General features: G+C 69.7%; 51 protein-coding genes. 26 read left to right on the top strand and 25 right to left on the bottom strand.

Going from position 1 to position 57,671, the window contains the following annotated elements; all coding sequences use genetic code 11:
* Positions 1–337 precede the first annotated feature (337 nt).
* Both IPZ69_RS00255 and IPZ69_RS00250 read left to right on the top strand, forming a co-directional pair.
* Positions 338–1,360, top strand: coding sequence for a glycoside hydrolase family 3 N-terminal domain-containing protein (locus IPZ69_RS00255; RefSeq protein WP_235451539.1), 1,023 nt, complete (start codon positions 338–340; stop codon positions 1,358–1,360).
* 257 nt (positions 1,361–1,617) lie between these two features.
* Positions 1,618–2,598 (top strand): alpha/beta fold hydrolase, encoded by a 981-nt coding sequence (locus IPZ69_RS00250; protein ID WP_235451538.1) that lies wholly within the window; start codon positions 1,618–1,620, stop codon positions 2,596–2,598.
* A 102-nt stretch (positions 2,599–2,700) separates the two neighbouring features.
* Here the strand turns inward: IPZ69_RS00250 and IPZ69_RS00245 are convergent, their stop codons facing one another.
* Both IPZ69_RS00245 and IPZ69_RS00240 read right to left on the bottom strand, forming a co-directional pair.
* On the bottom strand, positions 2,701–2,925 hold the full coding sequence (locus IPZ69_RS00245) for a hypothetical protein (protein WP_235451537.1): 225 nt from the start codon (positions 2,923–2,925) through the stop codon (positions 2,701–2,703).
* A 112-nt stretch (positions 2,926–3,037) separates the two neighbouring features.
* Complete coding sequence (locus IPZ69_RS00240) at positions 3,038–3,841, bottom strand: SDR family NAD(P)-dependent oxidoreductase (protein WP_235451536.1); 804 nt, start codon at positions 3,839–3,841, stop codon at positions 3,038–3,040.
* A 141-nt stretch (positions 3,842–3,982) separates the two neighbouring features.
* Between IPZ69_RS00240 and IPZ69_RS00235 the strand changes: the two genes are divergently transcribed.
* The gene (locus tag IPZ69_RS00235) at positions 3,983–4,321 is read left to right on the top strand and encodes an iron chaperone (protein ID WP_235451535.1); all 339 of its coding nucleotides are present in this window, start codon (positions 3,983–3,985) and stop codon (positions 4,319–4,321) included.
* 148 nt (positions 4,322–4,469) lie between these two features.
* Positions 4,470–5,123, top strand: a complete 654-nt coding sequence (locus tag IPZ69_RS00230) for a DNA alkylation repair protein (RefSeq protein WP_235451685.1) — start codon at positions 4,470–4,472, stop codon at positions 5,121–5,123.
* A 73-nt stretch (positions 5,124–5,196) separates the two neighbouring features.
* Here the strand turns inward: IPZ69_RS00230 and IPZ69_RS00225 are convergent, their stop codons facing one another.
* Both IPZ69_RS00225 and IPZ69_RS00220 read right to left on the bottom strand, forming a co-directional pair.
* Entirely contained in the window at positions 5,197–5,637 is a 441-nt protein-coding gene (locus tag IPZ69_RS00225) for a DUF6086 family protein (RefSeq protein ID WP_235451534.1), read from the bottom strand.
* 76 nt (positions 5,638–5,713) lie between these two features.
* Positions 5,714–6,259 carry a DM13 domain-containing protein gene (locus IPZ69_RS00220; RefSeq protein ID WP_235451533.1) on the bottom strand — a complete coding sequence of 182 codons (546 nt, stop codon included), beginning with the start codon at positions 6,257–6,259 and terminating at the stop codon, positions 5,714–5,716.
* 270 nt (positions 6,260–6,529) lie between these two features.
* Here IPZ69_RS00220 and IPZ69_RS00215 point away from each other — a divergent pair, with 270 nt between their 5' ends.
* The 7 genes from IPZ69_RS00215 to IPZ69_RS00185 all read left to right on the top strand — a co-directional run bounded on the left by IPZ69_RS00215 (position 6,530) and on the right by IPZ69_RS00185 (position 17,433).
* The gene (locus IPZ69_RS00215) at positions 6,530–6,685 is read left to right on the top strand and encodes a hypothetical protein (protein ID WP_235451532.1); all 156 of its coding nucleotides are present in this window, start codon (positions 6,530–6,532) and stop codon (positions 6,683–6,685) included.
* A 61-nt stretch (positions 6,686–6,746) separates the two neighbouring features.
* Positions 6,747–7,466, top strand: a complete 720-nt coding sequence (locus IPZ69_RS00210) for a hypothetical protein (protein ID WP_235451531.1) — start codon at positions 6,747–6,749, stop codon at positions 7,464–7,466.
* A 415-nt stretch (positions 7,467–7,881) separates the two neighbouring features.
* Positions 7,882–10,014, top strand: a complete 2,133-nt coding sequence (locus IPZ69_RS00205; protein ID WP_235451530.1) for a protein kinase domain-containing protein — start codon at positions 7,882–7,884, stop codon at positions 10,012–10,014.
* Positions 10,015–10,266: 252 nt separating this feature from the next.
* Positions 10,267–11,607, top strand: coding sequence for an L-lysine 6-transaminase (lat, locus tag IPZ69_RS00200; protein ID WP_235451529.1), 1,341 nt, complete (start codon positions 10,267–10,269; stop codon positions 11,605–11,607).
* Positions 11,608–11,636: 29 nt separating this feature from the next.
* Positions 11,637–13,190, top strand: a complete 1,554-nt coding sequence (locus tag IPZ69_RS00195) for an aldehyde dehydrogenase family protein (protein ID WP_235451528.1) — start codon at positions 11,637–11,639, stop codon at positions 13,188–13,190.
* Positions 13,187–15,367: a thiamine pyrophosphate-dependent enzyme gene (locus IPZ69_RS00190; protein ID WP_235451527.1), complete on the top strand. Its 2,181-nt coding sequence runs from the start codon at positions 13,187–13,189 to the stop codon at positions 15,365–15,367. The genes IPZ69_RS00195 and IPZ69_RS00190 overlap by 4 nt, the downstream gene beginning before the upstream one ends.
* Before the next feature lie 239 nt (positions 15,368–15,606).
* Entirely contained in the window at positions 15,607–17,433 is a 1,827-nt protein-coding gene (locus tag IPZ69_RS00185) for a hypothetical protein (protein ID WP_235451526.1), read from the top strand.
* Between the two features lie 106 nt (positions 17,434–17,539).
* Here IPZ69_RS00185 and IPZ69_RS00180 read toward each other — a convergent pair whose 3' ends face one another.
* The 3 genes from IPZ69_RS00180 to IPZ69_RS00170 form a co-directional block, all read right to left on the bottom strand.
* Positions 17,540–17,929, bottom strand: a complete 390-nt coding sequence (locus IPZ69_RS00180) for a hypothetical protein (RefSeq protein ID WP_235451525.1) — start codon at positions 17,927–17,929, stop codon at positions 17,540–17,542.
* A 94-nt stretch (positions 17,930–18,023) separates the two neighbouring features.
* A complete protein-coding gene (locus IPZ69_RS00175) occupies positions 18,024–19,025 on the bottom strand; it encodes a peptidoglycan-binding protein (RefSeq protein ID WP_235451524.1) in 1,002 nt (333 codons plus the stop codon).
* A gap of 7 nt (positions 19,026–19,032) precedes the next feature.
* Positions 19,033–19,179, bottom strand: coding sequence for a hypothetical protein (locus IPZ69_RS00170; protein WP_235451523.1), 147 nt, complete (start codon positions 19,177–19,179; stop codon positions 19,033–19,035).
* A gap of 232 nt (positions 19,180–19,411) precedes the next feature.
* On the opposite strand from IPZ69_RS00170, the gene IPZ69_RS00165 reads away from it, so the two are divergent.
* The gene (locus IPZ69_RS00165; protein ID WP_235451522.1) at positions 19,412–19,897 is read left to right on the top strand and encodes a hypothetical protein; all 486 of its coding nucleotides are present in this window, start codon (positions 19,412–19,414) and stop codon (positions 19,895–19,897) included.
* A gap of 110 nt (positions 19,898–20,007) precedes the next feature.
* Here IPZ69_RS00165 and IPZ69_RS00160 read toward each other — a convergent pair whose 3' ends face one another.
* The 6 genes from IPZ69_RS00160 to IPZ69_RS00135 all read right to left on the bottom strand — a co-directional run bounded on the left by IPZ69_RS00160 (position 20,008) and on the right by IPZ69_RS00135 (position 26,968).
* The gene (locus tag IPZ69_RS00160; protein ID WP_235451521.1) at positions 20,008–21,675 is read right to left on the bottom strand and encodes a methyltransferase; all 1,668 of its coding nucleotides are present in this window, start codon (positions 21,673–21,675) and stop codon (positions 20,008–20,010) included.
* Positions 21,676–21,728: 53 nt separating this feature from the next.
* Entirely contained in the window at positions 21,729–22,895 is a 1,167-nt protein-coding gene (locus IPZ69_RS00155; protein ID WP_374292522.1) for a 4-hydroxybenzoate 3-monooxygenase, read from the bottom strand.
* 269 nt (positions 22,896–23,164) lie between these two features.
* Complete coding sequence (locus tag IPZ69_RS00150) at positions 23,165–24,757, bottom strand: GMC family oxidoreductase N-terminal domain-containing protein (protein ID WP_235451519.1); 1,593 nt, start codon at positions 24,755–24,757, stop codon at positions 23,165–23,167.
* Positions 24,754–25,416 carry a DUF5987 family protein gene (locus tag IPZ69_RS00145; RefSeq protein ID WP_235451518.1) on the bottom strand — a complete coding sequence of 221 codons (663 nt, stop codon included), beginning with the start codon at positions 25,414–25,416 and terminating at the stop codon, positions 24,754–24,756. Before IPZ69_RS00145 ends, IPZ69_RS00150 begins: the two co-directional genes overlap by 4 nt.
* Before the next feature lie 5 nt (positions 25,417–25,421).
* Entirely contained in the window at positions 25,422–26,027 is a 606-nt protein-coding gene (locus IPZ69_RS00140) for a hypothetical protein (RefSeq protein ID WP_235451517.1), read from the bottom strand.
* Positions 26,028–26,161: 134 nt separating this feature from the next.
* Positions 26,162–26,968, bottom strand: coding sequence for an AraC family transcriptional regulator (locus IPZ69_RS00135; protein ID WP_235451516.1), 807 nt, complete (start codon positions 26,966–26,968; stop codon positions 26,162–26,164).
* 102 nt (positions 26,969–27,070) lie between these two features.
* On the opposite strand from IPZ69_RS00135, the gene IPZ69_RS00130 reads away from it, so the two are divergent.
* From IPZ69_RS00130 to IPZ69_RS00120, 3 genes are all read left to right on the top strand, one after another.
* Positions 27,071–27,886 carry a sulfite exporter TauE/SafE family protein gene (locus IPZ69_RS00130; protein ID WP_235451515.1) on the top strand — a complete coding sequence of 272 codons (816 nt, stop codon included), beginning with the start codon at positions 27,071–27,073 and terminating at the stop codon, positions 27,884–27,886.
* 505 nt (positions 27,887–28,391) lie between these two features.
* Positions 28,392–28,913, top strand: coding sequence for a transglycosylase SLT domain-containing protein (locus IPZ69_RS00125; RefSeq protein WP_235451514.1), 522 nt, complete (start codon positions 28,392–28,394; stop codon positions 28,911–28,913).
* 81 nt (positions 28,914–28,994) lie between these two features.
* Positions 28,995–29,513: a hypothetical protein gene (locus IPZ69_RS00120; RefSeq protein ID WP_235451513.1), complete on the top strand. Its 519-nt coding sequence runs from the start codon at positions 28,995–28,997 to the stop codon at positions 29,511–29,513.
* Here IPZ69_RS00120 and IPZ69_RS00115 read toward each other — a convergent pair.
* Positions 29,501–31,315: a sensor histidine kinase gene (locus tag IPZ69_RS00115; protein WP_235451512.1), complete on the bottom strand. Its 1,815-nt coding sequence runs from the start codon at positions 31,313–31,315 to the stop codon at positions 29,501–29,503. The two genes, IPZ69_RS00120 and IPZ69_RS00115, sit on opposite strands and share 13 nt — an antisense overlap.
* A 1-nt stretch (position 31,316) precedes the next feature.
* The gene (locus tag IPZ69_RS00110; RefSeq protein ID WP_235451511.1) at positions 31,317–32,024 is read right to left on the bottom strand and encodes a response regulator transcription factor; all 708 of its coding nucleotides are present in this window, start codon (positions 32,022–32,024) and stop codon (positions 31,317–31,319) included.
* Positions 32,025–32,354: 330 nt separating this feature from the next.
* Here IPZ69_RS00110 and IPZ69_RS00105 point away from each other — a divergent pair, with 330 nt between their 5' ends.
* The 9 genes from IPZ69_RS00105 to IPZ69_RS00065 all read left to right on the top strand — a co-directional run bounded on the left by IPZ69_RS00105 (position 32,355) and on the right by IPZ69_RS00065 (position 44,880).
* Complete coding sequence (locus IPZ69_RS00105; protein ID WP_235451510.1) at positions 32,355–33,770, top strand: peptidoglycan-binding protein; 1,416 nt, start codon at positions 32,355–32,357, stop codon at positions 33,768–33,770.
* Positions 33,767–34,522, top strand: a complete 756-nt coding sequence (locus tag IPZ69_RS00100; protein WP_235451509.1) for an ABC transporter ATP-binding protein — start codon at positions 33,767–33,769, stop codon at positions 34,520–34,522. Before IPZ69_RS00105 ends, IPZ69_RS00100 begins: the two co-directional genes overlap by 4 nt.
* A 35-nt stretch (positions 34,523–34,557) precedes the next feature.
* A complete protein-coding gene (locus IPZ69_RS00095) occupies positions 34,558–35,796 on the top strand; it encodes an ABC transporter permease (RefSeq protein ID WP_235451508.1) in 1,239 nt (412 codons plus the stop codon).
* 100 nt (positions 35,797–35,896) lie between these two features.
* Entirely contained in the window at positions 35,897–36,481 is a 585-nt protein-coding gene (locus tag IPZ69_RS00090) for a hypothetical protein (protein WP_235451507.1), read from the top strand.
* Between the two features lie 114 nt (positions 36,482–36,595).
* Positions 36,596–37,861 carry a cytochrome P450, cyclodipeptide synthase-associated gene (locus tag IPZ69_RS00085; RefSeq protein WP_235451506.1) on the top strand — a complete coding sequence of 422 codons (1,266 nt, stop codon included), beginning with the start codon at positions 36,596–36,598 and terminating at the stop codon, positions 37,859–37,861.
* 161 nt (positions 37,862–38,022) lie between these two features.
* Positions 38,023–40,029, top strand: a complete 2,007-nt coding sequence (locus tag IPZ69_RS00080; protein ID WP_235451505.1) for an ATP-binding protein — start codon at positions 38,023–38,025, stop codon at positions 40,027–40,029.
* A 108-nt stretch (positions 40,030–40,137) separates the two neighbouring features.
* On the top strand, positions 40,138–41,631 hold the full coding sequence (locus IPZ69_RS00075; RefSeq protein WP_235451504.1) for an MFS transporter: 1,494 nt from the start codon (positions 40,138–40,140) through the stop codon (positions 41,629–41,631).
* Between the two features lie 215 nt (positions 41,632–41,846).
* Positions 41,847–43,211 (top strand): carotenoid oxygenase family protein, encoded by a 1,365-nt coding sequence (locus tag IPZ69_RS00070; RefSeq protein WP_235451503.1) that lies wholly within the window; start codon positions 41,847–41,849, stop codon positions 43,209–43,211.
* 178 nt (positions 43,212–43,389) lie between these two features.
* A complete protein-coding gene (locus tag IPZ69_RS00065) occupies positions 43,390–44,880 on the top strand; it encodes an alpha/beta fold hydrolase (protein WP_235451502.1) in 1,491 nt (496 codons plus the stop codon).
* Between the two features lie 114 nt (positions 44,881–44,994).
* On the opposite strand, the gene IPZ69_RS00060 is transcribed toward IPZ69_RS00065, so the two are convergent.
* The 4 genes from IPZ69_RS00060 to IPZ69_RS00045 all read right to left on the bottom strand — a co-directional run bounded on the left by IPZ69_RS00060 (position 44,995) and on the right by IPZ69_RS00045 (position 49,788).
* Positions 44,995–46,563, bottom strand: a complete 1,569-nt coding sequence (locus IPZ69_RS00060) for a long-chain-fatty-acid--CoA ligase (RefSeq protein WP_235451501.1) — start codon at positions 46,561–46,563, stop codon at positions 44,995–44,997.
* Positions 46,564–46,904: 341 nt separating this feature from the next.
* Positions 46,905–47,330, bottom strand: coding sequence for an OsmC family peroxiredoxin (locus IPZ69_RS00055; protein WP_235451500.1), 426 nt, complete (start codon positions 47,328–47,330; stop codon positions 46,905–46,907).
* 198 nt (positions 47,331–47,528) lie between these two features.
* Positions 47,529–48,356, bottom strand: coding sequence for a class I SAM-dependent methyltransferase (locus tag IPZ69_RS00050; RefSeq protein WP_235451499.1), 828 nt, complete (start codon positions 48,354–48,356; stop codon positions 47,529–47,531).
* Positions 48,357–48,687: 331 nt separating this feature from the next.
* Positions 48,688–49,788 carry an AraC family transcriptional regulator gene (locus IPZ69_RS00045; RefSeq protein ID WP_235451498.1) on the bottom strand — a complete coding sequence of 367 codons (1,101 nt, stop codon included), beginning with the start codon at positions 49,786–49,788 and terminating at the stop codon, positions 48,688–48,690.
* A gap of 199 nt (positions 49,789–49,987) precedes the next feature.
* Between IPZ69_RS00045 and IPZ69_RS00040 the strand changes: the two genes are divergently transcribed.
* Complete coding sequence (locus IPZ69_RS00040) at positions 49,988–51,454, top strand: aminotransferase class V-fold PLP-dependent enzyme (RefSeq protein WP_235451497.1); 1,467 nt, start codon at positions 49,988–49,990, stop codon at positions 51,452–51,454.
* Between the two features lie 38 nt (positions 51,455–51,492).
* On the opposite strand, the gene IPZ69_RS00035 is transcribed toward IPZ69_RS00040, so the two are convergent.
* Positions 51,493–53,115 (bottom strand): ATP-binding cassette domain-containing protein, encoded by a 1,623-nt coding sequence (locus tag IPZ69_RS00035; RefSeq protein WP_235451496.1) that lies wholly within the window; start codon positions 53,113–53,115, stop codon positions 51,493–51,495.
* A gap of 246 nt (positions 53,116–53,361) precedes the next feature.
* Here IPZ69_RS00035 and IPZ69_RS00030 point away from each other — a divergent pair, with 246 nt between their 5' ends.
* A complete protein-coding gene (locus tag IPZ69_RS00030) occupies positions 53,362–53,736 on the top strand; it encodes a hypothetical protein (RefSeq protein WP_235451495.1) in 375 nt (124 codons plus the stop codon).
* Here the strand turns inward: IPZ69_RS00030 and IPZ69_RS00025 are convergent.
* The 5 genes from IPZ69_RS00025 to IPZ69_RS00005 form a co-directional block, all read right to left on the bottom strand.
* Positions 53,723–54,454 (bottom strand): ferritin-like domain-containing protein, encoded by a 732-nt coding sequence (locus IPZ69_RS00025; protein ID WP_235451494.1) that lies wholly within the window; start codon positions 54,452–54,454, stop codon positions 53,723–53,725. The two genes, IPZ69_RS00030 and IPZ69_RS00025, sit on opposite strands and share 14 nt — an antisense overlap.
* A 124-nt stretch (positions 54,455–54,578) precedes the next feature.
* Positions 54,579–55,373 (bottom strand): oxidoreductase, encoded by a 795-nt coding sequence (locus tag IPZ69_RS00020; RefSeq protein WP_235451493.1) that lies wholly within the window; start codon positions 55,371–55,373, stop codon positions 54,579–54,581.
* Positions 55,374–55,403: 30 nt separating this feature from the next.
* On the bottom strand, positions 55,404–56,024 hold the full coding sequence (locus tag IPZ69_RS00015) for an FMN-dependent NADH-azoreductase (protein WP_235451492.1): 621 nt from the start codon (positions 56,022–56,024) through the stop codon (positions 55,404–55,406).
* A gap of 188 nt (positions 56,025–56,212) precedes the next feature.
* Entirely contained in the window at positions 56,213–56,788 is a 576-nt protein-coding gene (locus IPZ69_RS00010) for a TetR/AcrR family transcriptional regulator (RefSeq protein WP_235451491.1), read from the bottom strand.
* Between the two features lie 66 nt (positions 56,789–56,854).
* Positions 56,855–57,671, bottom strand: an 817-nt coding sequence (locus IPZ69_RS00005; RefSeq protein ID WP_308407403.1) for an alpha/beta fold hydrolase, incomplete at its 5' end; no start/stop codon positions are given.

Genomic DNA, 57,671 nt, shown 5'->3' with positions numbered 1-57,671 from the left:
CGCGCACCAGGTCCGCGACAGCAGAGGCACATGCCGTCGGATGGATGTACGTTTGGAGGTACTGGCTGCGTGACCGCTGTCGACGGCTGGGCAAGGGGCGCCCGGTCGGTGGTAAACGCAGCGGAAGGGGCTCCGCATGACATCGCGGCAGGCGCCATCCCATGGCCCGAGAGGGAAGCGGGCCGTCTGGCCCGTTCCGCTGCTCACGCTCTCGCTGGCGGCCGCAGGCCTGGGCGGTGCTTATACCTCGCACGCTGCGGCCGTATCGGAAGCACCCGCTTCGGCAACCGGGAGCACGACAGCGACCACGACCTGCGTGGACAAGGTCTTCGGTGCAATGACGGGGTCGCAGCGAGTCGGTCAGCTCTTCATGGGCGCCGTCGCCGCCTCGAATCCGGACCAGGCGCGGATCCAGGTTCTGCGCCAGTACCATGTCGGGTCGGTCTTCCTGGCCGGACGGAGCAAGTCCGGTACGAAGGCGACCAGGACCCTCGTCAACAGCCTTCAGGCGAAAGCCGACACCGTGTCGGGGCACCGGGTTGGCCTGCTGGTCTCCACCGACCAGGAGGGCGGCCAGGTGCAGGTGCTGTCCGGTCCCGGGTTCTCGACCATGCCGAGCGCGCTGGTGCAGGGAACCTGGTCGACCACGAAGCTCCGTACTCAGGCCGCCGCGTGGGCGAATCAACTCAAGTCTGCCGGTGTGAATTTGAACCTCGCTCCCGTCGCGGACGTCGTCCCGGCCAGCTTGGGCAGGAACAACGCTCCGATCGGCCGGTACGACCGCGAGTTCGGCCACACGGCCGCGACGGTGACGCCCCACAGCAACGCGTTCGCTGCCGGCTTCGCCCAGTCCAACGTACTGGCCACGCTCAAGCACTTTCCTGGACTCGGCTACGTCCGTGGCAACACCGACACCACGGCGAACGTGGTGGACTCGGTGACGACGAGCAGGAGTTCGAGCATCACCCCGTTCAGCTCCGGGATCAAGGCGGGCGCACCCTTCGTCATGATCTCGCTGGCCACGTACAGCAAGATCGACCCGAAGCATCGGGCCGTGTTCTCCTCCACGGTGATCCAGGGACTGCTCCGCAAGACACTCGGCTTCAAGGGCGTGGTGATCTCGGACGACCTCGGGAACGCGGTGGCGGTGAAGGCCGTGTCCCCGGCGAGCCGCGCCGTGAACTTCCTGTCCGCTGGCGGGGACTTGGTCCTGACCGTCGAGCCGAACCTGGTCCCGGCCATGGCCAAGGCAGTGCAGACCCGGATGGCGCAGAACGCGACCTTCCGCGCGCAGGTGAACCAGAGTGTGCACCGCGTCCTGACCGCCAAGCAGAAGGTGGGTCTGCTGTACTGCGGCTGACCTCGGCACCTGCGGAATGCTGCAACGGTCCGCAGGGCATGACGGGAACCCCACCTCGCCCTGGGGTCGGATTGGCCCCCAACAGCAGGCAGCGCCGCTCAGGGCTGAGCTTGCTGAATCGGCAAACGGCGTCGCCTCCTCGGCAGAGTCCTGCGCATGATCGGCGGTGAGCCGGCGGACCGGTGGAACCAGCCGTCCTGGCGCACGGCAGACCCACGGTCCTGCACGGCAGACCCGCGGTCCTGGAGGAGGGGCACATGTCACAGAGCGTCGCCGAGATCACCCACCGGTTGGTCTCCTCGCCGGGCGGCCGGATTCACCTCGCGGAGCAGGGAACCGGGCCGCTGGTGCTGCTCGTTCACGGCTTCCCGGAATCCTGGTACTCCTGGCGCCACCAGCTGCCCGTACTCGCCGCGGCGGGATACCGTGCGGTCGCCGTCGATGTCCGGGGGTACGGCCGCTCTTCCAAGCCGGTCGCGACAGACGCGTACCGGATGCTGAACTTGGTGGAGGACAACGTCTCGGTGGTGCACGGCCTGGGCGAAGAGTCGGCGGTGGTGATCGGCCACGACTGGGGCGCGCCCATCGCAGCGACCTCCGCTCTGCTCAGGCCGGATGTCTTCCGCGCGGTGGGGCTGTTGAGTGTTCCCTACACCCCGCGGGGCGGGCCCCGGCCCAGCGATGTCTTCGCTCAGATGGGTGGGGACGAGGAGTTCTACGTCTCGTACTTCCAGGAGACGGGCCGCGCCGAGGCCGAGATCGAACCCGATGTACGCGGCTGGCTCGCGGGCTTCTTCGCGGCCCTGTCCGCCGACACCATGCCCGCACCCGGCGCTCCCGCTCCGCAATTCGTCAGCAAGGAAGGGACGTTGCGTGACCGGTTCCCCGCCGGTCGGCTGCCCGCCTGGCTCAGCGAGCGGGATCTCGACGTCTACGCAGGGGAGTTCGAACGCACCGGCCTTACCGGAGCCCTCAACCGCTATCGGAACATGGACCGTGACTGGGAGGACCTGGCCGCCTTCGACGGCGCCCCCATCACCCAGCCGTCCCTGTTCATCGGCGGCAGCCTGGACGTCTCTACGACCTGGCTGGCCGACGCGATCAAGGCGTACCCGGTCACACTGCCGGGACTCGTCTCCTCCCACATCCTCGACGACTGCGGCCACTGGATCCAGCAGGAACGCCCCGCCGAGGTCAACCGAATCCTGACCGAGTGGCTCGCCGCCCTGCCCGTCTGACGCGTGCGTTTGCCCCGCCCAGAGCTGCCAGGCGGTGGTGCAGCCCTGGGTCCGTAACCCGCCTGCTCCGTCAGCAGATCGGATGGAGCCGGAAACGCGGCTTTACGCGGCCTGGTCGGTTCTTGGGCGGGATCTCCACTCACGGCGCAGGACGAAGGCCCGCAGCACCGCGATCGCGAGAAACACGAAACCGAAGGCGGCTCTTTGCCACTCTCCGGCAACGGCGAACCCGTAAAAGGCGAGGCCGGTGAAGACGAGGCAGACGGAGATGAGCAGAGGTTCGCGGATCCAGAACGGCAGGACACGAAGAATCAGGTTGATCAACATCGGGCAAGTCGATCAGGCGCGTGACCTTCGACGCAGTGGTGGAAGCCACAGTTCCGGAGGGGAAAGCGTCGGGCTGTGAGTTGGGGGTTTGCCTGGTGAGTTCCGCCCTTCGTCACGCCTGCTCGGCGGTGAGTCGGCCGACGGCTCGGATGACCTGCCGTCGGGTGGCCAGACGGCGGGCGAGGACGGCCATCACCCGGTTCATGCGTCCCGCGATGACGCTGGGTGGCGGGTTCCGGCGGTCGAGGGCGGTCAGGGCGGTGTGGACGACATCGACAGGGGAGGCGAGTTTGGTCCCGCCGGCGGCCCGGTCGGTGCCCACGACGTCGAAGAACTCGGTACGGGTGGCGCCGGGGGAGAGGGCCAGTACCCGCAGGCCGGTGCCGCGGGACTCCTCCCACAGCGCCTCGGTGAGGCTCAATACGAACGCCTTGGTCGCCCCGTAGAGCGCCATCCGGGGGTTGGGCTGGTAGGCGGCCATGCTCGCCACGTTGACCAGCACCCCGCGGCCGGCCGTCCGCAGCTGTTCGATGAAGGCGCGGCTGATGTCGGCCACGGCGGTCACGTCGACGGCGATCTCGCGGCGCAGCCGCTCCGGATCCGCTTGGTGGAAGGCACCGAAGGAGGCGAACCCGGCGTTGTTGATCACGCTGGTGACGTGCAGGCCGAGTGGTTCCAGCCGCTCGATCAGCGCCTGCCCGGGGTTTCCGGTGGCCAGATCGAGGGCCAGCACGTGCACCTCGATCCCGTGGTGCCTGCGCAGCTCGGCGGCCAGCTTCTCCAAGCGGTCCTTGCGGCGGGCTACCAGCACCAGGTCGGAGCCGCGGGCGGCGAGCTGGCGGGCGAACTCGGCGCCGAGACCCGCGCTGGCGCCGGTGATCAGGGTGGTCTGGCCGTTGTAGTCGACGGCTGTCATGGCTCTCTCCTCAGTACAGTCACTGCCTATCTGGCAGTTAATGCCAAGTAGGCGGCTGCTGTCCAGTGGGGGGAGAGCCTTGGGTCCGCCGGTAAGCGGGCAGTAGTGGGAAAGCGCTCAGTGGTGGGCCACACTGTGGTGGTGGACCAGGAAGTCAGGGACTACATCGACGCCATTCCCGCCGAGCACCGCCCCCTCTTCGACCGGCTGCACCGGCTGATCTTGGAGGCCCAGCCTCAAGCGGCCGTGATCATCTCCTACAAGATGCCGACCTATCAGGTCGGTAAGCGCAGGCTCCACGTCGGCGTGTGGCGGCACGGGGTGTCGGTCTACGGGCAAAATGGTCGCGACGCCGGTTTCGCTTCCCGCCACCCCGCGCTCATCTCGGGCAAGTCGACCATCCGGCTACGGCCGGAGGACGCCGCTTCCATCCCGGACGATGAATTCCGCGACCTGGCGCGAGCCGCATTGGAACCCTGAATGACGCGTGGCTTCAGTGCTCTGATTGCCGCCGAACCCGCGCATACGACAGGGAGCCGGCTTCCGTCGTAGATTGAGTCGCGCACGTGGTGGACAGGAGGCTGAGGTGGCCGATAAGGCGCTGACCGAGACGACGGTTGCCCAGGTGATGGCCGAGCTGGCCCAGCTTGAGGACCCGAAGACACGCCAGGTGAACGAGAAGCACGGCGACGATCATGGCGTGAACCTCAGCAAGCTGCGTGCGCTCGCGAAGCGGTTGAAGACGCAGCAGGAACTCGCGTGCCGGCTCTGGGAGACGGGCGACACCGCGGCGAGACTGCTGGCGATCCTGATCTGCCGCCCGAAGGCGTTCGAGCGTGACGAGTTGGACGTCATATTGCGCCAGGCGCGCACGCCGAAGGTGCACGACTGGCTCGTGAACTACGTGGTGAAGAAGAACCCGCACTCCGAAGAGCTGCGCCTGATCTGGTTCGCCGACCCGGATCCCGTGGTGGCGAGTGCCGGCTGGGCATTGACCACCGAACGCGTGGCGAAGAAGCCGGAGGGCCTCGACCTCGCTGGACTGCTCGACGTCATCGAGGCGGAGATGAAAGACGCTCCGGATCGCCTGCAGTGGGCGATGAACCATTGCCTGGCCCAGATCGGGATCGAACACGCCGAGCACCGCATGCGTGCAGTCGACATCGGCGAGCGCCTGGAGGTGCTCAAGGACTACCCGACCTCCCCGGGATGTACGTCACCGTTCGCGCCCATCTGGATCACCGAGATGGTGCGCCGCCAGGACGACAAGCCGGTGGCCTGAGCGGCGGCGTCCGGAGGCGACGTCCAACAGTGCGTGGGGACAGCGATCGGGCTGTTGCACGCGGCTGCTCTGCTCAGCGGGGCATGCGCTGCTCCAACTCCCGTGCCTTCGCGCGCAATCCCGACCCCCAGGAGTCCCCGGCGGTCGGCGCGGACATTCCTGTGACGGCGGAAACCTGCACGTCCTGGAGTGGGCCTGTCGGGGTGGCACCCAGTTGTGCCCAGTCCACCCTGATTCCGGCGCGCTCTGCAAGAGCGAGCACGGTGGCGGTGAAGCCTTCGGAGAGCGCGAGAATGATGGTGTGGCTCGTTCTACGATGCTGAGCCAGGAGGGCGTTGACGAAGGTCTCGAAGGCCACGGGGTCGATCTGGCACTCGTCGTTCTCCATCGGCCCGATGCCCGAAGCCAGCTCCAACTCCGCCTCGAAGACAGCCACTTGGCGCTGGAACAAACGGGCAGCCCCGTTGGACGGGTTCCATAGGGTCTCGTCGCCCATGTCGAGGTACTGACTCATCGCGGCACCTTTCAGTTGATCACGACGGGTCAGCGTAGCCAGTTGGATCACCACCGTCGCAGGTATTTCGTCCCGCCTACGCGGCCACCTTCGAGAGCTCCGCGGCGCCGAACGAGACGTCGAAGCGGTTGCACCAGATGCTGACGCTGGAGTACTTGTCCAGGTCGGCGTCCGCGGGCAGGGCGTAATTCTGCTCGCCCTTGTTGCCCTTGAGCTTGCCGAGACTGACGTATGCGCCGTTGTCGAAGACGCGCCAGCCGCCCACTCCCTCCTTGACGGGCGCGTCGGTCAGCCAGACGCGTAGGTCGGGTCCGTTGCTGGTGTCCAGGGCCTCCAGGCGGAGGGTGCGGGAGCCGTCCGCAAGCTCGATGATCTTCACCGTGCCCTTGGTGGAGTGCTCATGGCTGATGAACGTGCCGGTGGCCAAGGTCTTGAGAGCGGCGGCGGAGTCCTGGGACGCCCCAGGGACGGACCGAGCCGCCGCTACGGGCAGCTTGTCGTGAACGGTCTCGTCCACCCACAGCTTCCACGGTTGGAACCAGTACGCGCCGACCGCGAGCGCGACCGCGGTGACCGCAAGGCCGATCATGAAGATGGGCTTCCTGACCAGTGATCTCTTCATGGGCCCATTGAAGCGGCGTTGGAGCGTGAGCGGTGGGGTCGGCGGGTGACGGAAGTCTTACGTCGGCAGCTGTGGCTCGGGAGCCATCCCCGACCGACACGGACAACGGACAAGGGCGGAAGGCCCGGTAGCGCTCCACGTCACACCGCATCGCCGGGTCGATCAAGCGGACTGCGTCACGACAGCGATCTCGCGGACCATGTCCGGACGCTGGTCGGACTCGTCGGTGGGCGCCATGCCGAGCTGGCACTCCTGTCCCTCGACTGCAGCGTGGAGTTGCTTCTCGGCTTCGGCAGCGAGAACGGTCAGGGAGGCTGCGTCCTGCCGACCGAGCCGCTGACGGAAGTCTGCGCGCTGGGACTCGACATCGTGCTCGACCTCTATCCGCCGGAGTCAGCGGCAGCGGTCGCTCCCGGATCTTCCTGAGCAGGTGGCGTGAGCGTCGAGTCGGCTGTCAGTGCGGTCTCGTAGGATCGCCGCTCGTCCGGTGCTGCTGCTCTTCATGGGGGACGTCTTGAGCTTTGATCTTGGGGTTTGGGCCGCGGATGTGCGGCCTTCGCGTGCCGAGGCCTTGGACACGTATCGGCGTCTCTGCGGGGGCGAGCCTGCGGCGGTGGGTGCCGCCCCGGCGGTCTCCGCTTTCCATGCGGCCTTGATGGCCGAGTTTCCCGAGCCGACCGACAGTGCGGACGAGACGGGCGAGTCGTCGTCACCCTGGTCGGCGGCGCTTGATGTCGGAGACGGACATGTACTGATGGCGATGGGGTGGGGGCGGGCCGCACAAGTGGCGCCCCGAGCGATCGACTTGGCCGGTCGGCATGGGTTGATCTGCTTCGATCCGCAGGCAGGCGACGTCCATGTCCCGCCCGCGCTGCGGTCCCCCGATGCGTTGGAACTGCAGTCGTGCGTCGGTCTTTCGGTGAGCGACCCGGATCTGGAGACCATCGTGGGGGCGGTGCGCCGGCTGTCGGCAGACAACTGGTTCGTGATCCTTGAGGACTCGGCGGGCCGCTATGTCCAGGTCGGGACGGGTGCTCGGGCGGGTGCCGAGGAGGGCGGCGATGCGGTGGAGTTCCGGGACGGCTCGCCGGCGGGGCACTACCGCTGCCTGCTTCATGACCGCGAGCAGGTCGTGTCCGTCTTCATGGACTTCGCGCGAGCCCGGAAGCTGCCGACCGGGATCGCGTGGGAGAAGTTGACGCTGTGATCGCTGAAGCGGGGTTACCTGAAGGGCACACGCCGAGCACCGTGGCGGTCGGCGCTCTTGCCGCAGCAGCTCAGGGCCTTCGCGCTGACACGGCCGGGGGACCGGCCGTCGGAGGCCGTTGACCTGCGACACCCCGGCCGCCTGCCGACAGGTGCGCACCGAGCCCGATTCCTGCGCGGCCTCCACCCGCCCTCCCGGTGCGGCGGCCGTCAGCCGGTGCGCCTCCGAGGCCTCGATCACGGCCTGACAACGAGCATGTAATCAACCGATCCGACTCAATGACGACGTGAGCGGAGCATCTAGACTGATGGCCGGGATTGGGGAGTTTTGCGGCCGATGACGGCCGCTTGACAGCCTTGGGGGGCCGGGGTGAGCAGTTCCCGTAGCCACGCCGCAGGTGCGAGATGGGGGAGTCATGAAGCCGCTCGAAGCGGGTGATCCCGCCTCTGTCGGGGACGGCAAGTACCGGCTGGTCGGACGGCTCGGCCAGGGCGGCATGGGTGTCGTGTACTTCGGCCGGTCGCGGTCGGGGCGGGCGGTGGCCGTCAAGGTCGTACGGCCCGAGCTGAGCACGGAACCGGGCTTCCGGCGCAGGTTCGCCCAAGAAGTGGCCGCGGCGCGCCGCGTCGGCGGCTTTCACACCGCGCCGGTCGTGGACGCCGACCCGGAGGGCGTGCCGGCCTGGCTGGTGACGGCCTACGTACCCGGACCCACGCTGCAGGCCGTGCTCGACCAGGTGGGCCCCCTCCCGATGGACACGCTCACCGTGCTGGCTGCCGGCCTCGCCGAGGCGCTGGCGGCCATACACCAGGCCGGGGTCATCCACCGCGATCTGAAGCCCGCCAACATCATCATCGCGGAGGACGGTCCCCGGGTCATCGACTTCGGCATCGCGCGGGCCCTCGACGGTACGGCCCTCACGCAGACCGGGTTCCAGATCGGCACCCCCGGCTTCCTCGCGCCGGAGCAGCTCACCGGGGGCGCGCTCACTCCCGCGGTGGACATGTTCGCGCTGGGTGTCGTGCTCAGCCAGGCGGCCGGGGGCGCTCCGTTCGGGTACGGGGCGTCGGCGGCCCGGCACTACCGCGTCGTCCACGAACAGCCGGACCTCACGGGCGTCCCCGACCAGCTGCGCGGGCTCGTCGCGGCCTGCCTGGCCAAGGATCCGCGGCACCGCCCCGGACCGTTGGACTTCCTCAATCTCCTGACGGTCCACCATCCGCCGGACGGCGTCTGGCTGCCCGCCGAGGCCACCGCGCTCGTACGGAGCCAGGATCCGGCGACGTACTTCGCACCGACGGATCGCCCCGCGGCCGCGCCCACCGACCCGCGCATGGCCATGTCCGCCCCGCCGACGGTCACCGAGGGGACGGCCGTGTCCCACCAGCCCCGGACCGTCCAGTCGCCGCCGAGCTCCACCTTCGGACCCGCGCCGGGCTCCACCTTCGGACCCGCGCCGGGATTCGGCCTCGGCCCCGGACAGCCGCCTGGCGGCCCCGTTTCGCCCGGCGGACCCGGACCGGTGGGCGGCACACCACTGGTGGGCGGCACCGGACCGGCAGGCGACTCCGAGTCCCGGCGCAAGCGCCGCGCGACGGTCGCCGTGGCGGTGCTGGTGGCCGCGGCGGCCGCCGCGGGACTGCTCGTGTGGCAGCCCTGGGCCGGCTCCGGCAGGGGTGGCGCCAGTGCCAACGGCTCCTCGCCGTCGCCCCGGCACTCGACCCCCGCCGCCTTTCCCGATGCCTCGCTGCTGGTCCGGATGGACACGGACCCCGGATCGTCGACGTGCCACAGCGTGATCGGCCGCCGCGATTCCACCACGGACAACCCGAAACAGCTGATCGACGGCACCTGCGACGTCCTGCCGCAATGGGCCCCCGACCGCAAGTCGTTCGCGTTCACGCGCAACTCGTCGCAGGGATCGGCCGTATGGACGGCGAACGCGGACGGTACCGGTGTCCGCCGGATCGCCGCCATCTCGGGCGGCCGGGTGTCCTGGTCCCCGGACGGCAGGAAACTGGCCGTCCTCGGTCGGCGGGACGGAGTGCAGCAGCTGTTCGTCGTGAATGTCTCCGACCGCTCCGTCCAGCAGCTGACCACCGGCACCGGCAAGGTGGAGGACCCGGCCTGGTCCCCCGACGGCAAGCACATCGCCATCTGCCTGCAGAAGACGTCGGGCTGGCAGATCCACCTCGTCGATCTCTCGAACCCGGGCGGCGAACCCCGGCAAGTGACCCACCAGTCCCGGCGGGCACTCGACCCCGTCTGGTCCCCGGACGGCAAGTACTTCGCCTACACCGCTGGCGCGCCCGGCGTGGGGACAGGGGGAGACATCCGCGTCGTCAGGACTGACGGCACGGGCGACAGACCGCTGGTGCAGACCGACGCCCAGGAGATGGACCCGGTCTGGTCGCCGGACGGCAAGTGGGTGGCCTTCGTCCGGGGGCCCTTCGACACACCGGCCATCTGGGCCATCCGCGCGGACGGTACGGGCGAGCGCAAGCTGACCACCGGGAGCGTGCCGGAGGGCCACCCCTCCTGGCGGTGAGGCGTCGGGGCGCCGTTCCGTGGAGCCGCAACGGGAGGGTCCGCGAGGTGATCACAAAGGGCGGCCGAGGCCGAGGCCGGTAGCTCCGCGTGGCCGTCGGCGGCCTCGCCATGGCGGGTCAGATTTTTCTTCGAGCATCCACCGTTGAACGAACTCTTGTGGCTACTGTGGCGACGTACCTAAAATACTTTCGCTGCTTCTCGCATTCAACGAAATTTATTCGGTGAACGATGATCGAGAGTAGGTGCCTCCATGACGGTTGCTGCTGTGTCGACGGTCCTCCCGGACGAGGTGCACGAGAGGCTCGGCCGCTATGTGCTGACCGACGGTTTCAAACTTGTGCTCGACCCGCTCGCCAGTCACGGCTCGTGGATCGTCGACGCGCGTACCGGTGAGAGGTTCCTCGACCTCTACTCGTTCTTCGCGTCCGCTCCGTTGGGGCTCAACGCGCCGGGCATCGTGGACGATCCGGAGTTCATGACCCTGCTCGCCCAGGTGGCGGCGAACAAGCCCGCCAACCCCGACATCTACACCACGCACTACGCCGAGTTCGTCGAGACGTTCGCCCGGGTGCTCGGTGATCCGGAGCTGCCGAGGCTGTTCTTCGTCGAGGGCGGGGCGCTGGCCGTCGAAAACGCGCTGAAGACGGCGTTCGACTGGAAGAGCCGCCGCAACGAGGCCGCGGGCCGCTCGCCCGAGCTCGGTACCAAGGTGCTCCACCTTCGGCGGGCGTTCCACGGCCGCAGCGGTTACACCCTCTCGCTGACCAACACCGAGCCCAACAAGACGGCTCGTTTCCCGAAGTTCGACTGGCCGCGCATCGACGTTCCCGCCGTGCGGTTCCCCCTTGAGCACCACCTCGCCGAGGTCGAGGAGGCCGAGCGGCGGTCCCTCGCACAGGCGCGGCAGGCGTTCGAGGACAATCCGCACGACGTCGCCTGCTTCATCGCCGAGCCGATCCAGGGCGAGGGAGGCGACAACCACATGCGCCCGGAGTTCCTGCAAGCGATGCAGGCGCTCTGCCACGAGTACGACGCGCTGTTCGTGCTCGACGAGGTGCAGACCGGGGTGGGGATCACCGGCACCACCTGGGCCTACCAGCAACTCGGCCTCGCGCCGGATATCGTCGCATTCGCCAAGAAGGTCCAGCTCGGTGGCATCATGGCCGGCCGCCGGGTCGACCAGGTACCCGACAACGTCTTCCGGGTCTCCGGGCGGATCAACTCCACCTGGGGCGGCGGGCTGGTCGACATGGTCCGGGCCCGCCGCATCCTGGAGATCATCGAAAGGGACGACCTGGTGAGCAATGCCGCTGCCGTGGGATCGTGGTTCCTGGCCGAACTACGTGATCTGGAAGTCCGACACGCACCGGTGGCCTCCAACTCGCGGGGGCGCGGACTGATGAGTGCCCTCGATCTGCCCGACAGCGGCGTCCGCGACGAGGTGGTACGCCGGTTGCGAACCGAGGAACAGGTGATCGCCTTGCCGTGCGGTGAGCGTACGGTGCGCTTCCGCCCCGCCCTGTCCATCACCAAGGACGACCTCGGGATCGCCCTGCGGGCCCTCGACCGGGTCCTCGCCGGTCTGCACTGACCCCGTACCAGCCGACAAGGAGCAAAGTCATGGCCCGTTCCGTCGCCTCGATCGTCGCCGGCCGCCTCGTCGCCGGTGCTCCCGGCGGGACCCTTCAGCGCCCCAATCCCGGCCGTACCGCCGAGCTGGTCACCGAGGTCTCGCTCGGGGACGCCGCCACGTTCGTCGAGGCCGCCAAGGCCGCCAAGGAGGCTCAGCGAACCTGGGCGGACATCCCGGCGCCGGTGCGCGGATCCGCGATCGGCAAGATCGGCCGGCTGGTCGAAGCCAACAAGGACCGGCTCGCCCGCATCGTGACCGAGGAGATCGGCAAGCCGTACGCGGAGGCACTCGGCGAGGTCCAGGAGATCATCGACACTTGCGACTTCTTCCTGGGCGAAGGCCGCCGGCTGTACGGGCAGACGGTGCCCTCGGAGATGCCCGACAAGCAGCTGTTCACCTTCCGCAACCCCATGGGCGCGGTCGCGGTGATCACGGCGGGCAACTTCCCCGTGGCCGTGCCCGCCTGGTACCTCGTGCCGGCGCTCGTGACCGGCAACACCGTCGTGTGGAAGCCCGCCGAGTACGCCGCCGCGAGCGCCAAGGCCCTCTTCGAGCTGTTCGTGCACGGAGGCGGCCTGCCCGACGGCGTACTCAACCTCGTACTCGCCGACGGGGAGCAGACGTACGCCGGTCTGGAGGCCTCCCTGGGGGCAGGGCTGGTCGACAAGGTCGGCTTCACCGGGTCCACGGTCGTCGGCCAGAAGATCGGGGCCCTGTGCGGAAGCCATCTGCAGACCCCGTGTCTGGAGCTGGGTGGCAAGAACCCCCAGGTGGTCACCCCGAGCGCGAACCTCGACCTGGCGGTCGAGGGGGCGTTGTTCTCCGGATTCGGCACCGCGGGGCAGCGGTGCACCTCCCTCGGGACGCTCATCGTGCACGAGTCGGTGCACGAGGACTTCCTCGCCCGACTGGACGCCGCGAGCCGCGCGGCCCGGATCGGCGACGCGTTCGAGGACGTCCTCTACGGCCCGATGCTCGACCAGCGGTTCGCGGAGCGCTACGAGACCTTCCTCGGGTGGATCAAGGACCATCACCGGACGTACGGCTCCGACGGCGTCGGGCGGATCACGGCCGACAACCCGCGCAAGGGCTTCGTCGGGGACCCCGAAGCGGGCATGTTCTACCACCCGGTGATCGTCGACGGCGTGCGCCGCGACGACGACCTGTTCCTCACCGAGACCTTCGGCCCCATCGTCGGAGTCATTACCTACCGGGACTTCGGCGAGGCCCTCGATCTGGCCAACGCCCACGGATACGGCCTGTCCGCCGCGATCTACACCACCGATCCGCACGACGTGTGGACGTTCCGGCGCGGGATCTCCGCGGGCATGGTCAGCGTCAACAACACCACCTCCGGCGCCGAGGCGCACCTCCCGTTCGGCGGCAACGGCAAGTCGGGCAACGGCAGTCGCCAGTCGGGGCAGTGGGTGCTCGACCAGTTCACCCGCTGGCAGTCGATGAACTGGGACTACTCGGGCCGTCTGCAGAAGGCGCAGATGGACGTGGCCACGCTTGAACCCGACATGGCTTTCCGCCTGTGAGCGGCGTCGAGGACCTGGACCGGCACTTCCGCGAGGAAGTGGCCGGTCTTCGGTCTCCCGACCACGTGGCGGGTCCGGGCGGTGGGCGGAACACCCGCACCGCTCTGGACACCCGTACCGCCCTCGACCTGTTCGACGCCCAACTGGAGAGCCGGCACGCCGACGCCGCCGCGCGCTGGATGCAGCAACAGGGCCGTGGCTACTACACGATCGGATCGAGCGGGCACGAAGGCAACGCGGCGGTCGCCCTCGCGTTGCGCCCCACCGACCCGGCGTTGCTGCACTACCGGTCCGGCGCCTTCTACTGCGCCCGCGCCCGGCAGGCCGGCGGCGTCGACGCGGTCAGGGACATGCTGCTCGGGGTTGCCGCAGGGGCCGACGAGCCGATCGCCGGGGGACGGCACAAGGTGTACGGGCGGCGCGAACTGGCCGTCGTCCCGCAGACGTCGACCATCTCCTCCCACCTGCCCCGGGCGGTCGGGGTGGCGTGGAGCATCGCCCGGGCCAAGCGGCTCGGAACCGAGTGCGCCTGGCCCGACGACGCCGTCGTCTGCTGTTCCTTCGGCGACGCCTCGGTCAACCACTCCACGGCGGCCGGCGCCATCAACAGCGCCTGCCACGCGGCCTATCAGGGGCTTCCGATGCCGGTGCTGTTCGTCTGCGAGGACAACGGCCTGGGGATCAGCGTGCCGACACCGCACGACTGGGTGCGGCGTGCCTACGGCAACCGGCCCGGCCTCGCCTACTTCGCCGCGGACGGGTGTGATCCGTCAGCCGCCTTCGACGCCGCGTGCGAGGCAGTGGCCCACGTCCGCAAGCACCGGCAACCCGCGTTCCTGCACCTGTCGATGGTGCGCTTCCTCGGCCACGCGGGTTCGGACGCCGAAGCCGCCTACCGGCTGCCTTCCGAAGTCGACGCGGATCTGCGACGCGACCCGCTGCTCGCCACCGCCCGGCTGCTCACAACCGCCGGCGTCCTCACCCGGCAGCAGGTTCTCGACCGATACGACGAGGTGGGCGGACGGGTGTTCGCCCTCGCCAAGGAGGCCCTCGACAGCGAGCCCCTGACCACCGCCGCGGAGATCGCCGCCCCCATCGCACCCCGCCGTCCCGACCGCGTGGCGGCCGCGGCACGCCGTACGGGCGAACCACCCACCGTGCCCGTCGGCGAGCCCGTCACCGTCGCCCAGGCCATCACCCACACACTCGCCGACCTGCTCGGCAGCCACCCGGAGATGGTCGTCTTCGGCGAGGACGTCGGCCGCAAGGGCGGGGTCTACGGACTGACCCGGGGACTGCAGCGGCGTTTCGGTACGGCCCGGGTCTTCGACACCCTGCTCGACGAGCAGGCCATCCTCGGTCTCGCGCTGGGGGCGGGGCTGTCCGGGCTGCTGCCGGTGGCGGAGATCCAGTACCTCGCGTATCTGCACAACGCCGAGGACCAACTGCGCGGCGAGGCTGCCACGATTCAGTTCTTCTCCCAGGGCCAGTACCGCAACCCCCTGGTGGTCCGCGTTGCCGGCTACGGCTACCAGCGCGGGTTCGGCGGTCACTTCCACAACGACAACGCGCTGGGCGTCCTGCGTGACATTCCCGGTCTGGTCATCGCCTCCCCGTCCCGCCCCGACGACGCCGCCGCGATGCTCCGCACGTGCGTGGCGGCCGGGAAGGTGGACGGAACGGTCAGCGCCTTCCTGGAGCCGATCGCGCTCTACCACACGCGAGACCTCCACGCGGAGGGTGACAACGCCTGGCTCGCGGCATACCCGCCACCCGCGGACCACGTGCCGATCGGTCGGGCACGCACCTACGGGACAGGCACGGACCTGACCCTCGTGACGTTCGGCAACGGCCTGCCCATCTCGCTTCGAGCCGCCCGCCGGCTGGAGCGGCAGGGCATCGCGTGCCGGGTCGTCGACCTGCGCTGGCTGGCACCCCTGCCGGTCGACGACCTGCTACGGGAGGCTCGCGCGACGGGACGCGTCCTCGTGGTCGACGAGACCCGCCGTACGGGAGGTGTGTCCGAGGGAGTCGTCACCGCCCTGGTCGATGCCGGATTCACCGGCGCCGTCCGACGTGTCGCCAGTGCCGACAGCTTCATCCCGCTGGGGAACGCGGCGCAGTTGGTGCTCGTGTCCGAGGCCGACGTCGAGCGCGCCGCCAGCGAACTGCTCTGAGCGCAGGGGGAGTTCGCGGACCCAGACCCGTGTCGGACCTCCGTGCTTTCACGGATGCCCTCGACCGGTGGGGCGGGCCAGTGTGGAGGGGCCGTGACCTGAGCAGTGGCCATTCATTGTGGACCTGCTCGGTTCAGGGCTGCGCGAGGCAGACCAGTCACCTCTCTGGCCTGCAACTCCATACCCCCCATGACAGACGACGCTGGAAGGCATCTATGCGTTCCCGATCACTTCTCCGTTTGCGGCCTGTACCGCGCGGCGGCCGGACGCTGGGCGCGGCGCTGCTGTGCACCGTGGCAGCGCTCGGCACCGCGATAGCGGCCCCGGCCCCGAGTGGCGCCGCCGCCACCGCCGACGACGTGGTCAGCAGCCACTGGATCGGCCTGGGCTACAACCAGAACCCCCAGCCGCCGAACGGCACCACCTGGAACACCGCCGACTGGAACCAGATGGTGTCCCGCACCGAATACATGAAACCGGGCCTGGTCCGGGTCATGTTCAACGTGCCCTGGTTCTGGAGCGGCACTGACGCGGGCGGCACCTACGACTTCAAGAGCGCCGCCTATCTGAACGCCGAGAAGGTGATCAAGCATTACGTCGACGAGGGCGTACCGGTCGTCAGCGGGCTGTTCGGCATCGACGATCTGACGTACACCGCCGCGAACACGGCCACCATCCAGGCGACGCTGGTCAAGCACCTTCAGGCCGACGGCGCCGCGCCCACCTACTGGGTCGGTGTCAACGAGCCCAACGTCTCCACCGGCCCGAAGTCGTACTCGTACGCCGACTGGACCACCGCGACGACCAACCTCGCGTCGGCGTTCGCGACCGCCGGGGTGGACACCGCCCGGACGACCGTCTCCGGCGCCGACACCGCCGAGGCGGGCATCAGCGCCTACGGCGGCGACCTCGGCCGCCAGACCGCGCCCAGATGCAACTCCGGATGCGACTCCGGCCTGGTCTGGAAGCTGGCCTCACTGAACACGTTCACCGCGCAGGTCTACGCCGACAGTGCCACCGACAGTGCGGTTGCCTTCCAGACCTCGTCGGACGGCACGACCTGGAGGAACCTGACAGTCGCGCCGCCGACACCGGTCGCCATGGTCACGGGCAAGAACGGAGGCGGGATGTGGCGCTACACCTATACCGCCTCCGGCATCACCGGTGCCAAGTACCTGCGCCTGTCGGTGGCCTCCTCGACCCTTGAGCACACGGTCGGCTCGATGAGCCTCGCCAACAACAGCACGTCCCTCGACGATTCGCTCGACGACATGACGCAGACACAGACCGCCCTGGACACCGGAACCTGGAACGGCAACGGCTCCTGGTGGCTGCGCTCCGCGAAGAGCGGCCTGGTGGGGGCCAGCGAGGCACACTTCTACGACCAGGAACTGTACGGCGCGGCCCCGGAGTACGCCGAGCCCGTGCTCAGTCAGGCCGTGTCCCAGCTGCGGTCGGCGGCACCGGGCATGCCGGTGCTTCTGGGGGAGACGGGCATGAAGGCCGCCCAGTACCCGGACGGCAGCAAGGACTACCGCTTCGCGCTCGACACGACCCAGCCGCTGCGCATGGCGGACCTGGCCGTGCAGGAGGCCCGCAGCGGCGTCGACGGCGCGGCGGCCTGGTGCCTCGACGGCTATGCCTCGACCACGTTCTGCGGGATGTGGGGGAGGGGCAGCGAAGACCCCGGCAAGGTGTCGGCCCACTCGACGGCGCTGCGTCCGTGGTTCTACACCTGGAGCCTGCTGACCCGGTACCTGCCCACCGGGTCCACCATCCACGCGCCGGCCCAGCCGACGGGTGTGCGCGTGCTGGCCGCTCAACTGCCAGGCGGTGGCTGGACGTTCGCCCTGGTCAACCGCACGTCCGTCGCGCAGACGGTGAGGCTGAGCGAGCCGACCGGGTCGATCACTCTCAACAAGTACGTCTACACGGACGGAGCCACCCCGAGCACCGACGCCAACGGCTTCCCCATGAAGGTCGGCACACTGACGGCGAACTTCACCAGCGGCCACGCGCTGACCGTGGGCGCCGACTCCGTCGCGGTGTTCACCACCGCGTCGTAGCTCCGTCGGCTGGTGCAAGCCTGCGGTATCCCCCGCGCGTCGCCATAGGGGAACGGCCCGCCCGGATGATCCGGGCGGGCCGTGCGTGCCTGTGTGGTGTGGTTGGTCAGGTGTGGTCGGGATGCCAGGGGCTGCAGGTGTCGCCGCCCGCGTCGTCGACGCAGATGCGGTACGTGATGTTCTGCCGTCCGGTGAAGGTGCGGTCGAAGTCGACGTGGCTGCCGCAGCCGAGGCTGTTGCGCAGGGTGCGGGTGGATGCGCCGGTGCGGCGGTACTGGGCGTAGACGTCGTTCCCGTCGCACTTGGTGTCGGAGACGCGGAAGTCGTCGGTGCTGCTCCAGTAGTTGACCCGCGCTGCTTCGGAGCGGGGGCTGCCGGTCTGCACGGTGACCTGTCCGGAGGCCGAAGCCGTGGCGGTCGAGAGGGCGACGGTGAGGCCGGCCGACGAGGCGACGAGGAACGCGCGGTACAGCTGGCGGGTGAGGCTGGTGGCCATGGTTTCCTTCCAAGGACGCGTGGCGGGGTGCAGGTCGCGCAGACGGCGCCCGCCCTCTGCGGGACCCGCACCGATGGGGTGTGCTGGTTGTCTGCTAGAAGGTGTGGGCGTTGAGGGCCTTCTGCAGTTGGCTGGTGGTGCTGGTGTCCCAGGCGTCCTGGGATGCGAGTCCGAGGTGCTTGTTGAGGGCGGTGACGGTGTCGGGGCCGGTGACGCCGTCGGCGGTCACCTGCAGATAGCTCTGCAGGGCCTTGACGGTCAGCGGTCCGAACGCGCCGTCGACGTCGAGTCCGGCGCCGGTCCTGGCGTTGAGGGCCTGCTGAAGGGCGGCGCAGGTGGCCGGGCCGAACTGGCCGTCCACGTCGAGGAGTGCGGGAGTGGCGACGACAGCCCTGGGCTTGATCACGCCGGTGTGGCCGGCGAGTGCTGCCTTCATGACGGCGGCGGTGTGCGGGCCGTATTCGCCGTCCACGGTCAGGTTGTGCTTGGCCTGGAAGGTGCGGACGGCCTTGTCGGTGGCGGGACCGAACTGGCCGTCGACGGTGAGGCCCGCCTTCTGGACGGTGTTGAGGTTCTTCTGCAGCGTCTTGACGGCGTTGCCGGTCGAGCCCAGGCGCAGGATGCCGTCGTGGCTCGGCATCGGCGCCCCGCCGTCGTAGGCGGGGCGGCCGTACCCGACCACGCAGTAGCGGCCTCGCACCCTGCGGCGGAACGCGTCGGAGGTGTTGCCCTCCAGGGTGGTGATGGTGCCGTTGGAGTGGACGGCCTCGACCAGGCCGACGTGCTTGATCGAGCTGATGGAGCGGCCGCCGGAGAAGTCGAAGAAGACGACGTCGCCGGGGCGGATGCCGCCGATGCCGTAGTGCCAGCGGCCGTGTGACTGGAAGGCGCGGGCGTGGGCGGTGGTGAGGGCGAACTTGCCCATCACGGCCTTGAGGTTGTCGGAGTGGGCGGCCTCGTAGCTGATCGACATGTCGCACCACGGTCCGGAGAAGCCGTACCAGGAGGTGACGAGGTTGTGGTTCGAGCCGGGCGGGTGCTCGGTGGTGCCAAGGAGCTTGCGGGCGACGGCGATCATTCCCTGTGCGGTTCCCATGTCAGTGTCAGAGCTCCATGTCGTCGGGAAGGGCGTCGAGGTCGGAGGTGACCTCGTGGTCGGGGTCCTGGCTGACGCCGGTCTGGTCGGGGTCGACGTCGAAGATGCCCGCGCCGCCCTCCGGGTACGGCGGGGTCTGCTCGCTCTCGCTCATGAGCGCTGACTCCTTTGCGTGTCGGTGGATGGGTGGGCCGCCCCGTCTCCGGCCGGCGGGGCGACCGCCGTGCATCACCGAGTTCAGCGGGCCGGGAATTGAATGGGCAGCCGGTCCCGCCACCCTGATCAATGGCCGTATCGCAGGTCACGGGCACGGTGTTGCCACTCTGACCGAAGAGGGCGCCTCTGGCGGGGGTGCGCTGGGTCGGTGAGCCGGGCAGCATGGCGGGGTGAGCGACCTGCTGTGGGATGACGTGAAGTGCTTCTTCGACCTGGACTTGATGGGGTCGTTGCCGGACGTGCGTGTCCCGAATGCCTCGGTGGACGACTGGCAGGCGGTCCTCGATCTTGTCGCGGAGAAGGGCTGGAAGTGCCAGTACTCCGAGGGGGACACGTTGCTTCCGGTGCCCCGGGCGGAGGCCGTGCTCTCCCGTGCGGCGGATGCTGAGTGCCCGGACCTGCGGGTCTGGCCGACGGCCGATGTGTTGGCGATCTTCCGTTTCCATGCCGACGATGAAGTCGACTTCGACGTCGACCTGCGGGAGTTGCAGGGCCAGGAGCGACTCGACGTGTTCTGCGGCTTCCTCCGGGAGATCGGACAGCGGCTGGGCAAGCCGGTACTGATGGACCCGGAGGGCGAGTACGGCCATCCGGTGCTCGGCTTCGACGTCGAGGCCGATCGAGCCGTTCTCCTCGCAGACCCACAGGTCAGATGACTGCGGCCGACAGCTGCGGTTCGTATGACGTTCCGTGCCCTTTCCAGCGCCGCACGCAACGGCTCTGCGTGATCGTCGGCGCTGGAAAGGCCGGCACCGGTCCTGGCCGCCTACTTGCGGGCGTGCAGCACGCTGCCGTCCAGGGGTAGTGGTGAGCAGCCGACGAGGGTGAGTTGGGCGTCGCCGAGCAGCTGGGCGTAGTGGTCGGCACGGCGTTCGCGGCCGCCGACGTTGCACATCATGTGGAGGTCCCACGAGGTGGCGAGCGAGGCCGAACCGTCGGCGGGCAGTACGCGCTCGACGATGAGGAGGTCGGCGTGGGCGGGCATCGCGCGCGAGATGTGGCGCAGGATCTCGCGGCAGCGCTCGTCGTCCCAGTCGTGCAGCACGCGGGACAGAATGTAGATGTCCCCGCCGGGCGGTACGTCCGAGAAATCGCCGGCCTGGTACGTGCACCGGTCGCCGTAGCCGCCGGCGTCGAGCAGGTCACGGGCGGCTTCGATGACGTGTGGGCGTTCGAGCAGAACGCCGCGCAGGCGTGGGTGCGCGGCGAGGATGCGGCCGAGCAGTTCCCCGTTGCCGCCCGCGACGTCGACGACCGTCCGAGGGGTGGGTGCCTGGTTCGCGGCCAGGACGACGGGGTGGACGGGCAGCGGTGCGAACATGCGCGAGCTGGCGGCCATGGACTGGTCGAACTGTTCCGCGAGTTCGGGGTGTCGGGCGAAGTAGTCGAAGTGGTTCTCGCCGAAGTGGTGGTCGAAGGCGACCTGCCCCGTCCGCACCGTGTGTCCGAGCCCGGCGAAGGACTGGTAGAACGGTCCGCCGTACATCAGTGCCAGGGGCCGCATCGAACCCGGCAGGTCCGCGCGCAGCAGCGCGCCGAGCCCGGACAGCCGGAAACCGTCCGCGTCTTCCGTGACCACGCCCAGCATCGCGAGATACCGCAGGAGCGTCGCCAGGTTCGTGGGGCCGGCGCCCACCACCTGCGCCAGGGCCTCGACACCGACCCCGCGATCCGTGTCCATGGCGTCGGGCACCCGCAGTTGAGCGAAGGCCGCCAGGGCCTGGGTCGTCCACGCTCCGGTCATCAGACGCAAGAGCGCCTCGGCGGGCTGCCGCGCGCGGTGCTCGTCCAGGTGGGCGGCGAGCACATCCCGGTGATCGCCGTGTGCGTACAGCTCCACCCGCCGGTACCCGGCCTTCGAGTCGGCCGGGGAGGCGAAGTAGAACACCGTGCCGTCCTCGTGCGGGTTGTAGCCCCCGCCGTCGGGGACCGCGCCGTGCCGCGCGAAGATCGCGCACAGGCCGCGCAACACGAGCGGATCCGGACGTACGACCTCGAAGGCGAGGTGCGCCTCGTGCTGCAGGGCGCGCTCATGTTCGGCGATGTCGGCCAGTGGTGAGCCGGGCGGTACGGTCAGCGAGAACACCTCGACTGTGCGGTGTTTCCCGTCCGGGCCGGTCACCGCGGGGCGCAGAATCCTTACCTCCAGTTCCGCCGCGTCGCGTGTGTACCGCATGACCAGCCGATCCCGTACGACGACGCTAGGCAGTGAGGGCGCATCCGCGGCCAGCCCGCAGTCGGTCAGCACAGCGTGGAGCGCCTGTGGTTCGGGAGGGAAGACGAGCAGCGCGGCGTGCGCGAAGCGGCAATGGTCCACCAGCGCCCGCAGTTCCACGCCGTCAAGGCCAGGCAGCAGCAGCGAGAGCAGGCTTGCGGTGTCCTGCTCCCTGACGAACTCGACCGCCGTGCGCAAGCGGTTCGCATCGCCCGGCATCGTCGTCATCATCGTGAAGGGTTCCCCATTCCGGTACTTGGGTGGTGCGGTTCTCATACGCCGACGTAGTGCTCGGCGAACCAGTCCTGCTGGCTGCGCGAGGTGCGCAGCGATTCCATACGCGAACGCCGCAGGCAGGCGTCGAACTGCGCGGCACCGTCCGAGGTGGGCACGCTGTGCAGCAGCCGGATCATCCACTGAGAGAAGTCCTGCGCACGCCAGATGTGCTCCAGGGACCGCGCCGAGTAGCCGGCGAGCCCCTCGCCGTCGCCGTGCGCGAGGTCGTCGACGAGGGCGCGGGCGAGGATCTCCGCCTCCAGCACCGCGAGATTGGCGCCCTTGGCGGCGGACGGGCTGATCACGCTCGCGGCATCGCCCACCAGGAACAGCGATCCGTGACGCAGCGGTTCGAGTACGTCCGACTCCAGTCCGACGACTCCGCGTTGGACGATCCGCCCCCGCCGTAGCGCCCCGTACTCCGACGCGCGCATCCGCAGTTCCAGTTCGTCCCAGAGCCGCTCCTGGGACCAGTCGCCGGCCGGACGGTCTCGGTCCCACTGCAAGTAGTACCGCGTGATGTCGGAGGTACGCGCCATGTGTCCGGCAAAACCCCGGCTGTTGACCGCGTAGCCCACGGCGTCCAGGCTTGGCGGCGCCTCGGCGAGCAGACCCAGCCATGACACACCATGGTCGCGGTGATGGCGGCGCACCGCGTCGGGCGGGAGCGAACTCCGGGCGGCACCATGCCGGCCGTCGCAGCCGGCGACGTATCTGGCCCGCCACCGGTCGGGGCGTCCGTCCGCCTCTCTCACCGTGACCGAGGGCTGAGCGCCGTACGCTCCGAGTACGGCCAACGCCTCGGTTTCGAAGCGGATCCGTCCGCCGGCGTTCACGAACTGCGTCAACAGATCTGTGACCAGGTCCTGTTGCGGATAGACGGTGTGCCGCTCGCCCCGGCCCAGGCTGCCGTAGTCGAGGCGGAAGCGGCCGTCCTCGGTACGGAATTCACAGGTGCTGTGCTCGTGTCCGCGCCGGTGCAGGCCCGCGGCCAAACCGTGCCGGTCCAGGAGCCGCACCGTGTTCGCCGCGAGGAAGCCGGCACGCGCCCGGGTCTGGATGTGCGCGCGGCCGGCACGCTCCAGGATGACGCAGTCGATACCGCTTGCGTGGAGGAGGTTGCCGAGCACCAGCCCGGCCGGTCCGGCGCCGAGGATGATCACATCTGCTGTGTCCTCGGCCACTCGGATGCTCTGACTTTCTGTCACAGAAGCGGATCTTAACCACGGAAAAATGCGCTGACGGGCGAAGATCACCCGAATGTATGCAACGCATCTGAATCAGCGGATTCGGGGCTGTGTGAGGTGGTTGACTTCGCGGATGAGGTCGAGTGGCGGGTGGAGCTCGACGCGGCGGCGTCGTTGGAAATGACCACGTCTGGATCACCGTCACCGTCGGCCCGCCCCCAGCACTGAGGCGGGCCTGGACGGTCTCAGGGCACGGGGACCGGTGCCCCGTACTGGACCGGGACTCCCGTCTGGGCCGTGCGCTCGGTGATGGTGGGGGTTGCTCGTTCGGCGAGGGCGGCGATGGTGAGGGACGGGTTGACGGTCAGGGAGGTCGGGACCGCGGAGCCGTCGGTGATGAACAGGCCTGGGTGGCCCCGGAGTTCGTTGGTGTCGGTGAGGGCGCTGCTGGAAGGGGCGTCACCCATGCGGGCCGAGCCGATGGGGTGGGCGGTTACGGTTCCGGCGATGTCCTCCTGCCAAGGCCGGACCCGGGACAGCCCGTCCTTTTCGAGAATGCCGCGCAGAGCCTCGTCGGCCTTTTGCCAGCCGCCGCGAGTGCGGTCGGTGGGGCGGTAGGTCATCGTGCCCAGTCCGAGCCCGGGAGCGAGCCGGGTGAAGCTGCCCGTGAGCGGGGGAGTGGCCTGGAAGACGCCTTCGTTGTCGTCCTCGGTCATGGCGAGGAGCGTGAGCCAGGACCTCCAGCGGGAGCGGAGGGTACGACCTGGAATCCCGAACCAGTACGGCGGATCGGTGGTCTGGGACAGCACGTTGGTGAGGGGCGGGAAGTAGATCTGCTGGAGCATGAAGCGGCTGAACTCGGGGAGCGACGCGTCCAGGAAGTCGTACGTCGCCGCCGTGATGGGGCGGCCGATCGGTAGCCCCTCGTACGGGACGCCGTCCGGACGGGACAGCCCCAGAAGTGAGCGCACCTTGGTCTCGTCCACCTCTGCGACACTCACGCGGTCGCCGTTGCCGGAGAAGTAGCGTCCCACCGCGGTCGGGACGCCGCCGAGCAGCGGGGCGGAGCGCTGGAGGACGACCGGAGTGCCGACGGCTCCCGCGGCGAGGACGACCGTCCTGGCGTGGATGGTGCCGCTCTCCAGGGTGCATGTGTAGTCGTCGGGATCGAGCACCGTATAGGTGACGGCGTACCGGTAGCCCGGTACGAGCGAGGGTGCGACGGTCTGTACTTCGTGCAGCGGCCGGATCGTCGCGCCGTGGGCCTCCGCCGCCGGCAGGTAGTTGAGCAGCATCGAGCGCTTGGCGTCGAAGCGACAACCGGACAGCATCCAGTTGCAGTTGGTGCACCGCTCGGTGTCGACGGCCACCGGCACCGGATTGCACGTGTGGCCTGCCCGTTGGCAGGCGGCGGCCAGTACACCGCCCGCGTAGGAGACGTCCGTCCAGCCGGTGCGGGTGACCGGGAGCGCCTCCTCGACGCGGTCGTACCAGGGGTCGAGCGCGGCGCGGGTGAGTGCGGCCGGCCAGATGCGTCGGCCGAGGCTGCCGCGGCGCTCGAAGGCGAACGCGGGCGCGCGCAGCGAGGCGGCGAAGTAGACGACGCTGCCGCCGCCGACGCAGTTGCCGGCGACGACGGCGATGCCGTCGCCGCGCACGACGTCGACGATCCGGTTGTAGGTGCCGAGTCGCATCGAGTGGACGAAGTCGCCCGCAGCGAGGCGTGGGCCCCGTTCCAGGACGGTGACCCTCGCGCCGCCGGCGGCGAGGTAGTAGGCGGGGATCGCTCCGCCGAAGCCGCTTCCGACCACGAGGACGTCCGTGGTCTGCGCGCTCATGCGGGGCTCCCTGACACGGTGGTCGCGGGGTGCGTGGTGGCGAGGGCCTTGCCGTAGGAGTAGTCGGCGAAACGCCACAGTCCGTCGGCATCGGGCTGGGGGAACCTCAGCCAGGCCAGTCCGGGATGGCCTGTCGTTACGGCCTGGCGTGTGTCGAGGTGGGCGGCGGTGTCGAAGGCGAGGCCGGTCAGCAGGCTGAGTACCTGCCAGATGGCGCGGTCGGGGTCCTCGGGCCCGAACAGCCCTCGGACGAGCGCGGTGCGGTCGCGGAAGGACAGACCCACGAAGGCGGGGCTGGTGATGGGGAGCAGGATGAGGTGGGTGGCCGCGTAGGCGATCGCCCGGGCGTTGAGCAGGGCCGCGATCTCCGGCAGCAAGGGGGCGAGTGGCAGTTCGGGCGAGTTGAGCGTGCTGATCACACCGGCCTGCACGGCGCCCGGTCCTTTGACGGCGCCCGCGATGGCGAGGTCTCCGGCGAAACGGCGTTCACCGGGGATCAGGGTGTCGGCGAACGCCTCCATCGTCTGTACGGTCCACCCCGCGGGCCCGGTCTCGGTCGCCGCCGCGCGGGTTACGGCGCCCGGGAACTGCAGGGCGGACAGGGCGCCGGCGGTGGCGGCCAGCGCCCTGAGCACCGCTCTTCGATCGATCGAGGACACGGTGCTCACCCGGCCGTCGAGCAGAGTGGGGAGTATGGGAGGGCCGTGGTCAGGCCCGTCTCTCCGGCCTCGCTGCCGTATTCCTCCAGCGCGTCGGCCAGTTCCGGGTACACCGGGCGCAGCGCGGCGACGGCGTCACCGATGCCGACGCTCGTACCGTGGATACGGAACCCGCTCAGCCGTGCGCCGGCCCGCTGCCCGGACTTGTCCCACCAGTACTGGCCGTCCCACGTCACCCAGGGTGTGGCGCCGGTGGTGGTCTGCACACTCCAGTGGTCCTTCTGGTAGTAGCGGCAGGTGACCATGGCCAGGGCGAACCGCGAGGGTTCGGCGACGAGGAAACGCAGGGCGCCGCCGTTGTCGAAGGTGATGTCGCGCTTGCTGTACTCCACGCACAGCGGGTCGCGGAACATCAGCCACCACGGGGGGATCTCGCCTTCGCCGAACCGGTGCCAGTCACACGTGGCGGCGAAGGCCGGTTCGGTGAACGGTCCGATCTGGGATTCGGTGTTCGTGAGGCCCGCGGAGGCCGTGTGCGAACGCGGAGCCGCCGAGGCGGTTCCCGGAACGAGAGCGGTGGCGCACAGTGCTCCCGCAATTGCCAAGTACATGCCAACCCTGTGAAGACGAGGCGAACCGGACAAGGTGTTCCGCCTTTCTCGCGGCGACGGCCGTCAACCGGTCCGCGACGCGAACCGGCACACCCAAAGAGTGGGGCATGACTACCCTTCAGTAAAGAGGTGGGTCAGTGACTCATCCACTGGCCCAGTGCGCGACGGTCCGCGGTGCTGAAGTTCCGGTACGTCGTTGGTGGTTGGCCGAGGAGTTTTCTGAACGCGGCTGTGAAGGCGGCGGGGTTGTCGTAGCCCAGCGTGGTCGCGATGCGCGTGATGGGCGTGCCCGTGGCGAGATGCTGCAGGGAGTGCAGGACGCAGGCGCGTTGTCGCCACTGGGAGAAGCTCAGGCCGGTGCCGCGCTGGAACAGGCGGGCGAGGGTGCGTTCGCTGATGTTGAGGGCCGCGCACCAGCGTGCCGGTGGGTCGTGGATGTCGGGCCTCTGCAGGAATGCCTCGCACAGGTCGCGCAGTCGGGGATCGGACGGCAGGGGCACGTCGAGCGGCAACGGGGCGAGGTTCCTGAGTTCGTGGAGGAGAAGAGCGGCCACCGCGGCGTCCCGGCCGTGCTCGGGGTAGCGCGGCTCCATCTCGACGGCTTCCAGGATCAGTTCCCGGAGCAGGGCGGAGACGTCGACGGCCTGACAGTGCGCGGGAAACCACGGCACGGCAGTGGGTTCGAGGTAGAGGCTGCGGGTACTGACCCCAGTCATCGTGACCTGGTGCCTGGTCAGGGGCGGGATCAGGACCGCACGGGCGGTGGGAATCGTCCAGCTGCCGTCCGCCGTCTCGACTCGCATGACGCCGGTGGCCGCGTACAGGACCTGGGCGCGGCGGTGCTCGTGCCAGACGAGCAGGTGGTCATGGGGGTAGTCGGTGCCGATGGCCAGCACGGCACGATCGAGGTCGTCCACCTTCGCCACCGGGATGTCGCGCATGCCGCGAGGCTACGCGGGATCGGGACCGCCTGTCTGCTGCGCGTAGGAAGCTGGCAAATCATCGATTGCCCGCCAGTCTGCTTGATCCCTAGCGTCGTACCAGTGCTGACCTCCTTCTCCACCCTCGTCTTCTTCGGCTGTCTGACCGGCATCACGACCGTGCTCTTCGGTTTCGGCGGCGGCTTCGTCACGGTCCCCGTCGTCTGCGGAGTCCTGACCGCCACATCCCACCGGGCCGCGGAGGCGGACGCCATGCACATCGCGGTGGCGACCTCGGCGTCGGTCATGGTCGTGAACGCCACGACGGCGACCCTGGCCCAGTGCCGGCAGGGCCGACTGCGGCGCACGTACGTCTGGCCGCTGGCGGCGTTCATCACGATCGGCGCTGTCGTCGGATCCTTCGCGGCCACGCGGATCGGCGGTACGGCGCTGCGGCTGCTGTTCGCCGTATATCTCCTGGTGACGATCGCCGACAGTGTGTTGCGGAAGGGCTTCCTGGTCGTGGCGCACCAGGCGCGGCCGCAGCCCTTGGGGCGGGGCACCGTCACCCTCGGTGGAACGGGCATCGGCCTGGTGGCAGCGGCCCTGGGCGTGGGCGGCAGCGTCATGACGGTCCCCCTCCTGCGCCGCAGGGGCCTGCCCATGACCGAGGCGACCGCCATGGCCAACCCGCTCAGCGTTCCCGTCGCCGTGGCCGGCACCCTCGTCTACGCCCTCGCCCCCACCACACCCGTCAGCGCGGGACAGCTCGGCTACGTCGACCTCCCCGCGGCCGCCGCCCTACTCATCGGATCCCTGCCCACCATCGTCGTCACAAGACGAGTCACCGGCCGAGTCCCGGACCACCTCCACTCCGCGGCCTACGTCGGCCTGCTCGTGGTCGTCCTGATCGTGATGCTGAGGGGGCTGATGTGGTGATCCCGTCCGGTCGTGTCCCTCTATACGTCTCCCTTCTATACGTCTCCCTTCATTACCTCCGCAGCGTGCGCCGATACTGCGGTCGGCGATTCCTTCGTGGCGCAGTGTGACGAGATCTGTGCTCTCGGCCTGACCCGTTCGGGGGTCCGTTCAGGGGTCAGGAGGGGGTCGAATGGGGGGCCGGGGCGTGACGCCCCCCATAGGAGCCAGATCACGTCCTACCGCGGATCGTAGAGCGACCCCGCCGCGAGCAGGCCATAAAGCTCCGAAGCGGCAGATTTCGGACATTGCTCCGTAGTCGGGTAGTACGTCACATTCTTGCGCCCGCTTCTACCCGCCGCTAACCATGTTTCTCGTTGCCGCAAGCCGCAGGACGGACCGGACCCACATCCGGAAAGCCCGCCCTCGTCTCGCACGGCAACACGGGGCCTCGCCCCGACGCCCGACAGGCCGCGACCGAAAACCGGCCGGCGCCTTAAGACGTCCCACAGGAGAGTCCCTCATCATGACCGCGATCACCGCCACCAGCCGCCTTGCCCGCCTTCGCACCATCGCCCTGACCGGCATCGCCACCACCGGTGCCGCGACCGTCGCTCTCACGCTGATGCCGGCTTCCGCCCACGCCGCCGAAGCCCCGCAGGCCGCCCACAGCGTCGCCGCTGCCTCCAGTGACAGCCGTGCCGACTCCAGCAGCGCCACCGGCGCCACGGGGAGCCTCGACGGCTGGATCAAGAAGTCGCTGGCCGTCATGAAGGAGAAGGGCATCCCCGGTAGCTACGAGGGTCTGCGTCGCAACATCATGCGTGAGTCCGGTGGCAACCCCAACGCCCAGAACAACTGGGACGTCAACGCGCAGCAGGGCACCCCGTCCAAGGGCCTCCTGCAGGTGATCGAGCCCACCTTCAACGCCTACCACGTCGCGGGCACCCCCCAGAGCGTCACCGACCCGGTCGCGAACATCACCGCCGCCGCCAACTACGCCGCTCAGCGCTACGGCTCCATCGACAACGTCAACTCCGCGTACTGATCCCCGCGCACGCTCCCGCACAGCGGCGGCGCCGCGAGTGACGGTTGGGGGGAAGGGCCGGGACCCTCTCGCGAGGAAGCCGTGAAGGGCGCCGGCCGTGGTGTCCATGAGTTCCGTGGTGTCCACGAGTTCTCGACCGACCGGCCGGACCGCAGACCGTCCCCGTCGGATGTCCTCGGCAAGCCGATCGAGGATGATGCCGGTGTGTTGGTGAAGGTAGAGGCAGTGCAGCCCGTCCCGTCGAAGCCCATGTCTGTCCGGGTGCATACGGCAGTGGGCACTGCTGTGGTGCTGTGGCGGGGGGCTCCCGAAGCAGTGGGGCGACAGTGCCACGTCGAGTGGACTGTCGGTGAGGACATCGCCTGGGGGGTGAACGCCTCGCCGGGTGCTGCTGGGGCACCTGAGCTGCGGGAAGAGGGCGACCACGTCGTCTTTCGTGGGCGGCTCGGCCTCGCCGAAGACGGAGGCGCTGTCCTGGAAGTGGCCGGCGCGCCGATCCTGTTCGATCTTGCCGCACCACCGCCGGAAGGCGTTGACGGGTCGTGGGTCGAGGTTCGTGTGGCACAGGACCAGGTCACTGTCTGGCCCTACGAGGTCTGACTGCCGGCGCACGGGCGCCACGGAAGTCGGACGGTGAACACCGAGCCGATGCCGGGCGTGCTGATGACCGAGATCGTGCCGTCGTGTGCCTCGGTCAGTTTGCGGGTGATGGCCAGCCCGAGGCCGCTGCCGCCGGTCTGGCGGTTGCGGGACTTGTCCGCGCGCCAGAAGCGGTCGAAGACATGGGGCAGATCCGCCGGTTGGATACCGCAGCCGGTGTCGATGACCTCCAGGATCAGTTCGTTGCCCTCGCTACGGGATCGCAGGACGACCCGGCCTCCGCTCGGTGTGTGTCTGATCGCGTTGGAGACGAGGTTGCCGATCGCCTGACGCAGTCGCACCGGATCGGCGTGCACCGCCAGTTCGTCGGCGGCCTGGATGGACAGTTCGACGCCCGCCGGTCCGGCGGCCCCGTGGTGCGCCACGGCCACCTGTTCCAGTACGTGTCGTACGGACAGCGCTTCACGGTGCAGTACCAGGTTTCCGGCCTCGGCCGCGGCGAGGTCGCGCAGGTCCTCGATGATGTGCTGGAGCAGCATCGCCTCGTCCAGGAGCAGGGCGAGCAACGGCTGATCGGTCGGTGTCAGGCCGTCCTGGGCGGCCTCAAGCCAACTGCGGATGTTGGTCAGCGGGGTACGGAGTTCGTGTGCCACATCGCTGACCATGGCGCGGCGTTGACGCTCCAGGGTCTCCCTGCGTTCGGAGAGGTCGTTGAAGGCCAGGGCGACGCGGCCGATCTCGTCCTTGGTGAGCACCGGGACGCGGGCTGCCTCGTCGGCCGGGCGTTGGGCCGCGGTGATCAGGGCACGCAGCGGTCGGACCAGTCGGCTGCCCAGCAGGATGGTCACGGCGCAGGTGACGGTGAGAACGATGCCCGCGGCGCCGGCGATCCGTACGGTGTTCTCCGACGAGAGCCGCACGGTCTCGGTGGTCGGATGGCCTCGGTCGGAGACGAAGAGCAGGACCGGCGGTGAGACATAGGGCCGCAGTTGTTGGCGGCGGCCTTCGTACACGCACTCCTGCGCGGCGCGGTCCGAGTTCTCCTGATGCTTGGTGTGGCCGGTGAAGTGCCAGGAGAAGTCCGCGAATATCTCGACGGACGGCCTGCCTTGCTGATTCAGGCATTCCGAGGCCAGGTCAGAGGCCTGGCGGAGCGGCACGACCTCCGACGGCACGGGCGCCTTGAGCTGGTCGAAGTCGCACGTCCGTTGCGCCGTGAGGAGTTCGTCGGCATGGGACGTGTGGCCCGTGAACCGGATTGAGTAGCGCCCGGTGGGCAGGGGGACGACCTCGGTGGCGATCCGTGGTCCGGCGAGACAGCCGGTGATCTTGTGCACGATCGCCCGTACACGGTCCCGGTCCTCGCCTTCGAGGAGGAACGGGCCCACCGCGCGGGGGTCGATCGGGCCGACAGTGCTCTCATGGGACAGAACGGGGTCGAGGCGCAGCGGATCGACGGAGGCGGCCGGCCGCTGCCGTATGCGCATGGTCGGTTCGGAGCCGGCGAGGGGTGTGCGTGCGGGGGTGGTGAGGGTGATCGCCCGGCCCGTTCGAGCCGCGAGATCGCGGACCAGCGGCTGCACCCCGCCCCAGTCGGTGTGGGTGGCCGAGTATCCGATCAGGGCGTCGTAGATGCGGGCGTCGGCCTGTGACGACCGGCCCTGTTCCGTGCTGATCGCCTGTGTCGTGGTGGTGACGGCGACCCACGTGGTCGCGGCCACCGAGCAGAGCGCGACCAGCAGCGACGCGGCGAGGAGACGGACGAAGAGGCTGGTGTGCAGCGGAACACCGGAGCGGCGCACGTCAGTTGCCCGCGGGGGAGGATCCCGGGCTCAGCTTGTAGCCGACGCCGTACACGGTGACCAGGTGGGTGGGGCGACGCGGGTCGAGTTCCAGCTTCTTGCGCAGGTTCATCACGTGCATGTCGACGGTGCGCACGGTCGAGGCGACGTCCCAGCCCCGGGTGCGTTCCAGGAGCTGTTGACGGGTGAACACCCGGCCGGGCTCGGCGGCCATGGCGGACAGGATGGTGAACTCCCCGCGGGTGCAGGTGACCAGTTGACCGGATGCCCCTCGTACCTCGTGCCGAAGCGGGTCGACCGTGATCGTCCCCACCCGCAGGACTCCGTCGTCCGGCGGCGCGACCCGCTCGACGCGGCGCAGCAGGGTTCGGACCCGGGCCATCAACTCCCGTGGGCTGTAGGGCTTGGTCATGTAGTCGTCGGCGCCGAGGTCGAGTCCGAGGAGCAGGTCGTCCTCGCTGGAGCTGGCGGTCAGCATCAGCACCGGCACGGCGGATTCCTGGCGCAGGATCCGGCACACACTCAGTCCGTCGACCTTCGGCATCATCACGTCGAGCACCAGCAGGTCCGGCCGGAGCCGGCGGACGGCGTCGATCGCCGAGCGCCCGTCGTGCACGATCACCGTGCCGTAGCCCTCTGACTCCAGGTACATCCGCAGCACCTGCGCCTGTTTGATGTCGTCCTCGGCGACCAGGATCCGTGCATTCATGACGGTGACTATAGGCAGCGCTTTGGGTCAATTCGCCTTTCTGACAATCCCGATACATCTTGCTGAATGCATCTTGATACCGGTTCGGCAAGGTCGGCAGCGCATCCGAAGTCGAGCTCCGGCTCACTTCCGACCGCCGGGTTCCTTCGTGTCCGCCGCGGTTGTCCGCGTCATTCTGGGAGTCGTCTGCATGAACCGCGTCATAGCCCGAGCCAACGCGCTCGCCGTACGGAGGCCCGTCAGGGAGCGCGCACGCGTCGCAGGAGCCGGCCGCCGTTCCGGCGGCGCGCCGGCCGTGGTCCGCCGCCTGTCCGCGACGAGGTTCGCGCGGTGACCCGCCGGCCGAAGGGCGATGCCGCCACCGGCATGGACGACAACCCCACGGTCACCCTCAAGCCGGTCACCGCACCCCGCAGGCGTCATGTCCGCATCGTCGCCGCCGTGCTGGCGGTGGGGCTCGCCGGGGCCGGCGCCGCGGTGACGGTGCCATGGGGGAAGGGCGGCACTCACGCGGCGTCCGAGCCGGAGGCGGAAGCGGGCACGGCCAAGGTCGAGCGGAAGAACCTGTCCGACAGCCGGTCCCTGGACGGCACCCTCGGCTATGCCAGGCCGCAGACCGTCAAGGGCTACGGGGACGGCATCGTGACCTGGCTGGCTCCCACCGGGAGCACGGTGACCCGGGGCAAGGAGCTGTACCGCGTCGACGACCGCAAGGTGCCGCTCTTGTACGGCGCGGTGCCGCTCTACCGGCGTCTGGAAGGCCAGAACCTGGTCGGGCGGGACGTGCGGGTGATCGCCGACAACCTGCGGGCCCTGGGGTACGACGTCGGAGTCCAGCCCTCACCGGGACAGGTCGTCACCGTGATCACTGAGGCGGACGACACGGCATCGGGGGGTGACGGGAAGGACCCGGGATCGGCAGGCGGCGCGGAGAAGGGCGCGGCATCGACCGGGTCCTCCGCGGCCCAGCCCTCGCCCGCGGCCGGCACCGGCAAGGGAGCGGCCGGGAGCGCAAGCCCGGCACCCCACGCTTCCTCGTCGGCGGGAAGCGGGACGGCCGGAAGCGGTACGGCCGGTAGCGGGACCGCCTCAAGCGGCCGCGTGGTCACGCGGATGACGGTCGGGTCCGGCGACGGCGTCCTCACGCCCGCGCTGGTGAACGCGATCAAACGCTGGCAGACCCACAACGGGGTGCCGTCCACCGGCGTGCTCGGCCCCGGTGACGTGGTGGTCCTCAGCGGCCCGGTCCGGGTGGACAGCGCCGGCGCGCAGATGGGCGACGCGGTCGCGGCACCGCTGCTGAAAGTGACGTCGACCGACAAGTCCGTGACCGTGTCGGTGGACGCCTCCGACGTAGGCAGCATCAGGCGCGGCGACGCGGTGACCGTCCAACTGCCCAACGGCACCGCGGTCGCCGCGAAAGTGGCCGGCGTCGGCAGCGACGCGGAGGCGTCGGAGGGCGGGAACGGACAGCCGAAGGTGACCGTCACGGTCACCTTCATCGACCCGGACAAGGTGAAGAAGCTCGATTCGGCGCCGGTCCAGGTGGCGTTCGTCTCCGAGACCCGGCGTGGGGTGCTCGTGGTCCCGGTGACCGCGCTCCTCGCACTCCGCGAGGGCGGCTACGGACTTCGGACCGCCGCGGGACGGATCGTCGCGGTGAAGACCGGCCTGATCGCCAAGGGATTGGTCGAGGTATCGGGCGCCGGGATCGCCGAGGGCACCCGGGTGGTGACCTCGTCGTGACGGCCGTACCCACCCCGGTACTGTCGGTGCGCAACGCCGCGGTCCGCTACACCGGCGGAGTCAGCGCGCTGGCCGGGGTCTCGCTGGAGATACACAGCGGCGAACTCCTGGCCATCGTCGGCCCGTCCGGCTCGGGCAAGTCCACCCTGCTCAACATCATGGGCACCCTGGACCGGCCGACCAGCGGGACCGTGGTGATCGGCGGCCAGGACGTCACCACTCTGCCGGACCGTCAACTGTCCGCGCTGCGAGGACGCTGGCTCGGCTTCGTCTTCCAGCAGTTCCACCTGTCCGAGGGCCTGACCGCGACCGAGAACGTGACCACCGGCCTGCTCTACGCCGGGGTGCCCAGGAGGCAACGCAGCCCGCTGGCGCTCGCCGCGCTGGAGCGGGTCGGCCTGGCTCACCGGGCCGGCCACCTGCCGCACCAGCTCTCCGGCGGCGAGCGGCAGCGAGTCGCCATCGCGCGCGCTCTCGTCCATGAACCGACGCTGGTGCTCGCGGACGAGCCGACCGGTGCGCTGGACACCGCGAACGGACGCGCCGTACTGGAGCTGCTCACCCAACTCAACGCGGAGGGAACCACCATCGCGCTCATCACCCACGACCGGGACATCGCCGCGCACCTGCCGCGGCGAGTGGAGATCCAGGACGGCCGTATCGTCAGGGACACCGCCATCACCGCTGCCGCCGACGCCCCGCCGGGCAAGGGCATCGCCGCCGCGGCCTCGGGAACCGGGGTCGCCCCGTGAAGCGGACAACGCGGCTCCGTGGCACACGGAAGGCGATGATCGGGTCGCGGCGGCGGTGCGCGACCACCACCCCGCTGCACCGGCCCGTCCGGCTCTCCCCGGCCGACCTCCTGCGCCTTGGACTGATGGGCATCCGCACCCGGCGGATGCGGGCGGCGCTGTCCGCACTCGGCATTTCCATCGGTATCGCCACCATGATCGTGGTCACCGGGATCCCGGCTTCCAGCCAGAAGGCCCTGAACGCGGAGCTCACCGCGCTGGGCACCGACCGGCTGCAGGCGATCGCCGACAAGGACCAGGAGGGCAACGCGGGCTCGTTCCCGCCCGAATCGGTCGCCATGGTCAGGAACATCGGCCCGGTCAAGGCCGTGACCGCGGTCGCCAACACCCATGCCCGGGTACGGCGCTCCGACCGGCAGAGCCCCGACGACGTCTCCGGGCTGACGGTGCTGGCAGCCCAGCCGAACCTCCTCGGCATCGTCAACGCCCGCATACGTTCCGGCCGTTACCTCACCACGGCCACCGAGCGGCTTCCCACCGCCGTGCTCGGCTCGGTCGCGGCGGCCCGTCTGGGCTTCCCCGATCCGCGCCCCGGCGATCCGGCGCCACTCGTACTGATCAACGACCGGTGGTTCAGCGTCATCGGCATCCTGCACTCCGTCCGGCTGGCCCCGGACATCGACCGCTCCGTGCTGGTCGGCTGGCAGGCTGCGCACCGCACACTCGGCTTCGACCTCCGCCCCACCCAGCTGTTCCTGCGCGCGGACGAGCCGGCGATCGAGGACGTCCACGCGGTCCTGCCCGCCACCATCAGCCCGCAGTCCCCGAGTCAGGTGATGGTCAGCCGGCCCTCGGACGCCCTGGCCGCGAAGCGCTCCACCGAGGCCACCTTCTCGTCACTGTTCATCGGGCTCGCCGGTGTCGCACTCCTGGTCGGCGGCATCGGTGTCGCCAACACCATGGTGATCTCGGTCCTGGAACGCCGCCGCGAGATCGGACTGCGCCGCGCACTGGGTGCCAACCGCGGCCAGATCCGGGGCCAGTTCCTCACCGAATCGATCGCGCTGTCCGGCCTCGGCGGTCTGGCCGGAACCATCCTCGGCGTTCTCGGCACCGTCGGCTACGCGGCCTACAAGGACTGGCCGCCCGTCATCCCCCTCCCCGCGGTGACCAGCGGACTCGTCGGCGCGGTTGTCGTCGGCATCGCGGCCGGCGTCTACCCGGCCGTCCGCGCCTCCCGGCTTTCCCCGACCGCCGCCCTGGCCTCGGCCTGACGCAGCCGTTGCGGACAGCCGACTCCGGCGGCCGCCCCACCGTCACCTGACCCCCGACCTCACCCCAACCCGTCTTTGCACCACTGAGAAAGGCTCACCCATGCCGAAGACCGACACCCTCCGTCCACCGAACACCCGACATTGGCGTGCGGCGTGCGCCGCGCTCGTCGCGATCTTCTTCCTCGCGGCCTGCGGCGGGTCCTCCGACCCGGAATCGGCCAAGGACCAGGGCGACGACGGAGTCGCGAGCGTGACGGACGGCGACAAGGACGCGAAGGCGACGCAACCGCAGCAGTCGCAGGACGTACGGCCTCTCATCAGGCCGGACACCTCCGACGAGGAGAGCAACAGGGTGTTCAACGTGTACTACGAGTGCCTGCAGCGAAACGGCGTCAAGGTGATCAGGCAGGGCGATGTGTTGAAGCCCATCGACCAGCCCAAGAAGACCGAAGAGGCGCGGAAGAAGTGCTGGCAGAAGGAACCCGAATACCTCACGGAGCGGGCGGCCAGGGAGGACCCGGAATTCCACGAGAAGATGGACCGCTGGGTGAGCTGCCTGCACGACCACGGCATCAAGGCGATCGCCCTGGACGACGGCACCATCAATCTGCCCAACAACCTTCCGCCCTATCCGCAGAGCCAATGGCTCGACAAGTGCGAACTCAAGGCATTCGTCGCGAAGTAGCTCCGCAAGCCATGCCGGGCTCGGCGTGCACTCCATGCTTGCCGAGCCCGCTGGACGTCCCCTCCGGACCTCCCGCTCTTGCTCTTTCCGTAGATTTTGAGAGGGTTCTGCGCCATGCAGATGATCAACCCCGACTTCAGCGTCCTCTCCGACGACTTCGCGGCCGACCCATACCGCTACTTCGCCTCCCTGAGGGAGCAGTCGCCGGTGCACTACGAGCCCGCGATCGACAGCTACTTCCTCTCCCGCTACCAGGACGTGAAGCGGGTACTGACCGACCACGCCGCGTTCACCACCGAGACGTTGCAGGTGCGCGCCGAGCCGGTGATGCGCGGGCCGGTCCTCGCCCAGATGACGGGGGCCGAACACACCGCCAAGCGAAAGATCGTCGTCCGTGGCTTCACCGGGCAGGCCCTGCAAGATCAGATACGCGCCGTCCACACCAACGCCGCCGAGCTCATCGCACCCTTCCTCCCCCGGGGCAAGGTGGACCTCGTCAACGAGTTCGGCAGACCTCTCGCCGTCTATGTGACGCTCGACGTCCTCGGCCTGGACAAGAAGGACTGGCAGCAGGTCGCCGCCTGGCACAGCGGGGTCGCCGAGTTCATCACGAGCCTGAGCCTCACCCCCGAACGCCGTCGGCACTGCCTGGAATGCGCCGAGCAACTGGAGGCGTACCTCGTCCCCGTCATCGAAGAGCGCCGCCGCCACCCCGGCGAGGACCTCATATCGATGCTGTGCAGCGCCGAGTTCGACGGCATCGCCATGAGCAACCGCGACGTCACCGCGCTGATCATCAATGTCCTGGCCGCCGCGACCGAGCCCGCCGACAAGACCCTCGCCCTGCTCTTCAAGCACTTGATCGACCACCCCGAGCAGCTCGCCCGGGTCTGTCAGGACCCGACCCTGCTGCCCGCCGCGATCGCCGAGACGCTGCGCTACACCCCGCCGGTCCAGCTCATTCCCCGCCAGGCGGATCAAGAGGCCGTGTTCGCCGGCATCACCGTCCCGGCGGGTGCCACCGTCTTCTGCATGATCGGCGCGGCCAACCGCGACCCCGACGCCTTCACCGCCCCGGACACCTTCGACATCCACCGGCCGGACCTGGGTACCGCCCGCTCCTTCACCGCCGCCGCCCAACACCTGGCCTTCGGTACGGGACTTCACCAGTGCGTCGGTACGGCCTTCGCGCGCGCCGAGATCGAGACCGTCGCCGCGCTGCTCCTGCCCCTGCTGGAACAGGCCCGCTACAGCCCCGGCTTCCACTACCGGGAGACCGGCCTGTACACCCGCGGTCCGGTCGCGCTGTCGCTGGACTTCACGCCTGTCCATGACATGCCCCTGCACTCCGGAGCTTCGCGCGGCCGATCCACCCACTGAGGCAACCGACACCCGCGTCACGATCTCTAACCCAGTAGCGTGGCGTGAAAGGGGCTGGACCATCGCCCCACGCGCGTCGTAATGGTGCCTGACTCCGCGAGGCCCGGCGGGTGTCTCCGAGCATGGTCGCCCGGTGCTGGGACGAGGAGAGGGGAGCCGCCATGGCGTCCGTGGGAGCGAGACTGAGCAGCGCGCGCGAACGGGCCTTCATCGGCCGGGACGAGGAACTCGGCCACTTCGGCAAGGCGTTGGCCGACGATCCACAGGCGCCGTTCGCGTTCTACCTGTTCGGGCCGGGTGGCATCGGCAAGTCGACGCTGCTGCGGCGCCTGGCCGACGACGCTCGTGCGGCGGGCCGACTGCTCATCGAACTCGACGGCCGTTTCGTCAGCCGGGACCCGGCCGATTTCGAGCGGGCGGCCGGCCCCTTCCTGGACGTTGCCGGCACGGTGCTGGTCGTCGACTCCTTCGAGCACTGCCAGTGGCTGGAGAACTGGCTGTGGCAGCACTTCCTGCCTCGCGCCGCCGACGACACCCTGGTCGTTCTGGCCGGACGGCTCGCGCCGCAGCCGCAGTGGACCGCCGACCCCGCCTGGACAGGGCTCCTGCACGTCACCGAACTGCAGCCGTTCTCCGAGGACCAGGCCCGAAGCCTGCTGGCCGCGGCGCAGATCCGGCCCGAACTGCGCGACCGTGTGCTCCGCTTCGCCGCCGGCAACCCGCTGGCGCTGTCCCTCGCGGCGGCCGCGGGATCGACGGGCTGCGGCAGGGAGGAGATCTGGGCCCCCTCGGCGGACGTCCTGCGCACCTTGTTGGCGGGACTGATCGGTGAGGTGCCCACGGCGGCCCACCGGCGCGCCCTGGAGGTGGCGGCACAGGCCCTCTCGACCTCCGAGGAACTGCTCACCGCCGTACTGCCCGAGCACGACGCTCATGTGCTCTTCTCCTGGCTGCGTGACCTGCCCTTCATGGAGTCCACGCATCGGGGGCTCCACCCGCACGACGCCGCACGCGAGACCCTGGCCGCCGACCTGCGCTGGCGAGCACCCAACGCCTTCGTGGCGATGCGCGAGCGCCTGGCGGACGAGTACCTCCACCTCCTGCGCGAGGCACCTGAGGAGCGGGTCTGGACCGTCACCGACGAGCTCTTCTACCTCTTCCGGGAGGGCGAGACCCTGGCCCGGCTCCGCACCTGGTCCCGCGAGGACGAGGTACACGACCGACCGCTGCACCCGGAAGACCTCGACGTCATCCTGCGCATGGCAGAGGAGACCGAGGGACCCGCCTCCGCGGAACTGGTCCGCTACTGGGCGCACCGACAGCCGCAGGCCTTCAGCGTCTACCGTCTCGTGAGCACGGGCCGGACCGTCGCGTTCACGGCCCGACTGGCCCTGCCGGCCCCTCCCGACCCCCAGGACCTGGCCACGGATCCCGTCGTCGCCGCGGCCTGGGAGTACACCAACGCCGCCGAGCCGGTACGCCCCGGCGAACACATCGGCATCAGCCGCTTCACCGTCTACCCGGAGCGTTACCAGGTCCCGTCCCGCGTCATCGATCTGAGCAGTTCCCGCGCCCAGGCGGAGTCGGCCCGTGCCCGCGGCCGCGCCTACGGTTTCGCCGTCTTCCAGGACGCCGAGACATGGGCCGAGCGCGTCAAGGGCACCCTCAGCGACACCGGGGCGCGGCCGCGAGTCGGTGAGTGCACCTACGGGGTGTTCGGCGTCGACTGGCGCCAGGAACCCGTGGAGACCTGGCTTCACCGCTTCATATCGGCCACCGCGGCGCCGGTCCAGTCCGGACCAGCACCCGTTTCGCGTACCGCGTTCGACCAGGCCGTGCGGGAAGCGCTGACGCACTGGCGCGACGCGGGCACCTTCGCCGCCTGCGCCCTGATGCGCGTCCGGCTCGCGGCCGACCTCCGTGACCCTGCCGAGGAGTTGCGCACCCTGCTGCGCCAGGCCGTCGACGACCTCGCCCACGACCCGCGCGGAGCCCGGGCCCGCGAGGCCCTGACGGCGGGCTACTTCTCCGGCGCGCCCACCCAGGAGGCCGCCGCCCGGCGCCTCGGCCTGCCGTACGGCACCTACCGCCGCCACCTGCGTCAGGGACTGGACCTGCTCTGCGAGGGCCTGTGGCAGCAGGAGCTGCACGGCCCTCAACAGCCGTAGCGGACGCACCACTCGCCAGGAGAGGTGGACAGGCGCGGACAGGACTGGACAGTGTCCGCGCCGGATGAGCCTGGATAGTGGACAGAGCCCCGCACGAAGCTGTGTGCCATGAACCTCCAACGCACACAGCTGGATCTGGCGCCGCCCGCCCCTCGGCACCCGGGCGCGCTCGCGGCGCTCGCCGCGGCCCAGTTCACGGTCATGCTGGCCACCTCGATCGTGAACGTGGCGCTTCCGCAGATCCGTGTCGGGGTGGGCCTGTCCGACGGCGGAACCACCTGGGTGGTCAACGCCTACGGACTGACGTTCGGGGCACTGCTGTTGGCCGGCGGGCGGGCGGCCGACCTGCTCGGCCGCCGCCGGGTGCTGATGGCCGGCCTCACGCTCTTCGCGGCGGCCTCGCTGGCAGCGGGGCTGGCCGGCTCCTCGACCGTACTCATCGCCGCCCGGGCCGCTCAGGGCCTCGGTGCCGCCGCCATCGCCCCGGCCGCGCTCGCCGTGACGATGGGCCTGTTCCCCTCCGGTCCGGGGCGCGGCAAAGCACTGGGGGTGTGGGGAGCGGTCTCCGGTGCGGGAGGAGCGGGCGGCGTCCTGCTGGGCGGTCTGCTCACCCAGGCATGGGGATGGCCCTGGATCTTCTACGCCGTCGCGTTCGGGACGGTGCTGGTCCTCGTCGCCGTGGCGGCCTTCGTGCCACGGGCGACCCGCCGCGAGGCCGGGGAGTTCGACCTGCTGGGCACCGTCTCCGTCACCCTTTCCCTGACCTGCCTGGTCTGGGGCCTGACCACCGCACGTGGCACCGGCTGGACGGACACCCGGGTGCTGGGCGCCTTCCTCGGCGCCGCCGCGCTGCTCGCGGCCTTCGTCGTGATCGAGCGCCGCCGACCGAACGCGCTCATCCCACCGAGACTGTTCATCACCGGCCAGGTCGCGGCAGGCAACCTGTTGATGGCGCTGCTGGGATCCGTCTGGATCGCCCTGTTCTTCTTCTTGCCCCTCTACCAGCAACAAGTCCTCAAGATGTCCCCCTTGGCCACCGGAGCGGGGCAACTCCCGCTGGCCGCGGCCAATATGCTCGGCGCCGCCGCGGCACCCCGCATCTCCCGGCGCATCGGTGCCGGCGCCGCCGTGACCTCGGCTCTGTTCACCACGGCCCTCGGCCTGTTGTGGCTGTCCCGGATCAGCGCCGACGGAAGCTACCTCGGCCACGTCCTCGGCCCGAGCATCCTGATCGGCCTCGGCCTGAGCGTCGCCTTCGTCCAACTCACCGCACTGTCCGTGGACGGAGTCCCGGGACAGGACGCGGGCCTGGCCGGCGGTCTGGTGAACACCACCCGCCAGGTCGGCGGTGCGATCGGCCTCGCCGCCCTGGCCACCCTGGCCGGCTCCGTCACCACCCACGCGTCTCCCCACCAGCCTCACCTGGAAGCCCTCACCGCCGGCTATCGAGCCGCCTTCATGGTCTCGGCCGCCATCCTGGCCGCCGCCGCACTCCTCGCGTTGCTCCTCACCCGTCGTGCCGGCCGGCCGCGGACCGCGACCGCCCTCGCCACCGGCCCCACCGGCCCGGCCTCCGAGCCGCGAACCGCCGGCATCTCCTGAGACCCCTGGCGACGACGCCGTCGTCCGCACCGAGGAGTCCTGGAGCGGCGCTCCGGTCGACGCCGCGGCCGACCACCTCGCCAAGGCCCTCCACGCCTCCCTGGACAGCTGGCTCCACCACGTCAAGTCCCGCGCCGAGCAGTCCGTCTGACCGCGCGCATCCCAGCCAGCACACCCAGCACACCCGTCACATCCATTGAGAAGAGGTTCCCGAAATGACCGCTGAGAAGCCCTACCTGATCGGCCACTACGCCCCGGTCGCGGACGAGATCACCGCTACCGAACTCACCGTCGAGGGCCACCTGCCGTCCGAGCTGACCGGCCGTCTGCTGCGCAACGGACACAACCCCAAGCCCGGCGTGACCCCGACCCACTGGTTCAAGGGCAGCGGCATGGTCCACGGCATCCGGCTTCGTGAGGGGCGCGCGGAGTGGTACCGCAACCGCTGGGTGAAGAGTCCCGCCCTGGACGGCGCGCCGTACATGACCGAGAAGGGCCCGGACCTGGCGGCGAGCGTCGCCGGCACCCACATCATCGAGCACGGCGGACGGTTGCTCGCGCTGTGCGAGGCGAACTTCCCCTTCGAGCTCACCCGTGAGCTGGAGACGGTCGGCGCGTACGACTTCGACGGCAAGCTGCGCAGCGCGATGACCGCGCACCCCAAGGAGGACCCGGTCACGGGCGAGCTCCACCTCTTCGGGTCCTCGCCCTTCCCGCCGTACCTGATGTACTACGTCGCCGACGCCAAGGGCGACATCGTCCACAGCGCCGAGATCCCGGGCGCGAGCGCCTCCCTCAAGCACGACTTCGCCATCACTCGCCACCACGTGGTCTTCATCGAGGGCAACGTCACCTTCGACCCCACCGAGCACTCCGGCATCCCCTACGGCTGGAGCGACGAGCAGCCCGCCCGCATCGGTGTCATGCCCCGTGGAAAGGACGGCACCCAGAACATCCGCTGGTTCTCCATCGAACCGGGCAACATGCTGCACGTCTCCAACGCCTACGAGGACGGCCGGGGCCGCATCGTCCTGGAAGGCCCCACCGTGGACCGCGAGGGCTTCCGGCTCTCCTGGAACTGGTGGGTCGGCGCCCCCGGCCGCGGCGCCGAGCCCAACGCCCGCTCCTACACCCGCCGTTGGGTCATCGACCTGGCCGCCGGCAGCGTCGACGAGCAGATCATCGACGACCTCGCGGTGGAGTTCCCGACGCTCAACGAGGAGTACCTGGGCCGCGAGAACCGCTACCAGTACGCCATCTCCTTCCCGGACTCGAAGGGTTTCGGCAGCTACGGCATCGTCAAGTACGACCGCACGACCGGAGCCCGCCGCATTCACCAGGTGGGCGACGCGCGGCTGCCCAGCGAGGCCGTGTTCGTCCCCGCCGCCGGTGCCACCGGCGAGGACGACGGCTACCTGCTCACCGTCGTCTCCGACCTCAAGCAGGACGCCTCGCAGTTGCTGGTTCTCGACGCCTCCGGCCTCGACCGGGTCGCCACCGTCCACCTGCCCCGACGGGTGACCGCCGGAATCCACGGTTCCTGGGTCCCGGACTCCGACCTGGACGACGCCCAGGCCTGACCCCCGCCAGAACAGCCGCACCACAAGTCGGCCGTCGGCCCGCGAGACGCTCGCGGGCCGGCCCCGCCACCGCTCCGCAAGCACCGCCGTCCCCCCGGCCCCCCACGCGCGCAGCACACCTAGAACAGGGCCTCGGATCCCCTGAGGCCGGAGCACGTGAGAACCAAGGAAGAACGACATGAGAAGAAGCCTGAACCGGAAGTACGCAGCCGGGATCGCCGCCGCCCTTTCCGCGGTGGCGACCACCGTGGCCGTACCCGCACTCGCGGAGTCGGCGGAGGGGAACCACCGAACCCCCGCCGGCGGCATCGACTGGCACGCCTGCGCCGACCCCGACTTCAAGGACATGCAGTGCGGATCGATCCGGGTGCCGGTGAACTGGTCCCGCCCGCGCGCCGGCAGCCTCAGCCTCGCCCTGGTCCGCCGGCCCGCGGACGACCCGGCCCACCGTCAAGGCACGCTGCTCCTCAACGACGGAGCGGGCGGATCCTCGATCGAACAGCTGCGACTGGCCATCACGAAGGTCCACCTGCCCGCCTACGCCGGCGCGATGACCCACAATTTCGACCTCGTCGCGGTCGACCCGCGCGGCGTCGGCCACAGCACGCCGATCCGCTGCGAGAAGCCGCTCAAGCCCGCCGGCGTCAGCCACTTCCCTCGGAACAAGGCCGCCCTCGACAGGCTCGTGGCCCACAACCGGGCCTTCGCAAAGGACTGCCTGCGCCGCAACGGCCCGCTCGTCGCCCACGTCGACCTGACCAGCACCGCGCGGGACTTCGAGGCGGTCCGGATCGGGCTGGGGGAGCGGCAGCTGAACTGGTACGGCATCCACTACAGCACCCTCGTCGGGCGTACCTACGCCAAGCTCTACCCCGGCAGGCTGCGCACGATGGTCCTCGACACCGCGCTGGACGACACCGGCTCGGCCCGCTCGCGGGTCCTCCAGGAAGCCGCCACCGCCGAGACGGCGTTCAACCGCTTCACCGCCTGGTGCGCCACGTCGACCGACTGCGCCCTGCACGGCAAGGACGCCGCGGCCGAGTACGACGCCCTCGTCGCCCAGGCCGACCGCACGCCCGTACCGGTCGCGGGCGCGGCCCACCGGCCGCTGACCGGCGAGGACATCCGCGGAGCCACCCAGGACTACCTGACCCTGTCCGGTTACAACTGGGCGGACCTGGCGAAAGCCATCGTCAAGGGCCGGGAAGGCGACGCCACGGACTTCACCCGCGACCCCGACGACACCCTCGACCCCGTCCAGGTACAGGTGCCCGCCTGCCTCGACAACGCACGCCCGGTGCACTCCCTGGCCCAGTTCACCCGGCTGCAGGGGGAACTCGCGCGTGTGTCCCCGCACCTGGGCGGCGCCGTGCGCTCCTACAAGGCCATCGCCGGCTGCCTCGGCTGGCCCGTCCCGGCCAAGCCCGTCAAGGCGGGTGCCCCGGTACACGGCGCGCCGCCCGCACTGATCCTGCAGTCCACCCACCAGGCCCTCGCCCCGTACCGCGCGGGCTCGGCCATGGCGGCCCAGCTGCCCGGCAGCGTCGTCCTCGCCCGTGAAGGCGACGACTACAGCATGTTCCTCATCTCCAAGTGCGTCCGAGAGGCCACCAACCGCTACCTGACCACGCGCACACTGCCCGCCCACGGCACCACCTGCACCGACTGAGTACGGACACCCTGAGCGCGCCGATCAGTGAATCCCGGCCGATCGTGCTGCGGTGATGAGCGACGGCAATTCCGAACCGCCCTCGCTCATCACCCGCCACGACCGACCGGACCGTTACGACCGGTCGGCCTCGTGCGCGTCGCGGAGTTCCCGCTTGAGGATCTTGCCGGTGGCATTCATGGGCAGTACGTCGAAGAACTCGACCAGACGGGGGTACTTGTGGCCCCCCAGCCGCTCCTTGCACCAGTCGACGAGCTCCCCGGGCGTGAGCGCTGCTCCTGGGGCGAGGGTCACGCAGGCCTTGACCTCCTCGCCGTGGCTCTCGTGCGGCACACCGATGACGGCGGCCGTGCCCACGGCGGGGTGGGTGTGCAGGAGCTCCTCGATCTCCCGCGGGTACACGTTGAAGCCACCGCGAATGATCATGTCCTTGGCCCGGTCGACGATGTAGAGCCAGCCGTCGGCGTCCCGCCGGGCCAGGTCGCCGGTGCGGAACCAGCCGTTGCGCATCACCTCGGCGGTCTCCTGGGGCCGGTTGTAGTAGCCCCTCATCACGTTGTGGCCGCGGATGGCGATCTCGCCGATCGCGTCGGCGCCCCGGACCGGCGTCCAGTCCTCGGCGACGAGTTCCACGTCGACGCCCCAGACCGGACGCCCGATGGAGCCGGGGCGCACCTCCTGGCCACGTACTTGGAAGGTGGCCACCGGGCTGGTCTCCGACAGGCCGTACCCCTCCAGGATCGTGACGCCGAAGCATTCGGCGAACCGGCGGTGGATCTCGACCGGGAGCGCCGAACCCCCGGAGCCGGCCACACGCAGGTTCCCGGCGATCTCCGGCAGGCACGTGTCGGAGGCCGCTTCCTCCAACAGGGCCCAGTACATGGTGGGGACGCCCCCGAAGAAGGTGACGGCATGACGTTGCATCAGCGCGAGGGCGCTGTGGGCGTCGAAGCGGGGCTGCAGCACCAGCGTCGCGCGCGAGGCGATGCCGGAGTTCATCTGCACCACCTGGCCGAAGGAGTGGAACAGCGGAAGGGCGATCAGATGCACGTCGTGCTCAACCTCGCCGGCGATCTTGTGGCAGGTCAGCACGTTGAGCATCAGGTTGGAGTGAGTCAGCTCGGCGCCTTTGGCCTGACCGGTGGTGCCCGAGGTGTACAGGATGACGGCCGTGTCGCCGGGCTCGGTGGCCACGGTGTCGAATCGCTCGCTGTGGCCGTCCAGCGCCGCCGTCAGGGTCTCGGCCCCGGCGATCGGCGAGTTCTCGGTCGGCGCGGCGGTCATCAGGAAGAAGTGCTCGCAGCCCGGGGTCTCTTCGAAGGCCGCCCAGCCCTCGTGCCCGAGCGGCAGTTCCTCGCTGCCCTCGAAACAGAAGTAGGCCATGGCCTCGGAGTCGGCCAAGTGGTAGGCGATTTCCCGGCTCTTGAGCAGCACGTTGAGCGGGACGGCGACCGCTCCCGCCTTGAGGATGCCGTAGTAGACGATCGGGAAGTAGGGCAGGTTCGGGCAGGAGAGCGCGACCTTGTCGCCGGGTTCGATGCCGCGCGAGCGGATCAGGTCGGCCACGCGGCACGCGGCGGCGTCCAACTCCGCGTAGGTCAGCTGCTGATCGCCCAGGATCACCGCTACACGGTCGGGGACGGCACGGGCGCTGTTCTCCAGCAGGACGGCGAGGTTGAGCATGGGTCTCCGTAGATGGGTCGGCTCGGCTTACGGGCGACGACGCTGATCCAGCGTCCGGGGGAGTGGTCCGTAAGCCGAGCCGGGTCATGGTGCGGCGCCATGGTGAGGAGCCGCGATCGTGGTGACACGAGTGACTGTCGCACCCGAGGTCACGAGGAGGGGGACGAAACAGCCGGTGACGCGGGATGCGCTTCCCCACCGGGAGGAGGGTCGGTGGGGAAGCGCGAACCAGGAACGAGGCGCGCAGCGCTGATCGGTGACAGGCTCGGGACGGACGGCACCTGACGGTGCCGGCCTCGACCGGCGTGCTGGGCCCACTCGTTGGTCGGACTGACGTGTGGTCAGGCGAGCGATGCGTTCAAGGTGATCACCGTGCCCGCGAGGGCGCTGCTGACGGGGCAGTTCGTCTTGGCGTGCTCGGCCGCCTTGACGAACGCGTCCCTGTCCAGGCCGGGGACCTCGCCCTGCACGGCCAGGTGGATTTCAGTGATTCCCTCACCGGGCTGGAAGGTGACCTCGGCCAGAGCGGTCAGGCGGACCGGCGGCGTGCCGGCCTCGGAGAGCCCGTGGGACAGGGCCATGCAGAAGCAGCTCGAGTGGGCCGCGGCGATCAGTTCCTCCGGGCTGGTCGTCCGGTTAGGCTCCTCCGCCCTGGCGGGCCAGGAGACGGCGAAGGTTGCGAGACCGGAGGAGTCCAACGCGACCTGGCCGGATCCCTGGAGCAGGTTGCCGTCCCACACGGTGTGGGCGCGACGGGTGGTGGCCATGACGGTCCTTTCTGAAGGGGTACGGCTTGAGCCTAGGGCGATCAAGGCCCTGACCAGCCGTTGAGCGGCCGAACACCCCCAATTTCTCGGTGGGCGGCGGAAGCGTTTCGGTGACGTCGGCCGAGCGGCCCCGAGCCCCGGGACGGCGGCCGCGACACAGTCGGCCGGCTGCTGGATGCCTCGAAGCAGGCTCGCGGGTCAACGCGGGGTCTGCTCGGGTTTCCATCCCCAGGCGGTGAGCATGCCCGCCGACAGCGCGGCGCATTCGTCGGAGCCCAGGTACCGGACCGCCCCGTCGACGTCCGCGTCGTCGACCTGGCCGGTGGCGAGCATCGCCGCTCGGCTCCGCTCCCAGGTGTCCGCCCAGAAGCGGCTGATGGGACTGCGCGGCAGCAGGGGCGGCACATGGATCTCGGCGGCGACGCGCGAGAGACCCGCCCTGCGCAGCAGCTGCGGGTACGACGGCACCCAGGAGACATCGGTGCCGATGGTGGCCCGCAGCCCCTGCCACATCGCCCGCATCACCGTGGTGTACGGCGTGCTGGGCGTCCGGTCGCTCGTCAGGTCGATCGCGTCGCTGAGCATCAGCACACCGCCCGGCTCGACGAGTTCGGCCAACGCGGTGATCAGGCGGTCGTGCTCGGGCAGGTGCATCAGCACGAAGCGCGCGTGGACGAGCCGGAACCGGCCGTGCACGAAGTCCGGGGCAGTGATGTCCGCCTCCAGCACGTCGAGCCCGGGCGCGGGCCGCTCGGTGAGGAAACGTACGTCGCGGTCCACGGCGAGCACGCTCGTCACCCTGGCTTCGTCCAACAACCGGTGGGAGACCGTGCCCGTGCCGGCACCCACGTCGAGGCAGCGCCACCCCGGGCCGACGCCGAGTGCCCGCAGCCGCGCCATGGTGATGTCGTCGTAGGCGAGGGCGCCGAAGTCGATGCGCTCGCCCTCGCCCGCCTGTTCGGGACGGAAGACGGCCTCGCCGTAGCGGCCTTCGCCCGACGCGTCCCCGCGCGGAGCCGCGGTCACGTCGCCGCCGGTGTGACGCCGGAAATCTCGTCGAACAGGTTCATGGCCGGACCTCTTCACGCGCTGGGACGGTGCCTGGCGGACCGTTCCGAGGCCGCCGCCCCATCGATCCTCCATCGGCGGCCGCCCGCGCGACCGAGGCGCGCCGTGCCTGAGTCGATCGGCCCAAGGGCACGGCACACGAAGCAGCCGAGTCGGGGAGCGGTGCCAACCCGGACGCTCAGTCGCATCGACGGTCTCGGCGCGCGGGTCGGTGGTACGGCAGTCGGCGGCGTCGGTCCGGGGGTGGACCGACGCCGCCGGAGCGGGGCGCCGTCGTGCACTGGGCGTGTCAGGACACCCCCGTGATCCTGACCCGCTGTCGGGCACTCGGGCCTGGTGAGCGACCCGGATCAATGTTGCGCGAGGCGTCGAGGGCTGTCGTTCGCACAGCGTCCACGTCCATGTGCGCACCGTCCACGGCCGTTCGGCGCAGCGCCTGGTCCCGCAGTTCACTGGGCGCCATACCGTGCGCGGTGCGGAAGGCCCGGGTGAAGTCGCCGGGGCGGGAGTAGCCCCAGCGGGCGGCCACCGCGTGAATGGGGAGCGCCCGCAGGCCGGGGTCGGTGAGGTCCCGTCGCGCGTGGGCCAGCCGCTGGTCGCGGATGTACGAGGCCACCGTCAGGCCCTCGTCCTGGAACAGGCGGTAGAGGTAGCTGCGCGAGATGTGGTGGGCCTCGGCGATCTTCGCCGGGGTCAGCTCCGGGTCGCCCAGATGCCGCCGGACGAAGGACTTGATGCGCAGGGTCATGGTGCGGGCGTGCGTCTCGGGCGGCAATCCCGACTCGGCGTCGAGGGCGTGGGCGAAGACGGCGCTGACGAGATCGGTGACGACCGTGCCCAGCCGCTCCGCGTCGGCCGCACGGTAGGCGGAGGTGTCCGAGGTCAGCTGCACGAGCAGCCCCGCGAGCAGCGCGCCCATGCCCTCCCGGCCCGATATCCGGCTGCCGACGACCCGGCTCGCCCGGTCGGCCGGGAGATCCAGGGCGGCCCGAGGGATCTCCACCCCGACGATGGTGACCGGGTCGGGCCCGGTGGATATCTCGTAGGCCCGGGACGAGCAATTCACGTGGAAGTCGTCGATCCGGTACGCCACTTGCTCCCTGCCCCAGCTCGCCGCGCCGTCGCCGTGCCGCAGCAGGGACAGGTGGAACACCTCCGGGTCGGACTGGCGCACGAGCCTGGGCGTCCGGCGGAAGACCAGGTGGTCGAAGGTCGCGGGCCACACCGTGACGTCGCCGAGCCCGATCAGGCGCTGATGACCCCGGTAGTCCGCGGTGCGCTCGCTGCTCAGCTGCATCGGCGCGTGGGTACGCCCCAGTTGCTCCGTCCAAGCCTCGAAACGGTCGCTCGCCGGCAGGTCCTGGGTAGTGAAGACAATTTCGGGCAACACGGCGATAGTCAATCACAGGGCTGATCACGACCTGCGAGGCGTGGAGGCGTCAAGTGCGCCGAGTCACGGTCGGAAAGGCTCTCCCCGTGCACGAGTTGAGGTGTGCCGAACCGATGCGAGCGCGGTTCGCCGTCGTGCCGTCGCGGTCATTCCGCCGTACGCGGATACCGTTGTCAAAGTTCTATGCGAGGGGGCTCTCATGGAAACGGCAGACACCACCGGAAGCATATGCGGCGGGGAACGGGGCGGTCGCGAAGGTTTCACAGAGCTGCGGGCGCGCGAATTCGGCTTCCTCGACGAGGCCGGACACACCTACCTCGACCACACGGGCGCCGGACTTCCCCCGCGGTCCCTCGTCGCGGGGAGCGCGGAGCGCATCACCGGCGGGCTGTTCGGCAACCCGCATTCGGAGAGCCCGGCCTCGCGCGCCTCCGGATATCTGCTCGCCGAAGCGCGCGAGGCGGTCCTGCGGTATTTCAACGCCGACCCCGCCGAGTACGCCGTGATTTTCACCCCGAACGCAACGGGCGCACTGCGACTGGTCGGCGAGGCATATCCCTTCGCACGAGGCGACCGGCTCGTCATGTCGCTCGACAACCACAACTCGGTCAACGGGCTGAGGGAATACGCGCGGACACGGGGAGCAGCAACCGTCTATGTACCGGTGAGCGCGTCCGGCCTGCAGATGGATGAGACGCGACTGCTGGCCGCGCTGTCCCCACGGAGTCGGGGAATCGATCGCGTGCGAAGGCGCGACGCCGGCCGCACGCGCGGACTGCTGGCCTATCCGGCCCAGAGCAACTTCACCGGCGTCCAGCACTCGCTCGACTGGATCGCGGCCGCTCAGGAGCAGGGTTACGACGTGTTGCTCGACGCGGCAGCCTTCGTACCGACCAATACCCTGGACCTGAGCCGGTACCACCCGGACTTCACCGTGGTCAGCTGGTACAAGGTCTTCGGACATCCGACCGGCATCGGCAGCCTGATCGCTCGCCGGTCGGCCCTCGCCAGGCTGCGCCGCCCCTGGTTCTCGGGCGGCACGATCTACGCGGTGAGTGCCCAGGCTCAGTGGCACGTCCTCGCCGAGGACGAGGCCGCCTTCGAGGACGGTACGGTCAACTTCCTGTCCATACCGGACGTCACCGCCGGACTGGCCTGGATCGAGCACATCGGCATGGACCGCGTGCACGCCCACATCAGCGCGCTGACCGACCAACTCCTCACGGGGTTGCGGACGTTGCGGCACAGCGACGGCGCTCCGATGGTCCGGGTGTACGGTCCCGACCGCGCCGACGCGGCCCGCGGCGGCACGGTCGCGCTGAACCTGCTCGGGGCGGACGGCCGGATAGTCGACGAACGCGTCGTCACGCGCGACAGTGCCGCGCGCGGCATATCCCTGCGTACGGGATGCTTCTGCAATCCGGGCGCCGGCGAAGCGGCCTTCGCCCTGCCGCTGACCCGGCTCCGCTCGGCGGCCCGCACGCAATTGACCTCGCTGGAGGACTACTTGGAGCTGCTCCGACTGCCTTCGGCGGGGGCCGTCCGCATCTCCTTCGGAGTGTCGTCCCTGCCCAAGGACATCAAGACGTTCTTGTCGTTCGTGACGCAGACCTACCGGGACCAGGTGCCGGGGGTGGCAGGGCTGACCCCGCGGGAAGGTTGTTGAGCCGACCGATGCTCAACGAGTGGCCCGTGGGCCCGGGTTCATCGCCCGGCCCGGCTCCTCGTCGCCCCGTGCCGACACTTTCGTACGAGAATCACCCATGTCCAGGCCAAGAACGCCAGCGCGAAGGCCGCCAGGATCAACCACCCTCGGCTCGCTGGATGACCGAACGAGTCACCGTACGAATCCAACAGCGGCGGACCCAGCGGCGAGCCGCCCGCACGCCACAGCGACTCCAGGCCCACCCCGCTGCCCAGTGCCTCGAACGCCCAGCGATTGGTCATCGCCCAGCTGATCGCCCGCCCGCCGCCCGTCATCCGGGGCACCGGCACGAATGCCCCCGAGAACAGCACCTGGGGAAAGCAGAGCAGCGGAAGCATGAGCGTCGCCTGCCCCGGCTCCGACACCGCCGCCGACGCGAGAAGCCCCAGCGCGAGAGCGGCTGCCGAGGCCAGCACACACGACGCGAACAGCGACCCGTAGGTGCCCCAGCCCGCGGCGGGCAGTCGGTCCCAGGCGCGCAGGACTGCCAACAACAGCGCGTCGGCGGTCGCGAGCACGGGCAACATCGTCGTGAGCTTCGAGAGGACGTACGGGCCGATCCGCAGGCCTGCGAGCCATTCTCGACGCAGGACGGGCAACTCGGTGCAGATTTGCAGCAGCCCGTACGTCAGACCGAAGAAGAACGCGCCGAACGCGATCCAGAACATGATCATCGCCGTTGACCCCGGATCCGGTGTCTCAGGATCGAACGCGCCCGCGCGGAACAGCAGGGCGAACATCGCCACGATCATCACCGGCGACCCGGCCAGGACGGCGACCGACAGCCGGCTGTGCAGCAGCAGGGCCGTGCCGCGACGCGTCAGGAGCGCCCACTGGCGCAGGGCGCCGACGCGCTCGACTTTCCGGGACCGTGGCTCGCCGGGCTGATGGATGTCGTCGGCGGGCGTGGCACGCTCGACGCGCCTGCCCGTGGCAACCTCCTGATACACCTCTTCGACGGTGCCCACCCCGAAGGCCCCGCACAGAGCGGCCGGTTCACCCGCGTACGCGACCTCGCCGCCGGGCGTGAGGAACACGACCTGGTCGCAGCCGAGCAGATCGGCGAGGACGTGGGTGGTCAGCACGACGGTGGTGCCGTCTTCGGCCAGCGCGCGCAGGGTCCGCAGCAGCTCCGCCCCCGTGACCGGATCGAGCCCGGATGTCGGCTCGTCGAGGAAGAGCACCCTCGGCCGGGTCAGCAACTCGACCGCGATGCCGGCCCGTTTGCGTTCCCCTCCGCTCAGTGCGCGCACGGGCGTTCCCGCGCGCTCGGAGAGGCCGAGGGTGTCCAGGACCCGGTCAACCGTCGCGCTGACGGTCTGGGGCCGCGTCCCCGGAGGCATGCGCAGGCCCGCCGCGTACACCAGCGTCCGGTGCAGGGTCAGTTCGCGGTGGATGATGTCCTCCTGCGGAACGAACCCGAACTCCCAGCCCAGCGGCCCGGGTTGCTCCCCGTCGTGCAGTACCTCGCCCTCGGTCGGCGCGCTCAGCCCCGCCAGAATCTCCAACAGCACCGTCTTCCCCGCGCCGCTGCTTCCGGCGATCACGGTGAGCTGCCCGGGAGCTATGTCGAGCGTAATGCCGTTCAGCACGCGACCGGCCCCGCGAACGTCCCGACTCATCCGGCGTGCCTGTAGACGCAGGCCGTCGACCGACGGGGGAGACGTCCCCGTGGCGGCGCCCGGGCGTATCGGCGAGGTCGACATGGGTGCAGCATGCCAGGGGACTCTTCTCGGCGTCGCCCCGAAGAGGCATTTGAACACCATCGTGATCGAGGCGAGGGCAATGGCCGGCCGCTGCGACTGCGGCAGACCTCGCCTCGATGGCTCTAGAGTGCGGTCATGGGGAGCAGGCGCAGGGTCCGTCGTATGGTCGTGGGCGGCACGGTGTACGGCTGGTGTTTCGGGCACCGGCACGATCGAGTAAGGGGCTACCCCGGGTGCAGCAGCACGGTGACGCTGTGGCGTACCGGAAGCCGGGCCCGTCTGCGTCTGGTGTTCAAGCCGGCATCCGACCGCGTCATCGCCGACGGCTACTTCGACGAGGGCGCGGCGGTGCGTCTGCCGGACCGGGAGTATCTGAATCTCCACGAACCCGGCAGCGTAAGGGCGTTGCTCGACGAGGCGCTGGTCCGTCAGCTGTTTCCCGCGACGGGTTCGGTGGAAGTGGACGGCTGGCCACTGTTCGACGCCGTGAGACCACAAGATCCCCTGGACAGGGAGTCTGTTGTCAGCCCGCGCTAGTCCATGCGTCCGGGCGGGGGACCAGCACCGCGGAGACGACCGCGCGGGACGAGCCGACGACGTCGGCCACGAAGCGCAGGCGTCCGACGGAGAGTTGTCGCAGAGCCGATCCGTGATCGACGGCGACGACCAGGGACACCGCGAGCAGAAGGAGCCGCCACAGGGCCATGACCGGACGGCGCGTTGCGCGCGGCAACTCCGCCAAGGAGGCGTGCAGTCGCTCGCAGTGGAACGGGACGTGGCGCTGCTCGTCGGACAGGATCCGCCCGGCCACATCCGAAGTGAGCGGGTCGTCGGTGCCATCCCGCAGGGCCCGGTAATAGCGCAGTGCCACCACTTCCGCGATCATCAGCACCAGCAGCTCCATGCGCAGGCCCATGAGACGCCGCAGCCGTACGAAGACGGTGTCGCTCCAGTGGCCGGTCAGCGTCGGCATGCCACCTGCGGCCAGCAGCCGAGCGAGTAGACGGGCGTGGTTCTGTTCCTCGGCGACGAAGAGCCGGACCGCCTGCGCGTAATCGCCGTCGCCGGCCTCGTCCGCCTTGCCGACGAGGTTGGCGCCGTCACCGTCCTCGCCAACCTGAAAGCGCTGAATGCCGGCCCACACCGCCGGATGCAGCGTCGCACCTTGCCTCCAGTCGGGGTCACCCTGGACGCGTCTGCGCTCGCGCTCCTCCTCGAACCGCCTTGTCCACTTGGCGAATCCGTCCGTATGCACCCGGTCTCCCCTCTCCATGGCACAGCCACCGTGCCCGGAAAAGGGACGACGCCGGCGGACCCCAAACAGTTCCGCTTTCGACTGCTCCAAGAACAGGCGCGAACCGGCGGCGCGGAAGTGGGCATCACAAGGTCTTGATGAGGCCGCCGTCGATGACGAAGTCGGCACCGGTGATGTTGGAGGTGCGCCCGCCGGCCAGCATCACGATGAGGTCGGCGACCTCGTCGGGGCGGGTGAAGCGGCCCGTGGCGAAGCCGCCGAGGCTGCCGACGATCTGCTCGCGCGCCGTCTCCTTGTCGACGCCCATCGCGTCGCCCACGGTGGCGGCCATGCCGCCCTCGGCGAGCCACATGTCGGTTTCGACCGGTCCGGGACTGATGGTGTTGACCCGGACGCCCTGGGGGCCGACCTCCTTGGACAAGGCCTTGGAGAAGTTGGTGAGTGCGGCCTTGGAGACGGTGTAGTCGATGATGCCCGGGTCGGGCAGGAACGCGTTGACCGAGCTGACCGTGACGATCGCGCCCTTGCGCTCGATCAGCGACGGCAGTGCGGCGCGTACCGCGCGAATCGCACTGAAGAGGTTGGCGTTGAGTGTCGCCGTCCAGTCCTCGTCGGTGACCGAGAGGACGCCGCCGAGCCGCGGAGTGAGGACGCCGACGTTGTTGACGAGGATGTCGACGCCGCCGAAGCGCTCGTGCGCGGCGGCCACCAGGTCCTCCACGCCCTGCGCTGTGGAGAGGTCGCCGGTGACCGCGAGCACGTCGTACTGCGCGGCCAGTGTGTCCAGCCCGGCGCTGCCCTTGCGTGAGCCGGCGACCACTTCGACGCCTTCCTCGGCCCGGGCGCGGACCGCGGCAAGTCCGATGCCGCGACTCGCTCCGGTGACCACGGCGACCTTGTTCTGCAGCTGCATGTCCATGGATTTGTCCTTTCTGCGGAAGCAGACGATTCAGGCGACTGCGCCTACGGCGTTCGCGATGGAGGCGGTGGCCTTCTCGAAGTGGGGAGCGAGCTGCTCCTCGGACATCCCGTTGACCGAGATGAACTCGACGTCGGTGATACCGAGGAAGCCGAGAACGCCGCGGATGTACGGCTCGTGGAAGTCCAGCGGCGCGAAGCGCGGGTCGCTGAAGTCGCTGCCGGAGGAGCGCAGGACGACCACCTTCTTGCCGATCAGCAGCCCCCGCGGGCCCTGTGCCGTGTAGCTGAAGGTGCGGCCCGCCATGCAGATCTGGTCGATCCATGCCTTGAACGACGCCGGCACGCTGAAGTTGTAGACCGGGACGCCCAGGGCCAGCACATCGGCCGCCTCGACCTCGGCGATCAGCTCCCCGGCGGCGCTCACCGCCGCGTGGGAGCGGGCGTCGTGGATCTCGGCCGGGCCGAAGACGCCGCGCACCCAGTGCTCGCTGACCAGGTTCGGTACGTCCGCCGTCACATCACGGTAGGTGACGGTGCCGTCGGGGTTCTGGGCCCGCCACGCCTCGGCGTACTGGGCGGAGAGGCGGCGGCTGGCGGAGCCGGAGCCGGTGCTTCGGGCACTGGAGTCGATGTGCAGCAAGTGAGCCATGGGGGTTCCGTTCTCAGATTTATGGATTGATCAATCCAGTATTGAGGCGCACCGGGTGGTGACGCCTTCACGTCCAGGACGGTACTAGTTCTGGATTGAACTATCAAGTATGCGGATGGGTGCCCGGCGAGGGGGATCCGTGCTTGGCGCGGGTCAGTGGTTCACGGTGCCGCCCGGGGCGGTGACCTCTAGTCCAGGGTGCGCATCGCGGCGTCGACGGCCGACTCGACGAACTCTCGGCCGGCTCGGGCCTTGCCCATGACGCGCAGCCCCTGGATGAAGGTGGTCAGCAGACGTGCCAACTCGGCGGGGTTCTTGTCCGCCGTGAGTTCGCCGCGGACCTGGGCCCGTTCAAGCGCTCCGGCAATCGTCGACTCGACCAGTTTCAAGGTGGCGGAGACGTGTGCGGCCGTGTCCGGGTCGTCGGCGCGCTCGGTGGCGGCGTTGACCGTCATGCAGCCCCGGTCCGGATCGCACAGGTCGGCCTCGGCCATGGCCATCAGTACGGCCCGCAGGGCGGGCCGTACCTCTTTGGCGCTCTCCAGCTCCGCCACCAGCTGGGCGGCGTTGCGCGATGTGTACCGGGCCAGCGCGAGCCCGTACAGCTTCTCCTTGGAGCCGAACGCGGCGTACAGGCTGCCGCTGCCGATGCCGAGCGCCGAGGTCAGATCCTGCAGCGAGGTCGCGGCGTAGCCGCGCCGCCAGAACACGTCCATCGCGCGGTCGACAGCCTGGTCGACGTCGAACTCTCGTTTGCGGGCCACGCCGCCAACGTAATCGTTGTGGATTGAATACTCAAATATGCGTACGGGCTGCGTGTGCTTCCCGAGTCACCGGCCGGTGCTTCGCGAGGCGCTCTCGATCAGGTGGCTGACGGCACGGGGATCGGTGAGCTGGGCGTCGTGGGGTGCGTCGGTCTCGACCGTGTGCGCGTGCGCGCGGTGTGCCATGAAGCGTTCGGCGGCGGGTGCGATGGCGTGGTCGTTCTTGGCGACGAGATACCAGGACGGGATCGTCCGCCACGCCGGAGCGCCCGTGGGTTCGCCGAAGGCCTGGGCGGCGATCGGTCGCTGCGTGGCGGCGAGCACGGCGGCGTCGGCCGACGTGCCCCGGCCGCTGAGGAAAACGTCGCGGAACTTGTCCGGCTTGAGGTAGAAGTCGACGCCCGACGTTCCGTCGGCCTGGGGGAAGGGAACGGCGTTCAGGGCGGTGGGGATCGGCGCCGTCGGGTCGTCCGTGAGGTGGCTGCCCGGGAACTTGGCGCTGAGCGCGGCGACGGTCTCGTCACGGTCGGGCGCGAACGCGGCTATGTAGACCAGCGCCTTGACGTTGGGGTTGTCCGTGGCCGCGTTGGTGATGACCGCGCCGCCATAGGAGTGGCCGACCAGCACGATGGGGCCGCTGATCGTCTTGAGATAGGCGGCGAGGTAGGCGGAGTCGGTGGACAGGCTGCGGAGCGGGTTCGGCGGGGCCACGACCGGATAGCCGTCCTTCTGCAAGCGCTTGACCACACTGCTCCAGCCGGAGGCATCCGCCCAAGCGCCGTGCACCAGCACCACGGTCGGCTTGGGTGCGTGGGGACGTTCGGGGGTGTCGGCGGATGCGGTCGGGATGAGCGCCGCGCTCAGTCCGAGGCCGGCAGCGGTG

The sequence above is a fragment of the Streptomyces olivochromogenes genome, from assembly GCF_021538895.1.
GTDB classification, from domain to species: Bacteria; Actinomycetota; Actinomycetes; order Streptomycetales; family Streptomycetaceae; genus Streptomyces; species Streptomyces olivochromogenes_A.
This window is presented reverse-complemented; position numbering and strand designations above follow the sequence as displayed.

Excerpts from the sequence above, each read along its gene's own strand:
- IPZ69_RS00255 (WP_235451539.1), top strand. The coding sequence starts at position 338 with ATGACGGGGTCGCAGCGAGTCGGTCAGCTCTTCATGGGCGCCGTCGCC.
- IPZ69_RS00250 (WP_235451538.1), top strand. The coding sequence starts at position 1,618 with ATGTCACAGAGCGTCGCCGAGATCACCCACCGGTTGGTCTCCTCGCCG.
- IPZ69_RS00245 (WP_235451537.1), bottom strand. The coding sequence starts at position 2,925 with ATGTTGATCAACCTGATTCTTCGTGTCCTGCCGTTCTGGATCCGCGAA.
- IPZ69_RS00240 (WP_235451536.1), bottom strand. The coding sequence starts at position 3,841 with ATGACAGCCGTCGACTACAACGGCCAGACCACCCTGATCACCGGCGCC.
- IPZ69_RS00230 (WP_235451685.1), top strand. The coding sequence starts at position 4,470 with ATGGCCGAGCTGGCCCAGCTTGAGGACCCGAAGACACGCCAGGTGAAC.
- IPZ69_RS00225 (WP_235451534.1), bottom strand. The coding sequence starts at position 5,637 with ATGAGTCAGTACCTCGACATGGGCGACGAGACCCTATGGAACCCGTCC.
- IPZ69_RS00220 (WP_235451533.1), bottom strand. The coding sequence starts at position 6,259 with ATGAAGAGATCACTGGTCAGGAAGCCCATCTTCATGATCGGCCTTGCG.
- IPZ69_RS00205 (WP_235451530.1), top strand. The coding sequence starts at position 7,882 with ATGAAGCCGCTCGAAGCGGGTGATCCCGCCTCTGTCGGGGACGGCAAG.
- lat (WP_235451529.1), top strand. The coding sequence starts at position 10,267 with ATGACGGTTGCTGCTGTGTCGACGGTCCTCCCGGACGAGGTGCACGAG.
- IPZ69_RS00195 (WP_235451528.1), top strand. The coding sequence starts at position 11,637 with ATGGCCCGTTCCGTCGCCTCGATCGTCGCCGGCCGCCTCGTCGCCGGT.
- IPZ69_RS00180 (WP_235451525.1), bottom strand. The coding sequence starts at position 17,929 with ATGGCCACCAGCCTCACCCGCCAGCTGTACCGCGCGTTCCTCGTCGCC.
- IPZ69_RS00175 (WP_235451524.1), bottom strand. The coding sequence starts at position 19,025 with ATGGGAACCGCACAGGGAATGATCGCCGTCGCCCGCAAGCTCCTTGGC.
- IPZ69_RS00170 (WP_235451523.1), bottom strand. The coding sequence starts at position 19,179 with ATGAGCGAGAGCGAGCAGACCCCGCCGTACCCGGAGGGCGGCGCGGGC.
- IPZ69_RS00160 (WP_235451521.1), bottom strand. The coding sequence starts at position 21,675 with ATGCCGGGCGATGCGAACCGCTTGCGCACGGCGGTCGAGTTCGTCAGG.
- IPZ69_RS00150 (WP_235451519.1), bottom strand. The coding sequence starts at position 24,757 with ATGAGCGCGCAGACCACGGACGTCCTCGTGGTCGGAAGCGGCTTCGGC.
- IPZ69_RS00140 (WP_235451517.1), bottom strand. The coding sequence starts at position 26,027 with ATGTACTTGGCAATTGCGGGAGCACTGTGCGCCACCGCTCTCGTTCCG.
- IPZ69_RS00135 (WP_235451516.1), bottom strand. The coding sequence starts at position 26,968 with ATGCGCGACATCCCGGTGGCGAAGGTGGACGACCTCGATCGTGCCGTG.
- IPZ69_RS00125 (WP_235451514.1), top strand. The coding sequence starts at position 28,392 with ATGACCGCGATCACCGCCACCAGCCGCCTTGCCCGCCTTCGCACCATC.
- IPZ69_RS00110 (WP_235451511.1), bottom strand. The coding sequence starts at position 32,024 with ATGAATGCACGGATCCTGGTCGCCGAGGACGACATCAAACAGGCGCAG.
- IPZ69_RS00095 (WP_235451508.1), top strand. The coding sequence starts at position 34,558 with ATGATCGGGTCGCGGCGGCGGTGCGCGACCACCACCCCGCTGCACCGG.
- IPZ69_RS00090 (WP_235451507.1), top strand. The coding sequence starts at position 35,897 with ATGCCGAAGACCGACACCCTCCGTCCACCGAACACCCGACATTGGCGT.
- IPZ69_RS00085 (WP_235451506.1), top strand. The coding sequence starts at position 36,596 with ATGCAGATGATCAACCCCGACTTCAGCGTCCTCTCCGACGACTTCGCG.
- IPZ69_RS00080 (WP_235451505.1), top strand. The coding sequence starts at position 38,023 with ATGGCGTCCGTGGGAGCGAGACTGAGCAGCGCGCGCGAACGGGCCTTC.
- IPZ69_RS00075 (WP_235451504.1), top strand. The coding sequence starts at position 40,138 with ATGAACCTCCAACGCACACAGCTGGATCTGGCGCCGCCCGCCCCTCGG.
- IPZ69_RS00070 (WP_235451503.1), top strand. The coding sequence starts at position 41,847 with ATGACCGCTGAGAAGCCCTACCTGATCGGCCACTACGCCCCGGTCGCG.
- IPZ69_RS00065 (WP_235451502.1), top strand. The coding sequence starts at position 43,390 with ATGAGAAGAAGCCTGAACCGGAAGTACGCAGCCGGGATCGCCGCCGCC.
- IPZ69_RS00060 (WP_235451501.1), bottom strand. The coding sequence starts at position 46,563 with ATGCTCAACCTCGCCGTCCTGCTGGAGAACAGCGCCCGTGCCGTCCCC.
- IPZ69_RS00055 (WP_235451500.1), bottom strand. The coding sequence starts at position 47,330 with ATGGCCACCACCCGTCGCGCCCACACCGTGTGGGACGGCAACCTGCTC.
- IPZ69_RS00040 (WP_235451497.1), top strand. The coding sequence starts at position 49,988 with ATGGAAACGGCAGACACCACCGGAAGCATATGCGGCGGGGAACGGGGC.
- IPZ69_RS00035 (WP_235451496.1), bottom strand. The coding sequence starts at position 53,115 with ATGAGTCGGGACGTTCGCGGGGCCGGTCGCGTGCTGAACGGCATTACG.
- IPZ69_RS00030 (WP_235451495.1), top strand. The coding sequence starts at position 53,362 with ATGGTCGTGGGCGGCACGGTGTACGGCTGGTGTTTCGGGCACCGGCAC.
- IPZ69_RS00020 (WP_235451493.1), bottom strand. The coding sequence starts at position 55,373 with ATGGACATGCAGCTGCAGAACAAGGTCGCCGTGGTCACCGGAGCGAGT.
- IPZ69_RS00015 (WP_235451492.1), bottom strand. The coding sequence starts at position 56,024 with ATGGCTCACTTGCTGCACATCGACTCCAGTGCCCGAAGCACCGGCTCC.